This is a genomic window from Acidobacterium sp. FHG110202_01 (assembly GCF_059115305.1).
Genome location: NZ_JBZYWJ010000001.1, coordinates 57,672 through 115,342, shown reverse-complemented (window position 1 = coordinate 115,342; position 57,671 = coordinate 57,672). Strand labels below are relative to the sequence as shown.

The 57,671-nt window shown below is 56.3% G+C and carries 43 protein-coding genes (2 of these 43 cut by a window edge); 19 read left to right on the top strand and 24 right to left on the bottom strand.

The features are described 5' to 3' along the window. Together AC5S16_RS00400 and AC5S16_RS00395 are read left to right on the top strand one after the other, a co-directional pair. Positions 1-1,080, top strand: partial view of an ABC transporter permease gene (locus tag AC5S16_RS00400; RefSeq protein ID WP_493928024.1) — the 3' portion only. It extends 1,380 nt beyond the left edge of the window; 1,080 of the gene's 2,460 nt are visible here — the last part of the coding sequence; its start codon lies beyond the left edge, outside the window; it ends in the stop codon at positions 1,078-1,080. A gap of 5 nt (positions 1,081-1,085) precedes the next feature. Beyond that, positions 1,086-1,307 carry a hypothetical protein gene (locus tag AC5S16_RS00395; protein ID WP_493928023.1) on the top strand — a complete coding sequence of 74 codons (222 nt, stop codon included), beginning with the start codon at positions 1,086-1,088 and terminating at the stop codon, positions 1,305-1,307. An 18-nt stretch (positions 1,308-1,325) separates the two neighbouring features. Here the strand turns inward: AC5S16_RS00395 and AC5S16_RS00390 are convergent, their stop codons facing one another. Beyond that, complete coding sequence (locus AC5S16_RS00390) at positions 1,326-1,592, bottom strand: BrnA antitoxin family protein (protein WP_493928022.1); 267 nt, start codon at positions 1,590-1,592, stop codon at positions 1,326-1,328. Between the two features lie 242 nt (positions 1,593-1,834). Here AC5S16_RS00390 and uvrA point away from each other — a divergent pair, with 242 nt between their 5' ends. Genes uvrA through AC5S16_RS00375 form a run of 3 tightly spaced genes read left to right on the top strand, consistent with a single transcriptional unit; the run spans position 1,835 to position 6,628 of the window. Continuing rightward, complete coding sequence (uvrA, locus tag AC5S16_RS00385; protein ID WP_493928021.1) at positions 1,835-4,795, top strand: excinuclease ABC subunit UvrA; 2,961 nt, start codon at positions 1,835-1,837, stop codon at positions 4,793-4,795. Continuing rightward, the gene (locus AC5S16_RS00380) at positions 4,792-6,141 is read left to right on the top strand and encodes a tetratricopeptide repeat protein (protein WP_493928020.1); all 1,350 of its coding nucleotides are present in this window, start codon (positions 4,792-4,794) and stop codon (positions 6,139-6,141) included. The genes uvrA and AC5S16_RS00380 overlap by 4 nt, the downstream gene beginning before the upstream one ends. 37 nt (positions 6,142-6,178) lie before the next feature. Then, on the top strand, positions 6,179-6,628 hold the full coding sequence (locus AC5S16_RS00375; RefSeq protein WP_493928019.1) for a hypothetical protein: 450 nt from the start codon (positions 6,179-6,181) through the stop codon (positions 6,626-6,628). 94 nt (positions 6,629-6,722) lie between these two features. Here the strand turns inward: AC5S16_RS00375 and rpoZ are convergent, their stop codons facing one another. From rpoZ to AC5S16_RS00350, 5 genes are all read right to left on the bottom strand, one after another. After that, positions 6,723-6,956, bottom strand: a complete 234-nt coding sequence (gene rpoZ, locus AC5S16_RS00370; protein ID WP_493928018.1) for a DNA-directed RNA polymerase subunit omega — start codon at positions 6,954-6,956, stop codon at positions 6,723-6,725. A gap of 25 nt (positions 6,957-6,981) precedes the next feature. After that, a complete protein-coding gene (gene gmk / locus AC5S16_RS00365; RefSeq protein ID WP_493928017.1) occupies positions 6,982-7,695 on the bottom strand; it encodes a guanylate kinase in 714 nt (237 codons plus the stop codon). A 209-nt stretch (positions 7,696-7,904) separates the two neighbouring features. Beyond that, a complete protein-coding gene (locus AC5S16_RS00360; RefSeq protein WP_493928016.1) occupies positions 7,905-8,810 on the bottom strand; it encodes a YicC/YloC family endoribonuclease in 906 nt (301 codons plus the stop codon). Positions 8,811-8,819: 9 nt separating this feature from the next. Further along, positions 8,820-10,673: an ABC transporter ATP-binding protein gene (locus AC5S16_RS00355; RefSeq protein WP_493928015.1), complete on the bottom strand. Its 1,854-nt coding sequence runs from the start codon at positions 10,671-10,673 to the stop codon at positions 8,820-8,822. Between the two features lie 164 nt (positions 10,674-10,837). Continuing rightward, entirely contained in the window at positions 10,838-11,140 is a 303-nt protein-coding gene (locus AC5S16_RS00350) for a helix-turn-helix domain-containing protein (RefSeq protein WP_493928014.1), read from the bottom strand. An 88-nt stretch (positions 11,141-11,228) separates the two neighbouring features. Here AC5S16_RS00350 and AC5S16_RS00345 point away from each other — a divergent pair, with 88 nt between their 5' ends. After that, complete coding sequence (locus AC5S16_RS00345; protein ID WP_493928013.1) at positions 11,229-11,606, top strand: VOC family protein; 378 nt, start codon at positions 11,229-11,231, stop codon at positions 11,604-11,606. A gap of 239 nt (positions 11,607-11,845) precedes the next feature. Here AC5S16_RS00345 and rapZ read toward each other — a convergent pair whose 3' ends face one another. The 11 genes from rapZ to AC5S16_RS00290 all read right to left on the bottom strand — a co-directional run bounded on the left by rapZ (position 11,846) and on the right by AC5S16_RS00290 (position 28,422). Further along, entirely contained in the window at positions 11,846-12,778 is a 933-nt protein-coding gene (rapZ, locus tag AC5S16_RS00340; protein WP_493928012.1) for an RNase adapter RapZ, read from the bottom strand. A 227-nt stretch (positions 12,779-13,005) separates the two neighbouring features. Beyond that, on the bottom strand, positions 13,006-13,668 hold the full coding sequence (gene hpf / locus AC5S16_RS00335) for a ribosome hibernation-promoting factor, HPF/YfiA family (protein ID WP_493928011.1): 663 nt from the start codon (positions 13,666-13,668) through the stop codon (positions 13,006-13,008). Between the two features lie 62 nt (positions 13,669-13,730). After that, positions 13,731-15,416, bottom strand: a complete 1,686-nt coding sequence (locus AC5S16_RS00330; protein ID WP_493928010.1) for an RNA polymerase factor sigma-54 — start codon at positions 15,414-15,416, stop codon at positions 13,731-13,733. A 159-nt stretch (positions 15,417-15,575) separates the two neighbouring features. Next, complete coding sequence (gene lptB, locus AC5S16_RS00325) at positions 15,576-16,304, bottom strand: LPS export ABC transporter ATP-binding protein (RefSeq protein ID WP_493928009.1); 729 nt, start codon at positions 16,302-16,304, stop codon at positions 15,576-15,578. Beyond that, complete coding sequence (lptC, locus tag AC5S16_RS00320; protein WP_493928008.1) at positions 16,305-18,764, bottom strand: LPS export ABC transporter periplasmic protein LptC; 2,460 nt, start codon at positions 18,762-18,764, stop codon at positions 16,305-16,307. It lies immediately after the preceding gene. A 17-nt stretch (positions 18,765-18,781) separates the two neighbouring features. Continuing rightward, positions 18,782-19,396 carry a hypothetical protein gene (locus AC5S16_RS00315; RefSeq protein WP_493928007.1) on the bottom strand — a complete coding sequence of 205 codons (615 nt, stop codon included), beginning with the start codon at positions 19,394-19,396 and terminating at the stop codon, positions 18,782-18,784. Positions 19,397-19,433: 37 nt separating this feature from the next. Beyond that, positions 19,434-21,944: an ABC transporter permease gene (locus tag AC5S16_RS00310; protein ID WP_493928006.1), complete on the bottom strand. Its 2,511-nt coding sequence runs from the start codon at positions 21,942-21,944 to the stop codon at positions 19,434-19,436. A gap of 20 nt (positions 21,945-21,964) precedes the next feature. Then, on the bottom strand, positions 21,965-24,505 hold the full coding sequence (locus AC5S16_RS00305) for an ABC transporter permease (RefSeq protein WP_493928005.1): 2,541 nt from the start codon (positions 24,503-24,505) through the stop codon (positions 21,965-21,967). Positions 24,506-24,629: 124 nt separating this feature from the next. Beyond that, positions 24,630-27,146 (bottom strand): ABC transporter permease, encoded by a 2,517-nt coding sequence (locus AC5S16_RS00300; RefSeq protein ID WP_493928004.1) that lies wholly within the window; start codon positions 27,144-27,146, stop codon positions 24,630-24,632. Positions 27,147-27,410: 264 nt separating this feature from the next. Beyond that, positions 27,411-27,725 carry a Dabb family protein gene (locus tag AC5S16_RS00295; RefSeq protein ID WP_493928003.1) on the bottom strand — a complete coding sequence of 105 codons (315 nt, stop codon included), beginning with the start codon at positions 27,723-27,725 and terminating at the stop codon, positions 27,411-27,413. Position 27,726: 1 nt separating this feature from the next. After that, entirely contained in the window at positions 27,727-28,422 is a 696-nt protein-coding gene (locus AC5S16_RS00290; RefSeq protein ID WP_493928002.1) for a TetR/AcrR family transcriptional regulator, read from the bottom strand. 67 nt (positions 28,423-28,489) lie between these two features. Here AC5S16_RS00290 and AC5S16_RS00285 point away from each other — a divergent pair, with 67 nt between their 5' ends. The 4 genes from AC5S16_RS00285 (at position 28,490) to AC5S16_RS00270 (ending at position 33,336) form a co-directional block, all read left to right on the top strand. Then, the gene (locus AC5S16_RS00285) at positions 28,490-30,088 is read left to right on the top strand and encodes a DHA2 family efflux MFS transporter permease subunit (RefSeq protein ID WP_493928001.1); all 1,599 of its coding nucleotides are present in this window, start codon (positions 28,490-28,492) and stop codon (positions 30,086-30,088) included. 218 nt (positions 30,089-30,306) lie between these two features. Continuing rightward, positions 30,307-30,852 (top strand): pyruvoyl-dependent arginine decarboxylase, encoded by a 546-nt coding sequence (locus tag AC5S16_RS00280; RefSeq protein WP_493928000.1) that lies wholly within the window; start codon positions 30,307-30,309, stop codon positions 30,850-30,852. 217 nt (positions 30,853-31,069) lie between these two features. Further along, a complete protein-coding gene (locus AC5S16_RS00275; RefSeq protein ID WP_493927999.1) occupies positions 31,070-31,993 on the top strand; it encodes a carbon-nitrogen hydrolase in 924 nt (307 codons plus the stop codon). A gap of 236 nt (positions 31,994-32,229) precedes the next feature. Further along, on the top strand, positions 32,230-33,336 hold the full coding sequence (locus AC5S16_RS00270; protein WP_493927998.1) for an agmatine deiminase family protein: 1,107 nt from the start codon (positions 32,230-32,232) through the stop codon (positions 33,334-33,336). 134 nt (positions 33,337-33,470) lie between these two features. Here the strand turns inward: AC5S16_RS00270 and AC5S16_RS00265 are convergent, their stop codons facing one another. Then, positions 33,471-33,986 carry a dihydrofolate reductase family protein gene (locus AC5S16_RS00265; RefSeq protein WP_493927997.1) on the bottom strand — a complete coding sequence of 172 codons (516 nt, stop codon included), beginning with the start codon at positions 33,984-33,986 and terminating at the stop codon, positions 33,471-33,473. Between the two features lie 23 nt (positions 33,987-34,009). On the opposite strand from AC5S16_RS00265, the gene tadA reads away from it, so the two are divergent. Continuing rightward, positions 34,010-34,459 carry a tRNA adenosine(34) deaminase TadA gene (gene tadA / locus AC5S16_RS00260; protein ID WP_493927996.1) on the top strand — a complete coding sequence of 150 codons (450 nt, stop codon included), beginning with the start codon at positions 34,010-34,012 and terminating at the stop codon, positions 34,457-34,459. A gap of 145 nt (positions 34,460-34,604) precedes the next feature. On the opposite strand, the gene AC5S16_RS00255 is transcribed toward tadA, so the two are convergent. Beyond that, positions 34,605-35,108: a cupin domain-containing protein gene (locus AC5S16_RS00255; protein ID WP_493927995.1), complete on the bottom strand. Its 504-nt coding sequence runs from the start codon at positions 35,106-35,108 to the stop codon at positions 34,605-34,607. Positions 35,109-35,226: 118 nt separating this feature from the next. Here AC5S16_RS00255 and AC5S16_RS00250 point away from each other — a divergent pair, with 118 nt between their 5' ends. Beyond that, positions 35,227-35,943, top strand: coding sequence for an energy transducer TonB (locus tag AC5S16_RS00250; RefSeq protein ID WP_493927994.1), 717 nt, complete (start codon positions 35,227-35,229; stop codon positions 35,941-35,943). 51 nt (positions 35,944-35,994) lie between these two features. Further along, positions 35,995-36,276, top strand: coding sequence for a glutaredoxin family protein (locus AC5S16_RS00245; protein ID WP_493927993.1), 282 nt, complete (start codon positions 35,995-35,997; stop codon positions 36,274-36,276). Positions 36,277-36,353: 77 nt separating this feature from the next. Here AC5S16_RS00245 and AC5S16_RS00240 read toward each other — a convergent pair whose 3' ends face one another. Further along, positions 36,354-36,599, bottom strand: coding sequence for a putative signal transducing protein (locus AC5S16_RS00240; RefSeq protein WP_493927992.1), 246 nt, complete (start codon positions 36,597-36,599; stop codon positions 36,354-36,356). Positions 36,600-36,735: 136 nt separating this feature from the next. On the opposite strand from AC5S16_RS00240, the gene purB reads away from it, so the two are divergent. After that, entirely contained in the window at positions 36,736-38,031 is a 1,296-nt protein-coding gene (purB, locus tag AC5S16_RS00235; RefSeq protein ID WP_493927991.1) for an adenylosuccinate lyase, read from the top strand. Positions 38,032-38,077: 46 nt separating this feature from the next. Here the strand turns inward: purB and ispG are convergent, their stop codons facing one another. After that, the gene (gene ispG / locus AC5S16_RS00230; protein WP_493927990.1) at positions 38,078-39,328 is read right to left on the bottom strand and encodes a flavodoxin-dependent (E)-4-hydroxy-3-methylbut-2-enyl-diphosphate synthase; all 1,251 of its coding nucleotides are present in this window, start codon (positions 39,326-39,328) and stop codon (positions 38,078-38,080) included. A gap of 398 nt (positions 39,329-39,726) precedes the next feature. On the opposite strand from ispG, the gene AC5S16_RS00225 reads away from it, so the two are divergent. The 3 genes from AC5S16_RS00225 to AC5S16_RS00215 all read left to right on the top strand — a co-directional run bounded on the left by AC5S16_RS00225 (position 39,727) and on the right by AC5S16_RS00215 (position 44,689). Next, complete coding sequence (locus AC5S16_RS00225; RefSeq protein WP_493927989.1) at positions 39,727-41,397, top strand: M1 family metallopeptidase; 1,671 nt, start codon at positions 39,727-39,729, stop codon at positions 41,395-41,397. A 76-nt stretch (positions 41,398-41,473) separates the two neighbouring features. Beyond that, positions 41,474-43,639, top strand: a complete 2,166-nt coding sequence (locus tag AC5S16_RS00220; protein ID WP_493927988.1) for an alpha-galactosidase — start codon at positions 41,474-41,476, stop codon at positions 43,637-43,639. 39 nt (positions 43,640-43,678) lie between these two features. Next, positions 43,679-44,689, top strand: a complete 1,011-nt coding sequence (locus AC5S16_RS00215) for a tetratricopeptide repeat protein (RefSeq protein ID WP_493927987.1) — start codon at positions 43,679-43,681, stop codon at positions 44,687-44,689. 9 nt (positions 44,690-44,698) lie between these two features. Here AC5S16_RS00215 and AC5S16_RS00210 read toward each other — a convergent pair whose 3' ends face one another. Further along, positions 44,699-45,904, bottom strand: coding sequence for a hypothetical protein (locus tag AC5S16_RS00210; RefSeq protein ID WP_493927986.1), 1,206 nt, complete (start codon positions 45,902-45,904; stop codon positions 44,699-44,701). 306 nt (positions 45,905-46,210) lie between these two features. Here AC5S16_RS00210 and AC5S16_RS00205 point away from each other — a divergent pair, with 306 nt between their 5' ends. Together AC5S16_RS00205 and AC5S16_RS00200 are read left to right on the top strand one after the other, a co-directional pair. Further along, positions 46,211-49,768: an outer membrane beta-barrel protein gene (locus AC5S16_RS00205; protein WP_493927985.1), complete on the top strand. Its 3,558-nt coding sequence runs from the start codon at positions 46,211-46,213 to the stop codon at positions 49,766-49,768. A gap of 244 nt (positions 49,769-50,012) precedes the next feature. Further along, positions 50,013-52,427 (top strand): amylo-alpha-1,6-glucosidase, encoded by a 2,415-nt coding sequence (locus AC5S16_RS00200; RefSeq protein ID WP_493927984.1) that lies wholly within the window; start codon positions 50,013-50,015, stop codon positions 52,425-52,427. An 11-nt stretch (positions 52,428-52,438) separates the two neighbouring features. Here AC5S16_RS00200 and AC5S16_RS00195 read toward each other — a convergent pair whose 3' ends face one another. Both AC5S16_RS00195 and AC5S16_RS00190 read right to left on the bottom strand, forming a co-directional pair. Next, positions 52,439-54,601 (bottom strand): glycosyl hydrolase 115 family protein, encoded by a 2,163-nt coding sequence (locus AC5S16_RS00195; RefSeq protein WP_493927983.1) that lies wholly within the window; start codon positions 54,599-54,601, stop codon positions 52,439-52,441. 187 nt (positions 54,602-54,788) lie between these two features. Continuing rightward, positions 54,789-57,671: the 3' portion of a TonB-dependent receptor gene (locus AC5S16_RS00190; RefSeq protein ID WP_493927982.1), read on the bottom strand. 489 nt of this gene lie beyond the right edge of the window; only the last 2,883 of its 3,372 coding nucleotides appear in the window; the start codon falls outside the window, past its right edge — the gene reads right to left on this strand; the stop codon is at positions 54,789-54,791.

The window sequence follows — 57,671 nt, the reverse complement described above, 5'->3', positions numbered from 1 at the left end:
ACCATGGATATGTCGGTCACCGGCGACCGCTTCACAAAGACCGCCGGCGTCGCCCAGCTGGTGCTGAATGGCCGCGAGCGCCTCAACGCGATCCCCGGCGTCGAAGCCTCCGCTTCCACTTGCTGCCTGCCGCTGGAAGGCGGCTTCGGACTGCCCTTTATCGTTGTAGGCCGTCCGCTCGACAAATCCGGCCAGACGGGTGGAGCAGGCTGGATGAACACTTCGCCCGGTTATTTCGACGTCTTCAAGATTCCTATCCTTGAAGGACGTGACTTCAAGGACACGGACACTGCCGGCGCGCCCGGCGTTGTGCTGATCAACGAATCCATGAAGAAGAAATTCTGGCCCAAGGAAGACCCCGTGGGCCAGCAGATCATCATCGGCAAAGACGTCGGCCCGCAGTTTGAAGAGCCTGCTCGCCAGATCATCGGCGTTGTCGGAGACATTCGCGATGGCGGCCTCAACCGTGACCCGCGCCCGCTCATGATCATCCCGCAGGCCCAGGTGACAGACGGCATGACCGCGCTCAACGCCAGCATCGGCCCCATCGTCTGGCTTGTGCGCACGCACACCGATCCGCACCAGTTCATCTCTTCTGTTACGGAACAGCTTCGCCAGGCCAGCGGTGGATTCCCTGTCGCGCGCGTCCGCTCGATGGAAGAAGTGGTGGTGCATTCCACCTCGCGCCAGGATTTCAATATGCTGCTGCTCTCCATCTTTGGAGCGTCTGCGCTTATCCTCGCCGCTATCGGCATCTATGGGCTGATGGCCTACTCCGTGCAGCAGCGCACGCAGGAAATGGGTATTCGCATGGCCCTCGGCGCCGACCGTTCGCGCATCCGCAACCTCGTCGTATGGCAGGGCATGAAGCTGGCGCTTATTGGCGCTGTTGTCGGCATCGGCGCGGCCTTCGGGCTCACCCGTCTCATCTCGAGCTTCCTTTTCGGAGTGAAGCCGTACGATCCCATCGTATTTGTAACTGTGCCGGTGATATTAAGCGCGGTGGCGCTTGTGGCTGTGTGGCTCCCTGCCACGCGCGCCTCAAAACTTGACCCGATGGAGTCTCTGCGCGTCGAATAACAGGCATGAGCGAATTCCTCACCAAAGCCAACGTTACGCGCGCAGCGGTTATCCTCGGCGGTGCAGCAGCTCTCGGCGCTGTTGCTGTGGGAGCCACAGCCGTCGGCGCTGTCGCCATAGGCTCGATTGCCATCCGCAGACTGCTGGCCCATCGAGCGCGCGTCAACAAGCTCAGTGTGGGCGAGTTGACGGTCGACCGCCTTATCGTCAAGGATTCGGCAAAGTAAACTTCGGGGGATGGTGTTTCAGCTTGCCGCCTTTATTTCTTCGCGGACAATGCGCCGGAGCGTTTCCTCAAACCTCGGCGCTTTGCCTTCCACCATCTGACGCAAAGCGTCATTGATGAGCGTCTGATACCCGACTGTTCCACCAGACTTCTCCGCTTCCTTCAGAAAATGGTCTACGAGGTCTTCATCCAGTCGAATGGTGATGCGCGTCTTTCCGCGCTGTTCCGGTTGCGCAGGAACGACCTTGCCCCGCTTGCCTTTGCCGAAATCATATTGACGCTTCATCCAATTTCCTCGTATTGCGAACGTTCATGGGGTTCTCGAAGCTCTTATCATAAGTGTATGTACATTTTGTGCACAGAGAAATACTTGAAGCGAAAACACAGTCTGATGCAACTGGACAGAGGCGACGCACAGGAGTTGGCGCGCAAAGCGCGCGTCCGCCCGTGCGGGTGAGCACTTATAATGACAAGATGGGTAGTTTGCAGCTTTGATCGAATTTTGCTGCATATGGAGTGGGGCAAAAGTTGACGGACCAGATCATTATCCGCGGGGCGCGGGTCCACAACCTAAAGAACATCGACTGCGACATTCCGCATGGGAAGCTTACGGTCGTCTCCGGAGTTTCGGGCTCGGGCAAGTCGTCGCTCGCCTTCGATACGATCTATGCCGAAGGCCAGCGCCGCTATGTCGAATCGCTCTCCGCCTATGCCCGCCAGTTTCTCGAACGCATTGAAAAGCCAGATGTTGACCTGATCGACGGGCTGGCTCCGGCCATCGCCATTAAACAGAAGAATTCGACCCGCAACCCGCGTTCGACTGTTGCCACGGCGACCGAAATTTACGACTATATGCGCCTGCTCTATGCGCGCTGCGGGACTGTGCACTGCATCGTCTGCGACGGAATCGTGAGACGCGACACGGTGGACGAAATTGCCGCTGCCGTTCTTGCTCTTGGCGAAGGAATGCGCCTGCATGCGCTCTTCCCTGTGCAGAAGACCGAGCCGCAGCCCGTGTCACCAGAGCCGGAAAAACCGAAGCGCGGCCGCAAGCCAAAAACTTCGCAGACAGAAAAACCTTCAGACCAGCTGTCAGATGCGCTTAAAGAGCGCCTGACAGACTTACGCAAGCGCGGATTTAACCGCCTCTACCAGAATGGCACCATCTACGAATTTTCGACGCCGGAGTCGCTGCTCGAGATTAACTTTGCGCTGCCTGTTTTTATTCTTGTAGACCGCATTGTGGTCAGCACTGAGAACCGCGCGCGCATTGTCGATGCGGCAGAGATCGGCTATCGGGAGTCGGGCGAAATCCTGTATGAGATTGTTCCGCGCGATTCCGAATCTACGGAGCGTGAGCGCCTTCGTTTTTCCGCGGCTTTCGAGTGCAAGAACTGCCATCGCCAGTACCGCGAGCCGGAGCCTCGTCTCTTCTCTTTCAACAACCCATTTGGTGCGTGCCCGCGCTGCCAGGGCTTCGGTAACACCATCGACTTCGACCTTGACCTCATCATTCCTGATAAATCGAAGACGCTTGAAGAAGGCGCGATCGATCCGTGGAACCGTCCCAAGTATCGCCCCTACTTCACTGAGCTAAAGAAGACGGCGAAGCAGCATGGCATCCCGCTTGACGTTCCCTGGTACGATCTTGAGCCTGACCAGCAATCCTTCGTTCTTGATGGACGCGGCACCTTCCTCGGCGTGCACGGATTCTTTGCCTATCTCGAACGCAAGAAGTACAAGCTGCATGTTCGCGTGATGCTGAGCAAATATCGCGGCTATGCGCTCTGCCCTGAGTGCAAGGGCCAGCGGCTGCGTGCGGAAGCTCGCGCCGTGCGCGTCGCCGGGAAAAGCATCTGCGATGCAGCTGCGCTCACGATCAGCGACGCTAACCGCTTCTTCTCCGGGCTGACGCTTACGGCGATGCAGGAAGAGATTGCCGGTTCTGTGCTTAAAGAGATTCGACAGCGTTTACATTTCCTCGATGCCGTCGGGCTCGATTACCTGACGCTTGACCGCCTTGCCTCCACACTCTCCGGTGGAGAGTCGCAGCGCATCCAGCTTGCTACTTCGCTTGGCTCGCAGCTGGTCGGCGCCCTCTACGTGCTCGACGAGCCCTCGATCGGCCTGCACACGCGCGACACGGCGAAGCTGATACGCATCCTCGAAGACCTGCGCGACCTCGGCAACACTATCCTCGTTGTTGAGCACGATCCTGACGTGATCCGATCCGCTGATTACCTGCTCGATCTCGGACCGGGAGCAGGCGAGTTCGGAGGCCGCGTGCTGGCTGCGGGTACGATTGAAGAAGTCGAGCAGAATCCTGATTCGCTCACAGGCCGCTACCTGAACGGCCAGCTCTCGATCCCCGTGCCCACGCGCCGCCGCGAGCCTGGCAAGGAATGGCTCAAGCTGCGCGGCGCTCGCTCGCACAACCTCAAAGGCATCGATGTCGAGATTCCCCTGAACATGCTGGTCTGCATCACCGGAGTCTCCGGCTCGGGAAAATCAACGCTGGTGCACGAAGTGCTGTATCGCGCCGTGGCCCATCAACTGGGCAAGGGCGAAGGCGCTGATCCCACGAGTCTCTACAAGGAATTGAAGGGCGTCGAGCGGCTCAACGATATTGTCCTCGTCGACCAGAACCCCATCGGGCGCACGCCGCGCTCGAACCCGGTCACTTACATCAAGGCCTTCGACGCCATCCGTGAGCTTTTCGCCGCGCAGCCTGAGGCGCAGCGCCGCGGCTACGCTGCCGGTCACTTCTCCTTCAACGTCCCCGGCGGACGCTGTGACGTTTGCGAAGGCGACGGCACGGTCACGGTCGAGATGCAGTTCCTCGCTGATGTAGAGCTACCATGCGAGGAGTGCAATGGCACGCGCTACAAGGCCAGCGTGCTCGAAATCAAGTACAAGGGCAAGAGCATCCACGAGGTGCTGAACCTCACCATCAAGGAAGCCCTACGCTTCTTCGTCGGCCAGCCGAAGATTCTCGACAAGCTGGCTGTGCTTGATGAAGTCGGGCTCGGTTATGTGCGCCTGGGGCAGTCGGCAACGACGCTCTCCGGTGGCGAAGCGCAGCGCGTGAAGCTGGCTGCGCATCTAGCTACTGTTCGTACTACGGGCTCAGCTGCGAAAAAGGGCGGAAGCCGCGTGCTCTATGTTCTGGATGAGCCCACTACCGGCCTGCATTTCGATGACGTCAGCAAGCTGCTCACCGCCTTCCGCAAGCTCATCGATGGCGGAGGCTCGCTGCTCGTCATCGAGCACAACCTCGACGTCATCAAATCAGCAGACTGGGTCATCGATCTCGGCCCTGAGGGCGGATCAAAAGGCGGCCAGGTTGTCGTCACCGGGACTCCGGAACAGATTACGCAGAACGAGCTCTCCCACACCGGTTACTGGCTGGCAAAGGTTCTCGCCCCAAAGCGCGAGTCCTTCCGGGAGAACACTCGTCCAAAAGAAGCGGAAAGCGAAGTTGCTGTATGAAGTTGGTAGTCTTGCCGAATCCTAAAAAAAGAATTGTCATTCTAGCCGTGAATCTGGGCGCTATCCTGCTCTGCCAGCCAGCGTTGCCGCAATCGGCCCCATTGCCTCCGGGGACCAGCGCTGATGAGCAACATGCCACAGCGCAAACTCAGGACAACGGCCCATTAGCCAAAGCCGAAGCTGCCATTGAGACCAAGGATTTCGCGCAGGCGAAGAATCTGCTCACGCCCTATCTCTCGGCGCATCCCAATGACGCCCGGGCCCTCTTCGACCGCGGATTTGTCGAAGATTCCCAGGAGAACGATGACGCTGCTGTTGGCTTCTATCAGAAGGCCATCGCCGCCGACCCGAAGCAGTTTGAGTCCCGCCTGGCTCTTGGCCTGATCCTGGCCCGGCAGGACAAACAGCAGCAGGCACGCGAGCAGTTGACCGCAGCATCGGGCCTCGAGCCCAATCCGCCCAACCCGGCAGCCAAGGCGCAGGCTTACCGCGCCCTGGCTCAGCTTGACCGGACCTCAGATCCCGATGCGGCCAAGCAGGCCCTGGTGAAGGCGCTCCAGACCAGCCCGGAAACTCCTGATGACATCCTGCTGACAGCGGAGATCGCCGAGGCCGAAGGAGATGCAGCCAACGCTGAAACAGCCTATCGTCGCGCCCTGCAGCAGCAGCCTAATTCTTCTGCTGCAACCGCCGGACTGGCCCATGTGCTGATTGCCCAGAAGAAATATTCAGATGCCGAGCCGCTCGTCAAAACCGCGCTCTCCCGCGACCCTGACGATCCGGCGCTGAATACGCAGATGGCTCTGGTTCTGAACGCCGAAGGTAAGCAGAATGAAGCAGTTGGCGTGCTCGAGAAGCTGCACCAGCTTAAGCCGGAAGACAACGGCGTCAGCGCCATGCTGGCGGATGCTTATACCCAAAGCGGAGAGGTGGAGAAAGCCGACCCCATCTATGTCCAGCTTCTGAAGGCCAGCCCCGGCGATCCGGGTCTGCTCGCTGCCCGCGGCGACAATCTGATCCGCCAGCAGCGGTATCCGGAGGCTGTCACAATCCTGCAAAAATCGGTGAGCCTTAAGGCCGACAATGGCAATGCCTGGAGCAGCCTTGCCTTTGCCGCTTCCGAGAGCCACCAGTACCAGACTGTTTTGGAATCTCTTTCCGCAAGATCAAAATATCTAGAAGAAACGCCTGCTACCTATTTCCTTTGGGCAACGGCTTACGATAATCTTCATCAGACAAAGCAAGCGGCAGAGTATTATAAGAAGTTCCTCGCCGCTGCCAACGGACAATTTCCAGACCAGGAGTGGCAGGCGAAACACAGGCTGGTCGCGCTTGGTTACAAGTAGCCGGTGACGTTCCCGTGGCGCAGTAAGGAGGCGCTCCATGAGGTTCGTAGCAATCGCAGCCGCAACTTTCCTGCTTGTTCCGTGTGCCCGCGCCAATGGCGCGGACGAGAAGATACCGGACACGCAAACTCTTCTGCTGCTTCAAGCCAAGGCTGACCACGCCTCGCCCAAGGAGCAGTGTTTCCTCTATGCGCAGATTGTCCATGACATGACAGAGATGGCCGGGCAGGAACTGTCTTCCGGCGACTTTACGCATGCCTCGCAGACGCTAAAGGCAATCCAGGGTTATGCGCAGAAAATTCATATGGGGATGGCGGAGGACACACGCAAGCTGAAGAACGCGGAAATTCTTATGCGCCATACAACGTTCCGCCTGAACGAGATCATGCACAGCGCATCACTTGAAGACCGGCCCACACTCCAAGCTGCCCTGAAGCAGCTCGACCAGGTGCAGTCCGAGCTGATGATGCAGGTCTTTAAGCATTGAAGGAAGTTGTTAGTTATCAGTCATTAGTCTCAAGTGTTCTGACCAGACGATCAAAAAGACTAGGCTACTGTCCACTAAGAACTAACTACTGCATTTAAGAAATCGCGAATCGAGGAATATCCGCACCCGCAATTTCAGGCTTCACCACCGGCGTATCACTTTTTACGTATCCCACTTTGCCTGCGGCGATTTCATCCTGAGCGATACGGCATGCTTTGCTCGACTTGGACATGACCAGCGGCGCTGATCCATTCTGCAACTGGCGGGCGCGGCGTGCGGCCACCAGAACATAGCGGAAATTGCTGTCGAACGACTGCTCCACACTCATTGCCTCATCCTCCAAATGGTTATGGCTAAGCTGTTTCCGTCCCGGACAGTCCAAACGCGCCCAGTACGGGACGAACACGCTCCCCTGCATTCTCCTGCCTGCAACCTTCAGCCACCGTCATCAACCGGGCGATTTCCTCGCGCGGAAGCGAATCTGTCGTACCGCCCTGGCGAAGCCGCTCGCTGATGATGATGGCCTGCAGTTCGTCTTCTGCTCGAGCCAGAATGTCGTTGACGAGAATATAGCTGTATTCGCGATAATTCTCAATCTCCTTCCGTGCTTCGGCGAGCCGGCGGTCGATTACTTCTGGTTGGACGCTACCTTCCGCCCGGCTGCGGTTGCGCAGGCGGGTCGCGAGGATATCCGGCGCGGGAGGCATGACGAAGATGCTGACCGCCTCCGGAACCCGCTGGCGCACCTGGGCTGCACCCTGCACATCAATGTCGAGCAGAAGGTCTTTGCTGTGCGCGCGGGCCTCAGCGAGCGAGCGCCGCGCCGTTCCGTAGTAATTACCAAAGACTTCTGCGTATTCCAGAAATTCATCGTTCTGAATCATGCGCTCAAACTCTTCCCGCGTGGTGAAGTGGTATTCGCGGCCGTCCTCTTCTGACCCGCGCGGGGCACGTGTGGTGTAAGAGATGGAGAACTCCAGATTGTCGATGAGAGAGCGAATCTGGTTCACCAGTGTTGATTTGCCCGAGCCCGAAGGGGCTGAGATGATGAATAGAATTCCCGCCAAATTGCCTTCCTTACAGTCCATAGTTTCAGTACACAGCGATGTTTGGTTAGAAACTTGAAAGTGCGTCGCCTGAAATCAGCATTGCATGGATTCTTCGTCCGCTTCCCCTTCACGTTGTTCAGGCCAGGGTCCTCAGAATGACGGCAAGAAAGGCGCGCGAGGCGCGTCCTTCGACTTCGCTCAGGACAGGCTGTGCCCGTGACGGCCAGTCACTCCAAGTTCTGGACTTGTTCCCTTGCTTTTTCGATTTCTGATTTCATGCCCAGGCCGATCTCGGTAATCTTCGTTCCGTTGCCGGAAAGGCCGCTGGTCTTCGACAGCAGAGTGTTGGACTCGCGGTTCATTTCCTGCAGCAGAAAATCCAGCTTCTTGCCGATTTCTCCGCCTTGATCGAGCAAGGATTCAAAGTGAGCGATATGCGTGCGCATGCGCGCTATCTCTTCCTCAACGTCGCTGCGCTCTGCCAGCAGCGCGGCTTCCTGCAGAACACGCTCGCGGTCGAGGTTGCCGTTGAGCATCTCTGTAAGCCGCTGGCTGATGCGCTCAAAGTAGATTTTCTGCACATCCTGCCGGAGCTCGGCCACCTGCTCGACAAATTCGCCCATGCGCTTCAGCCCCCTGCGCAGCTCATCGGCAAGCGACGCGCCTTCTGCAGAGCGCATCGTATTCAGGGACTCGATCAGGCCATCCACCTGCTGCATCGCTGCTTCTTCAAGCGCCTGCATCTCTTCTTCTGAATTACGCGTATCGCCTGTGAGCACGCCGGGCAGCCGGAAGATCGCATTCAGATCCGGCTCGCCCGCGAGTCCATGGCGCGCAGCAGCGCTACGGAAAGCAGCAACGTATGCAGCCACGAGCGCGTCGTTGTATTGCGCTTCAGCCTTTGCGCTGCGGTCGATCGAAAGCGTCACCTCCAGATGCCCGCGCTTCAGCTTTTCCTTGAGCGACTTGCGCAGCCGCATTTCAAGCGACTCGGTCCCGCCAGGCATGCGCAGATGCAGGTCGAGAAAACGATGGTTCACGCTCTTGAGGCTCAGGGTGTAACCCAGCGTCTCAGAGATGCGCCCAGACACACGCGCAAATCCGGTCATGGAGAAAACGTTTGTCGAACTCATAATCCTTCTTTAAGGTAGTGCGGCAACGACGCTTACTTCTGGATGAGCTGTCGCATCCATAAACTGCAATTGATACAGCTTCTGATAAGTTGGCGAAGTCCGCATCAGCTCTTCATGCGAGCCAACCGCGGTGATGCGCCCCTGTTCTATCACAGCAATGCGGTTGGCGCGCCTCACGGTTGAGAGACGATGCGCGATCACAACCACTGTGCGTCCCTGCATCAGGTTGCTCAAAGCTGCCTGCACCAGCGATTCGCTCTCCGTGTCGAGCGCCGAAGTTGCTTCGTCCAGAATCAGGATTGGCGCATTCTTCAGGATTGCGCGCGCAATTGCCAGCCGCTGCCGCTCGCCTCCGGAAAGACGGAAGCCCTTCTCGCCGATCACAGTGTCATATCCATCCGGCATGCGCAGGATGAACTCGTGCGCGAGCGCGGCCTTCGCTGCCTCTTCGACACGCTGCATGGGAACGTCAGGCTGCCCGTAGGCGATGTTGTTACGCACAGTATCGTTGAAGAGAATCGTCTCCTGTGTGACCTTGCCAATCTGGTCTCTAAGAGAACGCACACTCACATCGCGCAAGTCGCGGCCATCGATCAGGATGCGCCCCGAAGTTACATCGAAGAAGCGCGGAATCAGATTGACCAGCGTTGATTTGCCCGCACCGCTGGGGCCGACGAGAGCCACGACTTCCCCGCGATGGATCTCCAGCTTGATATCGTGCAGCACCTGCTTCTCGCCTTCATCGTCGCGATAGGCAAAGCCCACGTCCTCAATCCGGATCGTATCCTGGAAATCTTTCAGCGTGTAGGCGCGGTGCTTTTCGACCAGCTCGTCCTGATCATCCATGAAGGTGAAGATTGCAGACGACGCGCCCAGCGCCTGCTGGAAATTGTTGTAGAAGATGGCGAAGCGCCGCACCGGATCATAGAGCTTGAAGAGCGCTACGATAAAGGCGAAGAACGTCCCTTCCGTCATTGCTCCGTTCTTGATCTCGTTGCGCCCGACCAGAAGCAGCAGCGCAATTGCGATGGCCCCGATCGAATCCATCAACGGAGAACTGATAGCCTGCGCTCTCACCGAGCGAAGGTTTGCCTTCAGCAGCCGCCGCGCCGCGTCCCGGAAGCGAAGCAGCTCCCAGAACTCCATATTGAAGGCCTTGACGATGCGGTTGCCGGTGATCGTTTCGTGCAGAATGTTCTGGATTTCCGCCAGCCTGTCCTGCCCTTTGCGTGTGGTGCTGCGCACATCGCGGCCAATGCGGCGGATCGAACCAATCACTACCGGCACAAAGATCAGCAGCGCCCACGCGAGTTTGCCGCCAAGCGCGATCACTACGCCCAAGGTGAAAAGCAGGGTGAATACCTGCTGCAGGAACTCCGACAACACCGATGACATGGCATACTGCACACGCTCAATGTCATTGATCAGCGTCGAAAGCAGCGTGCCGGTCGCATGCTTCTGGAAAAACGACACCGACCGCCGCAGAATCGCTTCGTAAAGGTCATCGCGCAGATCGGTAATCATGCCGAAGCCGGCATAATTCACCAGGTATGTCCCGGCATAGTCGCAGACGCTCTTCAGCAGCGTCGACACCACGAGCGCGAACGCGACAATGTTGAATTCGTTATGAAAGTAGTGTGGAACAAACTGTTGCAGCGTGAACTGATAATGCGTACCGGGAATCGTATAGAGCTGAATGGGCTGATTGGAGCCGCCGGGATTTAATACATGGTCAAAGATCGGCTTGACCAGCAGCACGCGAAAAGCGTCCAGCAGGCCAACTGCCGCCATAAGAATGACCGAAGCCAGCGCCTGCCACCAGTAGTGGCGCACATAGTAGAGCAGACGCAGGATGCCTTTCATTTACGCCATTGCTCCATCAGCCAATAAGAAACCATCTGTATATTCTACCCATTGCATGGAGCAGACGCGGCATTGCATGCAGCGGACGCACCTTCGGCGCCATTCGTGCTGAGGTTGGCTGGGTCGGCTTCCATTTCCGCTCCCGCTGGTCGCTGCTGCGCAGATCAATGCCTACGCCCGGCATCCTTCCATGGGCTCAGCACCTTATAGCACGGCGTCGCCGTTGCATTCTCTTTGCGCACGGCAAGCAGCTTCCTCAGCACCAGCCAGCTTACAGCCGCCTGCGCCGAGCTCTTCGATACACCAATAGTTTCCGCCAGCTCCTGATAACTTACCTGGACCGCTCCCTTCCTGCGCGCTTTCTCGGCGGCTAGCCATAGATACACAAGAAAACTGACTGGTCTCCGGTCGTGCCCTACCAGGTCACGCATCAGTACGTCGATCACATAATCATCAAGGATTGCCATCGCTATACCAGTTGTTCATATAGCAATGGCTGGGTGATTGTAAATGGCAAGTGCTCTAGTTATGCTCCCGATATTGACAGGAGACAGCATGATTCGAGGCATCAAGTTTGTAAGCATTCCGGTAAAAGACCAGGATGTTGCACTGAAGTTCTACACCGAATCCCTGGGATTCAAGGTGATCACCGACCAGCCTTTCAGCGATACCCAGCGATGGATCGAGCTCCTCATTCCTGGCGCGGAATCAGGGCTCGCATTGTTCACGCCTCCGGGGCATGAAGACCGCATCGGCAAGTTTCAGTCCATCTCCTTCTGGTGCGATGACGTGTTTGCAACCGCAAAGACACTGGAGTCCAGAGGAGTGAAATTCACGCGCGAACCGAAGAATGAATCCTGGGGATCAAGTGCCATTTTTCAGGACCCCGACGGCAATCAGTTCGTGCTGTCCAGTAAAGGCAAGCCTAAGTAATCGGAACGGCTATGCCAGATCAGGAATGAATGCAGCCGTAAGGAAACTGCAGGTCCCTCCGCTTCGCGCTGTGCGCTTCGGTCGGGATGACAACTTGCTTGGTTGGCAATTCTTCAGCTTGTTTGAGCAATTCTGCAGCCCCATAGCAAGAAGCAGCGACCAACGGGAGCGACAGGTAAGCCGTAGGAGCCAGCATCCACACGAATGGCGCGAAGCGCGTCCGCCCGTGCGGCCAGCACCTAGTCCCTGGGGAGGTCGCGGTGGGCTGTCTTTACGCGATAGCCCTCTTTTGCCAGGCGCTTGCTGATCTCCTCGGCAATCATCACTGAGCGGTGCTGACCGCCGGTGCAGCCGAAGGCGATGGTCAGATAGCTCTTGCCTTCATGGATGTAATGCGGAAGCAGGAAGAGCAGCATGTCGGTCACGCGATCCAGAAATTCGCGTGTCTGCGGAAATTTGCGCAGGTAGGCAATGAGCTTGGGATGCTTCCCGGTAAGCGGACGAAATTCAGGAATGAAATGAGGGTTCGGCAGGAAACGCACATCGAAGACAAGATCGGCCTCGAGCGGCACGCCATTCTTGTAGCCAAAACTGATAGAGGAAACAAGCAGCGCCTTGCCGCTGCTGCCCGTACCGGCAAACCTGTTCTGAATATGCGCGCGCAGCTCGTGAACATTGAAATTGGACGTATCAATGATGATGTCCGCAACATTGCGGATGGGATCGAGCACCTTGCGCTCGGCCTGAATCGCCTCCGCAACCATGTCCTGCCGACCCAGCGGATGCGGTCGGCGCGTCTCAGAAAAACGCCGCACCAGGGCCGCTTCCGATGCTTCGAGGTAGATAACCGTCGTCGGCAACGCCTGCCTGATATGCGTCAGCATTTGAGGAAAGCGCTCCAGCCCCTGCCCCTCGCGCACATCCACCACCAGCGCAGCTTTCGTTGCCGTGGTCGACTCGTCAATCAGCTCAGCGAAGCGCGGCACCAGCTCGATCGGCATGTTGTCGACCGAGTAATAGCCCATGTCCTCAAATGCCTTGAGCGCAGAAAGCTTTCCCGATCCCGAAAGCCCGGTAATAATCACCAGTGCCCGGCTCTCATCAGCATTGTGAACAGATGAAGACTTTACCTTCTTCGATGGGCCTGCAGGCTTACGCGCAGCTTTCGGCATGGGCCCATCCTACCATTGCATGTTATGTCTATGCCTCCGGCGGCCGCTACGCGCGGAGCGGTGCTGGCCGCACGGGCGGACCAGCAATAAGAGCGGGAGAAACCACTCCCGCTCTTATTGCTGACATGGAACCAGTGAAGCAAGTGACCAACGGGAGCGCCAAGTAAGCCAATGCAACCAGCAACGGCAAGAATGGCGCCAAAGGCGCGTGCCGCCGTGACGCGGAGTCACGGGGCTTCGATGAGCTCCATCTTGCCGTCGCGTTTGCGGTGCAGGACTTTTACATTGCCTTCATGATCGCGGAAGACGAAGACTTCGCGGTCGCGGAACTCGGCTTCTTTCACGGCTTCTTCGAGTGTCATGGGGCGGATGGCAACGGAATCGGCTGAGCGGACGACGTGTGGCTCCGGAATTGGAACACGCGCCGGGAAGGTATGCACGGTCACCGGAATCACCTGCTTGGAGTGACCATTGCCATTGGCTTTTTTGGCAGCGGTTTCGGCAGGTTTCTCTTCGCTGGCTGCTGCGGCGGCAGTGCGTGCCGCACGCCGGGGACGCGTAAGCTGTGGTTCGATGGCCAGCTTCTCTTCCTTGGGTTGGCGTTTCTTTGACTGAATCTTTTTCTTGCAGCGGATGGCCTGCGTCTCGGCCTTGTCCAGGGCTTCGCGCAAGGCCGTCTCCATATTGTTTGATTCCGATGTAGCAACAATATTCTGCAGGCGCGTCTTGATAGTGATCTCGGCAAACTGGCGATATTTCTCCGCTGTCAGCACAACGTGTATGCCTGTTGTTTTTCCGAGGATCTTCACGATGCGCTTGACGGCTTCTTCAGCGATCGTGCGAAGAGCGGGGGTGACGGTCACCTGCCTGCCAGTGTACTCAACCTGCATGGCGAAAGCTCCCTTTCCCAAAATTTTACGCCGAGGGGAACGGCGGGTTCACAGATTCTACCTCAACCGCGCACGCGCCGCTGATGAGTGCTTGGAATCCGCATATCTTCACGGTATTTGGCGACGGTGCGGCGGGTTACATCGATGCCCTGTGACTGGAGAATGTTGGCGATCTGATCATCAGTAAGTGGTTTGCGCGCGTCTTCGTCTTCGATCAGTTTCTTCACCTTACGCTTTAACAACATCAGTGGAGTGCTTGATCCCTCAGGACCATTCACTCCCTCCGAGAAGAAGAAGCGCAGCTCATAAACACCTTGCGGCGTGTGCACATACTTGTTGGATACCGCCCGGCTCACAGTGGATGGATGCACGCCAATTTCTTCGGCCACTTCCTTGATCATCATGGGCTTCAGCGCGTCCACACCTTTTTCCAGAAACTCCGTCTGCCGCCTGATGATCGCTTCGCAGGTGCGGAGGATGGTGTTCTTGCGCTGCTCGATGTTGCGCATCAATTGGATGGCAGAACGGTAGCGTTCCTTGACGTAGTCTTTGACATCCTTCTCTGTGCCATCCTGCGAGATCATACGACGATAGCCCTGGTTCAGGCGGAGGGTGGGCATGTCCTCATCATTCATGACCACGACGTACTCGTCGCCGCGCTTGGCAAAAGCCACGTCCGGCTCAATCAGGCGCGCATCGGAGCGATTGTAGCGCTGTCCCGGACGGGGATCGAGTGCGCGAATCACATCCACTGCCTGCTGGGCGGTTTCCTGCGGCTGGCCCAGTGCCCGGGAAAGCTCGCGAAGATCGCGCCGCTGCAAAAGCTGAAGGTGTTTATCAACGATTTCCCTCGCGGCATCGAAGACAACGGCACGCTGCTCGGAATAATCCACGGATTTTGCGTGGCCGTTTACAAGGGGTGCATCCTGCTCCGGCTCATCTCCATCCTCGGCGGTGCTGTTTTTCTGCTCCCCGTTCTTCCGCTCGTAGATCAGCTCGAATTCACGCCGCTGCGCTTCGAGCTGCAGCAGAAGGCATTCGCGCAGGTCGCGGGCTCCAATGCCGACAGGATCCAGTGTTTTGACCACATCGAGCGCTGCCGCCAAGTGGCCCTTGGCGCGGTCGCGAATTGCCGTTGGCACCTCAGCAAAATGGAGCAGATGATGCCCCTGCGGTTCCTGAGCGACAGCGTCCCCGTTTTCTGGCTCCGGCTCCAGCTGCTCGCGCAGATAACCCTCAAGCAATTCTTCATCAGTCGCCGTTAAATATCCGTCTTCATTCAGGTTACCGATGATGTATTCAGCTGCATCGCGAACTACCGGTGACAGGCTCAGCGAACCCAGCTGCCAAAAAAGATGGTCGGTCAGCGTGCTGGGCTGCGAAAGAAAATTCTCGATAGAGGGCTTTTCAGTGACCTCGAAACTATCCGGAGAGCGGAATCCGGGATCAAGATACTCCTGAAAGTAGGAGCCGAAATCGATCTCGTCGAAGGGGTCGGATTTCTGGCGCTCCTCAAAGCCTGCCTCTGCTGGCTGCGTCAGCTGTTCTTCGCGGCTGGCAACGTCGTCCAGCAGCGGGACGCTCTCTTCCATCTCCTCGAGAATGGGGTTTTCGGCGATCTCCGACTGGATCATCTCCTTCAGCTCAAGCTTGTTCAACGCCAGCACGCTGACCATCTGCATCAGGCCGGGCGTCAGTATCTGCCGCTGCGATACTTTCAAGCTGAGTTTTGGTTGGAGAAGAGCCATTCTTTGCCTAACTACCCATCAAAAGCACATTTCAGGATAAGGGGAGGGTAACCCCCAGTCTACACGCTTCCACACACGGCCTGAGACCGCTATAACCAAGACACAACGGCGAATCATCACTGAATCCGAGCCCTCCTGCGACAGGACGGGAGCCACAAACTAGTTCAGCGAAAAACCCTCGCCCAGATACACGCGCCGTACCTCCGGGTCGCTCCCCAGTTCCTCCGGCGTGCCGTGGCGGAAGATGCGCCCCTCGTTAATGATGTATGCGCGATCCGTTACTGAGAGCGTCTCGCGAACGTTATGATCTGTTATTAACACGCCGATGCCGCTCGCTTTAAGGTCATAAATGATTTCCTGCAGGTCGAGTACCGCAATGGGATCAATTCCCGAAAAGGGCTCGTCGAGCAAAATAAATGACGGCTGGATGCACAGACAGCGGGCGATCTCCACGCGCCGCCGCTCACCTCCGGAAAGCGCATAGCCGCGCGTCTTGCGGATGTGGCCCAAATTCAGCTGATCGATCAGTTTCTCCGTCCTGGCCCGCCGCACTTCCTGCGTCAGGGATTGGACTTCGAGCACGGCCAGAATGTTTTCCTCAACCGTTAATTTTCGGAAAACTGACGGCTCCTGCGGTAGATAGCTGATGCCATATTGCCGCGCGCGCATATACATGGGCACGCGCGTGATGTCCGCACCGTCAGCAAGGATACGGCCCGTGTCCGGCGGAACAAGCCCGACAATCATGTAAAAGGATGTTGTCTTCCCGGCGCCATTGGGGCCAAGCAGCCCGACGACTTCTCCCTGAGATACTTCCAGGTTTACGCCGCGCACCACCTGGCGGCCTTTGTAGGACTTCCCGATTTCGTCGGTTGAAAGCTTCTGCATCTACTTCGGAGCGTGCGTTTTGGTAACAGCCGCCGACTGTCCCCCACTGACCTCGACGCTATCATCCTGGTCATTGAAAATCAACGCGGCGCCCGTCGTTGTGCCGCGCGTTGCATCCACGACAAAAGGCGGCTTCGCGGAAGTACCAGTAAGCACGTAGTTTCCATCAGACGAGGTGTACACCAGTTGCTCTCCTTCACCCTTTCTGCCCGGCTGCGTCAGCAGCACGTGCCCCTGCGCCACGATCTTCTCAATCTGCGATGAGGGAGGCGCCGCGCTTTTTCCTTCCGGAGATTTCGTCTGCGCCGGAGACTTTGTCTGTGCGGGGGATTTTGTTTGTGCAGACTCCAGGAAAAATTGCGCCTGGTCCGAGCGAATCGTGCCGCTTGGCGATTGCGCCAGCACTCCGCCGGTAAAATCGCCGCGACGGTCCTTGTCAGAGTAGACCAGCGTCTGGCTCTTCACGCGAACCACGCTCTGCTGCTTCTTCGGCCCCATCATCGAGGCGATCGTCGTATCCACAGCCGGCGCGTTGCCTCCGCCGTCGCCGTGAGCCTTCAATATCTGCTGCGTTCTGGAAAGCTCGATCACCGGAGCGGAGACCGTGTTCCCGGTTTGCTGCCACATGCGCGCATGTCCGCGAAAGACACTGTCGTTGGTCGCGTGGTGCAGCTCCGCTTCTTCAGAAACAATATGAACCGGCCCTTGCCCTCCAAAGCCTGTGCTCTGCGCAGATGCGGGCTGATTCGGTTGATTCGGCTGGTTCTGGTATGTGGCCTTCACGTCGCCTTTGGCCAATGCATCGCCTGTGTCGCGGTGGTAATCGACGAATTGCGCGGTCACGTCCGCGTCGCCATTATTGATCCGTGGACTCCCCGTAAGGTGCAGCACCTGATCGCTGCCGTGGTATTCCGCGCGATCCGCCACAGCCTGCAGAGGCTTGGCCCCCTTCGCGCTTTTTGCTGGAGTCTGCGTCAGACGGACATTGCCCTCCTGCACCGCGGTGTCAATCTGCGATTCCTGCCCGGTTGCATTCTTCTTCGCCTGACCGGCCGTTGCGGGTTGAAACGTAAGGTGCAGAGTATCGCCGGTGGTCACGTTGGTCGAGCCGTCATCGGCGATGTCAATCATTTTTGTATGGCCTGAACCATCGAGTTGCTGCACTGTACGGCCATCGGCGAGCGTTGCCAGCAGCTGGTCGCCGCTGATCGTCGTGTTTTCCTTCTTGCCCTTCGATGGATAGGTCCGCAGCGTCGCCACCGCATTGCCCGTAGCCAAAGCCTTCTGCGCCACGGCCTTCTTATCCGGGCCGGGAACAAAATCAAGATCCAGCTTCGAAGCCTGTATCTGCCGCGTGGCCGAGCCGTTGGGATCGTTGGCCAGCTTCTGTTCCTGATCGACGAAGCTCACGGCATTGCGGAACTGCGCATGCTTCATCTCCGAATTCTCAAACGTCAGCGTGCCCTCGACGGCATTCCCGTGCATGCTGTGCACCGGGTCGTTGTCCACAAAATTCACACCGCCGCCCATCAACGCCTGCAGAGGCTGGCTCTTCTCGTTCAGAAAAATGTTCGCCGTCTGCGATATGGTCTGTGCGCCATTGTCCATCACTGTATGCACGTTGCCTTTTGCATCGATGCGCTCCGCCGATCCATCCTTGCGGAAATGGACAATCGCCTGGTCTGATGAACTCCGCGTGTTGCGAAACTCGCTTTCCGCATGCAGCAGATAAGCCTGCTGTGAATCGCGCTCGAGTTGTGCATGCACCGCGCGAACGGTAGCCGGCGACCCGTTGGCGTCAGAGGTCATCTCCACCTGCTTGTCGAGAATCAGCACTCCCTTTTTCGAATCGAAGCTCGCGCCCACTGCCTTCCCTTCGGCCCTCGGGAGATGGAACTCGACATACTGATCGGTGGTGGCAATACCGGTCTTCTGGTCGAAGACGAGCCCGGTTGCTTTCACATGAATCGTGTTGTTTTCGCTTGCCTGCTGGTTCGAATCTTTCTGCGGCGCCTGCAAATCAATCTGCACTTCACCCTGTGCCCGGGCAATGCCGTTCTTCTGGTCGTAGTCAAAATCGCTGCCAGTGACGTGATCTTCGCGGTTTGTTCCCGGAGGGCCATAAAGCGTAATCGCTACATCATGCAAAACTGCATGTCCGTCGCTCTTGAACTGCACCAGCTTCGACGCGTGAATGGTAAAGGCGGTGTGCCCCTGCTCCGACTGCGAGTAAGTAAACCCATTTGCCGTCTGCTGAATATTAATGCCCAGCTTTCCGGGCAGGTCTTTCGTAATATGGTGAACCCGGTACCGCGCATAAACCAGAAAGCCTCCGAGCACAACCACCATCAGGCAGGCCAGCCCAATGATCAACCATCGCAGCCTCTTTACAGTGATGCGCAAGACTGGCCGCATGGGCGGACGCGCGCTTTGCGCGTCATTTGTGCTCCTGCTGGGCATATTTCTCACTCGCTGCTTTAATTCACCTGCTGAAGTCTGGCGATCAGTTTCTGGGCCAGGCTTTCGCCTGATTCTGACCAGAGAAGCCGCGAAGAAATTCCGCAGTGCTGCTGCACTCCATTGGTAAAATCAATCAGCAGCTGAACATTCTCTTTGACGCGCGCAGCAGCATCAGGGTCGAGGTTGACTTCCTCGTAAAGAAAAGGAGAATCGGTTCCCAGGTCGACGCGGATCTGCCCGTTCTGCTCATACGAGCCCTCATCGAACTCAGGCCCGAAGCCGATGATGCGCACCACGCAGGGCTCCTTGCGCCAGATGGGGTCAAGATCGCCTGCTACCTCCGGCGTCCAAAGCTCCCAGCTCAGCTCAAACTCGTAGGCAAAATCGTCATGCAGAAGCTCAAGGGCGGCAGGAACGGCCTGTTCCGGAGCAGCAGCCTCGGTCTCATCCTCGTCATATACGCGCTGGTAAGCGGGAGCCTCGTTCCACGAGATGGGGTAAGCCGCTGCGGCGCGCACCAGGCGCTCTCCACCTGCCAGGTTGAATTGACGCATCACGCCCAGCAGCGCAGGCCCCAGCGAAGTCAGGCGAAAATTCGGATACCACAGACTCAGATACAGTTGGTCGGCCATTTCTCCATTCTAGATTGAGGTGGCCACCAGTTCCCAATCACTCGGCTCGTAAAGCCTTCATCGGATCGACCATTGCGGCGCGCCGTGCGGGCAGGTACCCCGCCGCAAGCATCACCATAATCAACGCGAATCCTGACAAAACATAAAGCCATACCGGAGCAGGATGAAGATCACTGTTCCCGCTCGTCAGGAAGCGCAATCCGGCCCAGGCCAGCGCTGAACCAACTGAAATCCCGACAGCCACCAGCAGGCCAACCTGCCGCAGAACGAGCGTGGAAATGTCGCTCCGGTTCGCGCCCATAGCCACGCGGATGCCGATCTCGCGCGTGCGCTGCGCTACGGCAAAGGCAAGCACGCCATAGAGGCCGATGGCTGCCAGAGTTAACGCCAGCGCTCCCATTGCAGAAGCGAGCATTGTCATCAACTGCGTTTCAAAGATCGTGCCGCTGATATGTTCCTGCATGGTTTCCATATCTGGAATCGGCAGGTTGTGGTCGACACGGCGCAGCACTGCTCTTATAGAACCTGAAAGCAGCGCCGGATCTCCGATGGCGCTGATGTAGTAGCACGCATGATGCAGGCCGGTTGTCTGGCTGTATGGCAGATAGATAAATGGCAGGCTGGAGAGACCGGCCAGTTTTTTCGTGTGAATGGCGGGGACAACGCCAATAATCTGGATATCGATTTTGATGTTCCCTCCGCCGAAGCCGAATTGCCCGCGCAGGGCCTTTGGTATATCGCCGCCGAAGTAGTGGTTTACGAAGGTCTCGTCCACAACGGCAACTTTCTGCGAAGTGGCTGTATCCTGCGCAGTAAATTCGCGCCCTGCGAGAAGCGGAATCTGCATCGTAGAAAAAAATCCCGGAGTCACCCAATCATCATCCGGAGTCGGTTCGGCTTCCTTGTCCGCGTAGCCCGACACTGTAATGCTGCTTCCTGATTCCTCTCCGGTAAGCAATCCATTCGCGGCGTAGACGACACTGTGGACGCCGGGCTGGTGCAGCACGCCGTCCCGGATAGCATCGTATTCATTTTTTTGCGCGTCGCCCTGCTCCGATGGCGCTGCATAAATACGGAAGGTAAGGATGTTGCTGGTGGCAAAGCCGGGATTCACATGGCGAAGCGCATAAAGACTCCAGCCAAGGATGGCAGCGCCCGCAAGCAGCGCCAGACTCAAAGCAATTTCTCCGGAAACCAGTAAATTGCGCAGCCAACCGCCGCTCGTTGTCATCGTTCCGGATTGCCCATGCAATGCGCGCAGCAGATTGATGCGCGTGCTGAGCAGCGCAGGCGCCAGGCTGAACAGCAGACTCGTCGCTATACCTGCGCTCATACAGAAAAGAACTACTTTCCAGTCAGCCGGAGCCTGCAGCACATCGTGCAGCCAACCCGCCTCGGGGACTGCCTTCTCAAGAACCTCAAGAGCCACCCATCCAAGCACAAGTCCCGCCATTGCTCCGGAAGCTCCGAGCAGAAGCCCTTCCGCAATGACCTGCTGGAAGATGCGGCGGCGGCTCGCCCCCAATGCGCCGCGGACGGCCAGTTCGGCATGCTTCCGCGCAGCTTTCACCAGCAGAAGATTGGCAACATTCACGCAGGCAATCAGCAGAACAACCGCCGCCATGACTTCCAGCTGCTTCAGAGGCTCGCCAATGAATTCAACCAGCGTGGAAATTCCGCGCGCTCCACTGCGCACAGAGAGATGCGTCCTGAGCCAGTCATCATGCTTGAATGACGGTATCTGGCGGCTCTCGGTCTTGAGAACATCTCTCCGCCAGTTCCACCACAGCGTGTTCAGCTCGGTTTCTGCCTGCGCGCGTGTCACTCCCGGATGGAGGCGCCCTACCAGAACAAGCCAGCGAAACAGCGGATCGGCGAGGCGGTCTTCATGGCCTGGAATGATTTGCTGCTCCAGAGCCAGCGGGAGAAAAATTCCCGGATCGTCGCCATCCCACAATCCCTGATGCCGAACTACGCCGACAATCGTGACCTGGGCGCCATTGACCTGCACCACCTGGTTCAGGATGGCCGGGTCACTGCCCAGATGGTTCTTCCAGTAATCCTCGTTCAGGACTGCTACCGGATTGCCTGCGTGGTACTGGTCATCTGCAGGAGTCAGCAGACGGCCTAATACCGGGCGAACATCCATCGCCTGGAAATAATTCCCGGCAACAAGGTCTATGTTCACGCGATCGGCCGTTTTGGCGGTAGTCAGATTGGCCGAGGCAAGAACAGCCGCAGACAGATTACTGAGAACATGGTTGTGGTCCCGCAGGTGCTGGTACGCAGGATAGGCGAAATAGATATGGTCGCCGCCGCCCACTGAGCTGAGCGAGCCCGTCTCAAACTTCGAGTTCTCTTCCAGCAGTACCAGCTCGCCCGGCTTCTCGACCGGCAAGGTGTGCAGGAGAACCTTATTGAAGACGGTGAAAACCGCGGCATTCACGCCGATGCCGAGCGCCAGCGTCAATACTGCCGTCATTATGAATCCGGGCGATTTGCGCAACTGCCGCAGTGCATAGCGAAGATCACTCCAGATTGTCACCATTCCTATATCCCCAGGAAAATTTATTCCGTACGCAATGCCTGCATGGGCTCTACTGAAGCAGCTCGCCGCGCCGGCAGAAGCCCTGCGATAACAGCACAGACGGCCAGAACCAGTACCGCGCTCGCCAGAACAATGGGATCGAACTTCCCTACTTCGTACAGCTGGCTCGCCATCACTCGTCCGACAAGAATTGCCAATGGAACCCCAATTACGAGGCCTATGGTGGTCTGCGTCAGTGCGCCGCGCAGCACCATACGGACAACGTTGGCGCGGTCTGCGCCCAATGCCATGCGGATGCCGATCTCGCTTGTCCGGCGCGTTACGTTATAGGCAGTCACGCCGTATATGCCGATGGAAGCCAGCAGCAAAGCCAGCAGGCCAAAGAGTCCGGTGAGCCGCGCTGTCAGCCGCTCCTGATCATACATGCGGGTCACCTGCTCGCTGAAGCTCTGCATATCAATCACTGTCAGATTGGGATCGATCGACGCCAGCGTGTTCCGGATCGCGGGGCCAAAGCGCGTCGGCTCTCCGATCACGCGGAATTCAATCTTGTGGATGTAATGCGACTGGTCTTCCCAGCGCTGCATCAGTGGATAGCTGCTGTAGTTCACCGATTGCGCCAGCGGCAAAAAGAACATTGGATTCTGGCCTTCCATGGCGTGCTTGTACATTGAATTCTTCACTACACCGACAACCGTGAAATCTCCACTGTGGCCGGGAATGTCTTCACCAAAATGCTTGCCGATTGGATCTTTGTTGGGAAAATACCGTTTTACGAACGCCTCATCCACTATGGCAACACGCTCTGACGTTGCCGTGTCACTTAATTGAATTCCTCTGCCCTGCAGCAGCTGTGTGCCAATCGCGTCAAAATACTGCGGGCTGACACGCACCCATGTGACCTGTTGATGCATAGGGTTGTTATTCACGCGCCCCGCGATGGCGATTGTGTCATTCCAGCTGTCTCCATCCTGCGGGCTGTAATTGGAGAAGCCAACGTTCCTCACTCCGGGAATCTGCTGAAAACGATTGAGCATGTTCTGATAGAGAACGGACAGTTGTTCTGACTTATAGCCCGCTGTCTGCGGATCGACATCGACAATCAAGCGTCCCCGCGTCTCAAAGCCGAAACCGCCTCCCTCCATGTGGCTGAGGCTCTGCGTCACCAGGCCGGCCATGGCCAGCAGAACAAGCGAAAATGCCGCCTGGAAGATCACCAGCGATTTCTGCGGCAGCGCCGCGCTGTCCCGTGTCGTGCGGCTGGCTCCGCGCAATGCTTCCACCGGATTCGAGCGCGCTGTCAGCAAAGCAGGCAATATCCCGAAGAGCGCGCCTGTGAACAGCGAAAGCAGGAAAGCAAATCCCAGAATCGGCAAGGAAGGCGTCGCATCGATCGGAACATAGCTCGCTCCACGAAAGAGCACCAGCAGAATGCTGCGCGTTCCTGCATATGCCACCACGACACCGGCCACTCCGCCAATCAGTGCCAGCAGAATGCTCTCCGCAAGCACTCCGCGAATCAATCTTCTGCGCGATGCTCCGAGTGCCAGCTGCAACGCCGCCTGATGCCGCCGTGCCATGCTGCGCACCAGCTGAAGATTCGCGAGGTTCGCGCAGGCAATCAGAAGCACTACTCCCGAAGCAGCCATCAGCAGCCACAGTCCTTTCTGGAAGGTCCAGCGCAGCTGCGTAATGCCAGCGCCGCCCGCCCGAAGCCCGATGTGCTGCTTGGACAAGGCAGCCTTGCGATAGTTGATCATCGGAACATGTTCCGGCAGCCAGTGCTGCAGTTCGAGCGTAAGCTGTGTGCCCACTTGCCATGGATTCTGCCCCGGCTTCAAGCGTCCAATGGCAAAGAGCCACGCCTGATCGGGAATGTGCAGCAGAGAGTCGCCGACTGAGAGGTTGGGCTCCTGACTCAATGGAAAATAAAAATCCGGAGGATTGCTTTCCAGCCTGTCTCCGTAAAATCCTGGCGGCGTCACACCGACAACGGTGAAGGGCTTGCCATTGATGAGAAATGTCCCGCCGATCACCGAACGGTCGAGGCCGAACTTCTCTGACCACGTGCGGTAGCTCATCACTGCAACTGCAGCCGAGCCCGGAGTGTCATCCGCATCCGTCAACAGGCGTCCGGCGAAGGACTGAATGCCGAAGGTGGAAAAGTAATTGCCGGAAACGAATTCTCCGCCAAACGGATCAGCAGGCGCATTGGAGCCGCTGCGTCGCACACTCATGGTCGCCTCTTCCGCCTGGAACGCCGCTATCTGCTCAAACGCCGGCGTATTGGCGCGCATGTGCTGATAAAACTCGTATGAGAATATGGCCCAGCTATCCTGGAAGCCACCCCAGTTGCCGCTGATATCCGCATTGCCGATCTGGTAAAGCTGCTGCGGGTCAGCCACCGGCAGCGACTTCAGCATCACAGCGTGCACCAGCGTAAAGACAGCGGTATTCGCGCCGATGCCCAGCGCCAGCGTCAGCACCGCAGTCAGCGTAAATCCCGGCGACTTACGCAATTGCCGCAAAGCATAACGAAGATCATTCCAGATGGTCGGCATAGCATTCTCCATGAGGCCTTTGTCGGCGGCCTGATGCCTCAGGGGCTAAAGCCCCCTTCATTTGCATTCCAGTGGCACGGCTCAAGCTGTGCCCTTACGAATCTATTTTCGAAGCATGCTGGAACTATTCTGTCCGTAACGCAGTCATAGGCTCCACCGATGCGGCTCGCCGCGCCGGGAGTAACGCCGCCAATATTGCGACCACGCCAATCATCACGACCCCGGCGAAATACACCAGAGGATCAGCTGGCGACACGCCAAAGAGCTGATCGTGCATCATGCGGCTCAGCAGGTACGCAAGCGGCAGAGTCACGACAATCGTGCTCACCGCCAGAATCAAGACTTCGCGCAGAATCAGTTTCGCAATCGCCAGCCGCTGCGCGCCGAGCGCCATGCGAATCCCGATCTCACGCGTGCGCTGCGCCGTCGAATAGGCCAGCACTCCATAGAGCCCGATCCCCGCCAGCACCGCGGCCACGGCTCCGAAGACCGAGGCCAGCATGGCGATCATCCGCTCCGTGCTGATGTTCTCGTCGATCTGGTTCTGCATCGTGCGCAGTCCTCTGACAATCAACTTTGCGTCAATGTTCTGGACGGCGGCACGAATCGCATTCGCCGTCGCATCCGGAGCCTGCCAGGTACGCAAATAAATGGTCAGCTCGGTCGGCTGCTCGAACTGGACAAACGGACGATACACCGTAGGTACAATCTCGTCGCGAACGGACTCGTGCCTGGTGTCCTTCGCCACACCGACGATCATCGTATCCGTCTCCGGACGGCGACTGCGGCTCACATGATGCCCGAGCGCATTCTGCGGCGTGCCGAAATATTTTCGCGCAAACATTTCGTTGACCACGGAAACTTTCTGGGCCGTCGCTGAATCCGCCTTAGTGAACCCGCGCCCCGCCACAATCGGAATCTCCATGACGGGAAAATAATTGTGGCTGACCATAGATCTCTCGGCCTGAATATCTTCATTCGGCTTCGGAGTATATCCGGCAATGGTCATGCTGCCGCCTGTACTGTCGCCGGAGAGTTCCGGATCATTCGTTGCCGCCACTCCCCTCACACCCGGCAATGCCGCGAGCGTATCAAGCATGCGCTCTTCGACTGCTGTCACATCGCGTACCTGGTAGCCTGCCATCTCAGGAGCAAGCCCGAATTGCAGCAAATGGTCCGTTGCAAAACCGGCATTCACTGAGCGCAGATTCTGTATCGTGCGCATAAACAGTCCGGCGCCCACCAGCAGCAGCAGGCTGAAACCTATCTGCAATGCCACACATGTTCTGCGAAATTTCAGCGCTACACCTGTCCCGGTACTCGACTGCTGCTTGAGCGAGTCAACCAGATTGGGCCTGAGAAACTGCAGCGCCGGGGCAAGGCTGAACAGAATGCTCACCAGCAAAGTGATCCCAATGGCAAACGTAAGAATCTGCGGATCGAGCGCAGACGAAAAAGGCGTGTCCGTACTTGTTGTGGAGAGCCACCGGATCAACATCCGCACCAACTGCGGCGCCATTACGATTCCCAGCACTGCCCCGCCAAGACCGAGGAGCAGGCCCTCTGTCAAAAGCTGCCACACAACATCTGTCTTGCGTGCGCCCAGAGCAAAGCGCATGGAAAACTCACGCACGCGTCCTGCGGCACGCACCAGCAGCAGGCTCGCCATGTTGACTGAGGCCATCGCCACCAGAAGCAGCACCATGCCCATCAGGATCTTCAGCGGCATCTCCACATCGTCGCGCATGGGCGAGAAGCCTTTAGCCGCGCCGGCAACACTCAGGTGCGCCTTCCCTACGAAAGCCTCGTGCTCATGCGCCGACTGGTCGTGGAGGTCCTTGAATTCCATTTCACGCAGCCCAAGCCATAGCGGATTCAGCGCCGCCTCCGCCTGCCCGGTGGCCATTCCTTCCGGAAGACGGCCCATAATCTTGAGCCAGTAGGACTGCCTGTCATTCAGGTCATCAAATTCCGGAGTGATGATGCGCTTCATCGTAATGGGAACGAAAACTTTCGGCCTATCTCCCCAAACGGCGCTCTGGAAGCCGGGCGCGGCAACACCAACCACAGTAAACGGGCTGCCATTCACAGAAATGCTCTGCCCGATGATCTGCGGACGCTCATCGAAGCGCGTCTTCCAGTAATCGAAACTGAGCACGGCATAAGGATCACCTGCCGAAGCTGTCTCATCGCCCGAGCCGAACAGACGTCCCACTGCGGGCCGCACACCGAGCACGTTGAAGTAGTTGCCGCTCACCATCTCGACCCGGACAGCCTCGGCGCTGTTGTTCCAACTCACGCCTGCCGATCCCACCGCAGTTGCAAACAGTCCGCTCAGAGCATTTTCCTTATCGCGAAGGTCGCGATACATGGGATAGGAGAAATAGGCGAGCGCCCCTTCACGATCTCCCCCCTGGGTGCTGCGATGCCCCGGAGCACCTCCTGCAAACCGCAGCAGCACCAGTTTCTGTGGATCCTTCACCGGCAGTGCGCGCAGCAGGGCCTGGTCAAAAAGCGTGAAGATGGCAGTGCTCGCGCCAATTCCCAACGCCATAGTGAGAACAGCAGTGAGGGTAAATCCCGGTGATTTTTTGAGCTGTCGCAGCGCATAGCGCAGATTCTGGGATAGCTTTGCCGGCATCGTGCACTCTCCGAATCAAGAAAACTGCACGCAGCATTCCACGAAGAAACCTACGTAACCTACTCAAAGAAAAGCGATACCAGGATCACGAAGAATGGCCGACTGTCCAGATTCGCCCACTACTGTTCAAAAATGGACAGGCACTGGCCCCTACGGCGAAGTTCGGGGCAGGCTGTCCAGGCAACAGCGCCTTCAGCAAAAAAAATAATTAGAGTTAGAAGTGTTGAACCGAAGCACCTATGCCTGTGGACTCAGCACCCGCGTTTACCTGGACGGTGAGTCCTCGAAATCCAGCTCAATAGGTTCAACCAAGGGCATCAGCCAGCTCAACAGCTTCTGATGCACTGGATGCGGTCCATAGGCATCGAAGCTTGCCTTATCAGAAAACTTCATCACACCGCCGAAGGTATGTCCCTGTCCTCGCGGCGAAATGTTCCGACCCACATAGGTCTCCAGTAACCCAGGAATCTGCCCCTGCAGCTTCTCTATCTCCTCAGCTGCACGGTCAATATGTTCGTCGGTAGCTTCCGGCTTCCAGCGAAATACAAAGCAATGAATAAACATGGACTTTATTGGCATATTACAGCGTTACTTCCGCATAGGAAGGTTTTACTTTAGATTTATCCGGACGAAGGCCATCACAGACAACTTTGAAGATTGCTGTACTGATCTGATTTCTGGGCGTGCAGCCTTCCAGAGCAGCAAACACTCCGCGTATCAGCAGCATCAGTTCATTTATGCCGACATCGTTGCGCACCGCACCGGCTTTTTGCGCGCGGACGAGCAAAATATCCATTACTTTCCAAAATTCCTCGCGTAACTGGTCCGATACACAATCAATTCGAATCCCACTTTGCGCCAGGACCTCTACCAGATGTTTTTTCGCAAGCCCTTGCGTTATCAGAAGTGACAGATATTCGAAAAATGCCTTCCCATGATCGCCGGCTTTCGCAAAGGCGCGGGCATTCTGGATAAGATGCTCAACGTGCCCCGTCACCATTGCCTGAAAGAGCGCCTCTTTCGTCGAGAAATGCCGGTAAACTGAGCCAACTCCAACGCCCGCATGATGGGCGATCTCGTCGATCTCTACAGCCCGGCCGCGTTCTGTAAAAAGCGCCTGCGCCGCTTCAATAATGCGCCTGCGGTTCCTTTCAGCATCAGCCCGTCTTGGCCTTTCAGCTTCTTTCGATATTGGTTTTACTCGATCTTTCTTCTTCACGAAAGAACGTTCCTTTGATCCAGGAAAAATGTTGATATATTTGACAAGCGGAACCATAGTTCCGTATACATTTTAATACTAAGAACTAAAATATTTTCAACCACACTCCTCAGGCAATAGACGCGTGCCAGATCACCAGATCGACCATCACAACTGGAAACCGAAGCACAACCCCTGGCTGGTTGCACTTACGGTAACCCTCGCGACGTTCATGGAGGTGCTCGACACTTCCATTGCCAACGTGGCTCTGCCGCACATGGCGGGTTCGCTCGGCGCGAGCCAGGAAGAGGCGACCTGGGTTCTCACCAGCTATCTGGTTTCAAGCGCCATCGTGCTGCCCATCTCTGGCTGGCTGGCCACGCGCTATGGCCGCAAGCGCTTCTACATGAGCTGCGTGGTACTGTTCACCATCTGTTCGTTTCTTTGCGGAATCGCGCAGTCGCTGCCCATGCTCATCCTTGCCCGCATCCTGCAAGGAGCCGGAGGCGGCGGGCTCGCGCCAAGCGAGCAGGCCATTCTCGCCGATACATTCCCGGTCAGCAAGCGCGGGCAGGCTTTCGCCGTCTATGGAATGGCGGTTGTGGTCGCGCCCGCCATCGGCCCGACACTCGGCGGATGGATCACCGACAATTTCAACTGGCACTGGATCTTCTTCATCAACATTCCGATCGGCATCCTTTCCATCTTCCTGAGCCAGCGCATGGTCGAAGACCCGCCCTATCTCATGGAAGAGCGCAAGCGCGTCGGCAAGATCGATTTCACCGGCCTTGGACTCATCACCGTGGGAGTCGGCTTCCTCGAATTCGTGCTCGACAAGGGCCAGGAAAAAGACTGGTTCGGCGACACCAAGATCACCATCTTTTTCATCCTCGCCATCTGCACGCTGGTCTTCTTTATCTTCTGGGAGTGGAATCACGAAGACCCTATCGTCGACCTGAAGCTGCTCAAGGTGCGCAACTTCGGCACGGCGATTTTTCTGCAGTTCATTCTCGGCATGGTGCTCTTCGGCTCGACCGTGCTCATTCCGCAGTTTCTTCAGGTATTGATGGGCTACACTGCCGAGCGCGCCGGTATGGCTCTTTCTCCCGCAGGTTTCATAATGATGTTGATGATGCCCATCGCCGGACGCATTGTCAGCAAAGGCAAAATGGATGCACGCCTGCTCGTATCGATCGGTTACGCGATCACGGCTCTCGGCCTCTACAACCTCACGCGGCTCGACCTTGAAACTAACTTCAGCACGATCGTTCTCTGGCGCATGTTCCAGGTCAGCGGACTGGCCTTCGTCTTCATTCCCATCAGCACGCTGAACTACATCGGCGTTCCCTTCAACAAGAACAACCAGATTTCGAGCTTCTCCAACTTCGCCCGCAACCTCGGCGGCAGCGTAGGCACCGCCATGCTCACGACATTTCTGCAGCGAACACAGCAGGTGCACCAGTCTGTGCTCGGAGCCAATGCGGTCGCAGGCGGCATGGCATACAGTCAGTTCATCGAAACGACAAAGCAGTCTCTCATGCGCCTGGGACAGAGCTCTGACCAAGCCTCGCAAACAGCCATGGGCCACGCTTATCAGCAGCTACTGCAGCAATCTTCGATGCTGAGTTACATGAATGCTTTCTGGGTGTTGAGCGTGATCATCGCCTGCCTCATCCCGCTGCCCTTCATCATGAAGAAGCCGCCCAGGATGCGAAAGCAGCCCAGCGAGTCCATGGGGCATTGACCATGCGGGCGGACGCGCCCTTCCGGGGCGCCATTCTCACCTCTGCCTGTAGAATTGCCTTTCTTCCCCGCTCCCTTTGGTCGCTTTGTTCGCGGTAGCACGGATTATGGACTTGACAACCCGCCTCTAATTTCGCATCCCAATCTATAGAGAAACGTGTTACGTTTCATCGATGAAAATAACCACTCCCGGGAGGACAGGAAGCATTGGGCAAAAGCATGGTTCCGAAGCGGCTCTTTTTCACCAAGGGCGTTGGCAAACACAAAGAACGGCTGACCTCCTTTGAGCTGGCGCTGCGCGACGCCGGCATCGCAGCGCAAAACCTGGTTCGCGTCTCCTCCATCTTCCCGCCGCAGGCTAAACTCGTTCCCCGCAAAGAAGGGCTGAAATATCTGTACCCCGGCGAAGTCGTTTTTGCCGTCGTGGCCGAGAACTCCACGCGCGAGCCGCATCGCCTTGTAGCGTCGAGCATCGGCGTGGCCATCCCCGCCGATCGCAACATGTACGGTTACCTCAGCGAGCACCACGGCTTCGGCGAAACCGAAGACCAGGCCGGCGAATACGCCGAAGAACTCGCCGCCGAGATGCTCGCCACTACGCTCGACGTCGACTTCGACCCCGACAAGAGCTGGGACGAGAAAAAGGAAATCTATCGCATCTCAAACAAGATCGTTCGCACGGCTAACGTCACGCAATCGGCCATCGGCGACAAGCGCGGCCTCTGGACCACGACCATCGCTGCGGCGATTCTGATTTTCGAATAAAATTTCCATAGCGGCGCATCAGACTCAGATGTAGGTGGCGCAGGGCAAGTGCCTGCGCCTTTTCTCTGTTAATAGAATTGTCATCCTCAACGATTACAAAATGAGATTGTCATCCCTGAGCGGAATCGAAGGATCTACCATCTGCTTCGATAGCCACAACATGGATGCCCCAGGTTCGCGCAGCTAACCTGGGAGGAATATGAACTAAGAGAGAACCATGCCATCAAACCTGAACTATCGAATCGGCCTGGTGCAGATGTCCTGCACGCCCGACCCCGACGCGAACCTCGACAAAGCCGCCGATCGCGTCCGCGAAGCCGCCAAAGAAGGCGCCAACGTCGTATGCCTGCCCGAGCTCTTCCGCGCGCAATACTTCTGCCAGCGTGAAGACATCGCTCTCTTCGATCTTGCCGAACCCATCCCCGGTCCCAGCACAGAGCGGCTCAGCGCTGTAGCCCGCGAAGAAAAGGTCGTCGTGGTGGCGTCGCTCTTCGAGCGCCGCGCTCCCGGTCTCTACCACAACACCGCGGCCATTCTGCAAAAGGATGGATCGATTGCCGGCCTCTATCGCAAGATGCACATCCCTGATGATCCGCTCTACTACGAGAAGTTCTACTTCACTCCGGGCGATCTCGGCTTCAAGGCATTCGACACGGCAGTCGGCAAAATCGGCACGCTTGTGTGCTGGGACCAGTGGTATCCGGAAGGCGCGCGCATCACCGCGCTGCAGGGCGCGAACGTGCTCTTTTATCCCACGGCCATCGGGTGGCATCCGTCCGAAAAGGAAGAATTCGGCACCGCGCAATATGAAGCGTGGCAGACCATCCAGCGTGCCCATGCCATCGCGAATGGCGTCTACGTTGGCTCAGTCAACCGGGTAGGACACGAGCAGGGCGACGTGCGCGGCAACCGTGTCGAAGGTCCGGGCCTCGACTTCTGGGGTGGATCGTTTATCGCCGACCCCTTCGGACGCATCATCGCCAAGGCCTCGCATGACAAGGAAGAGATTCTGGTCGGCGAAGTCGACGTCCGCGCCATGGAAGATGTGCGCCGCAACTGGCCCTTCCTGCGCGACCGCCGCATCGACGCGTATTCGCCCATCGTCCACCGCTTTCTCGATGCGAGCGGTGGCGAGAAGTAATTGCCTCCGGCGGCGCCTGCGCGGCGAGCGGTCCTTGCCGGACGGGCGTACCTGAGAAAGGAGCGGAAACTCCCGCTCCTTTCTCGGATACCGTTATGAATTGTCATCCTGAACGGAGCGAAGCGAAGTCGAAGGACCTGCAGTTCGCATCGGTAGCCACAACAAGGGTGCCCCAGGTTCGCGGAGCTAACCTAGGAGGGCAATAAACGAACCACAAAACGAAAATCGACAAACCCATGACCCAGGAACCACAACACGGAACTCCCCGCGACCACCACTACCGCATGCCCGCTGAATGGCACTCGCACGCAGCCACATGGATCGCATGGCCCCACAATGCCAATGACTGGCCGGGAAAATTCCAAGCCATTCCCTGTGTTTATGCCGACATCGTCCGCCATCTGAGCAAAGTGGAAGATGTCCACATCCTCGTGAATGACGCGGCTGCGGCAAAGCGCGCCAATGGCATCCTGAAGCGCTCGGGAGCCAACCTGGCCCGCGTCTACTTTCACCAGTGGCCGACCAACCGTGTCTGGACGCGCGATTCGGGCCCGATCTTCGTCAAAAACAGCGAAGGCGCGCTCGCTATTACCAACTGGAAGTTCAACGCCTGGGCAAAGTACGACGACTGGCAGCTCGACAACGAAGTTCCAGCGCACGTTGCTGAAGAACTTCGTCTCCCGCAATGGACACCCACCATCGGCGACCACCGCGTCGTGCTCGAAGGCGGCTCTATCGATGTAAACGGAGCCGGCACTCTCATCACGACAGAGGAATGCCTTCTCAGCGAAGTGCAGCAGCGCAATCCCGGCATCAGCCGCGAGCAGCTGGAAAAAGCCTTCCACGACTATCTGGGCATCGATCAGGTCCTATGGATGAACCGCGGTATCGCCGGAGACGACACCCACGGCCACGTCGATGACATCACTCGCTTCGTCAACGAGAACACTATCGTCACTGTCACCGAATCAAACCCTGACGACGAGAACCATCTGCCGCTCGCTGAAAATCTTGATCGCTTGAAGTCAGCGCTCAACCTCAAGAGCGAGCCTTTCCACGTCGTCGAGCTTCCCATGCCTGCGCCTGTGGTCTTTGAAAGCCAGCGCCTGCCCGCGAGCTACGGCAACTTCTATATCGCCAACAACCTGGTATTAGTCCCCACCTTCAACGATCCCAATGACCGCAAAGCGCTCTCGATCCTCGCCGAAGTCTTTCCGGGTCGCGACGTTGTAGGCATTCATAGCCGCGACCTCGTCTGGGGTCTCGGCACCCTTCACTGCATGACCCAACAACAACCATTGCATGGAGCAGCCGCACCTTCGGCGCCATCCTCGGCAGAATGATCTGTATTGCCTCTTTCGGACCGCTCCCGTTGGTCGCTGATGAGTGATCATCCACAACCGCGGGTACCCCAGGTTCGCGTAGCTAACCTGGGTTTTTGCTGGTTCAACCGAGATCATGTGGCGCCCTACAAACCTCACACCGCACACGCATACGTTAACCGCACCATCCCATTCGAGCATTTCTTCTCCCCGACCAGCTTGAGCCGGGTCTCCACCGACACCTTAGGGAAAAGCGGAATGCCTTCTCCCAGCAGGATGGGCACAACAGCCAGCGAAATCTCATCCACCAGCCGAGCATGGAAGAATGTCTGCGCCAGATCAGATCCGCCTACCAGCCAGATATCTTTTCCTGTACCAGCCTTCAACTCCCTGACAAGTTCCACAGCATTTTCGCGGACCCACTGCACGCCCTTATATGCCTTCGGCAACGGATTCCGCGAGAACACATAGTTCGCTATTCCCGGCATGGTGGGCTGCCCATGCTTCACCATAAAGTCGTGCGTTTTCCGGCCGATCAGCGCTGTATCGATGCCCCCATAGAATTCCGTCATGCTGTCATCCCCATCCTCCGGCAGCCAGTCGACAGAGTGATCGAGCCGGGCGATATACCCGTCAAGCGAACAGGCAACTGAATAAACAACGCGGCGCATTCGGAGACGGTAGCATAGTCATCATGCACGAGGAAAGATTTATGCTGGCTGCGCTGGAAGAAGCGCGCCTTGCCGCCGCTGCCGGAGAAGTGCCCATCGGCGCTGTGGTGTTGTTGAAAGACGAAATCATCGCCCGTGGACAGAACCGTGTCCTGCGCAATGTTGATCCAACAGCGCATGCCGAAATCGTGGCCATGCGCAGCGCGGCGCAGGCGATCAACAACTACCGCCTCCTCGACTGCGAACTCTACGTTACACTCGAACCCTGCGCCATGTGCGCCGGAGCAATGGTGCACGCAAGGCTGACGCGGCTGGTCTACGGCGCAACCGATCCCAAAGCCGGAGCCGCTGGTTCAGTCCTCGAAGTCCTGAACCACCCCAAGCTGAACCACAAGATGCCGGTAACGGCGGGTGTTCTCGCTGAAGAATGCAGTGACATTCTTAAGGAATTTTTTCGTGCAAGAAGAGAGTGAAATTAACCGCCAAGACGCGAGGAACGCCAAGTAACGAAATGAAAGACTTCTTTCACCACAGAGAACACGGAGTACACAGAGAACTCACGGAGCGGCTCTGCGAACTCTGTGTTCTCTGTGGTGCAATCTTTCTTCGCCCGCATCACTAGTCTCTGGTCAATTTCCGAATCATCTCTTCAGCCGCAGGAAATTCGGCAATGAGCGCATCGCGGTTCCCCGACTCATAATCGGCGTAATCAAATCCGGGACTCACCGTGCACCCCAGCAATGCCAGCTTCCCGCCAGGGTGCAGGCGCGAGCCCTGCCACACCCCCTTGGGCACAAGCACCTGCAGCTCCATGCCCGCCGCAAGGTCCTGGCCAAGAACCACCGTCCGCACTGAGCCGTCGGGCCAGAGCTGCAGCATTTCCACCGGATCGCCGAGATAAAAATGAAAGATCTCGTCCGAAGCCAGCCTGTGCATTTCAGAAAAAGTGTGCGGTTCGAGCAGGTAATAGATCGCAGTCCCTGCGGCGCGGTCTGCTTCATATCGCGAAGGCAGCGCCAGCTGAGGGATCATCTCTTCTGAGCGCCATGTTTCGGAAAACCATCCTCCCTCGCGAGGATGCGGTTTCAGCTTCAACAATTCTTTGAGCTCATCAGCAGTCATAGCCGCCATCATAAATTCCCTCGACGTGCTTACTGAATTTCCGGCTCTCTTTTCTTCTTCGCGGTGTCTATGGATGCAGGTGTCTCGCTTACCAAATCTCGATTGGTTTGGAGACTCCATGTTTGAAGACAGTTTGATGGAATCCACGGGGCGCATTCGCACGCGCAGCAGGTACTTTGCGATTGGCTCCTTCGTGCTGCAGGCAATGCTGCTTGTGGCAATGATTCTCTACCCAATCCTGCATCCGGCAAAGCTGCCGAAGCAGGCCCTTACCATGTTTCTGACGGCGCCGCCCGTGCCGTCCGCGCCAGCACATCTGCAGCAGCCGGCCACGGCAGTATCGCGAGCCCAGCCCATCATGATTGCGAATCCGCTGGCAGCGCCTATCAGGATTCCGCAGCATGCAGCCATGGTAGCCGAGCCCGCGCCGCCCGGAGCCATGCCCTCTGACTTTGGCCAGAGCGGCACAGGCAAGAGCACCGGCATTCTCGACTCGCTGGGCACTGCAGCACCGCCGCCTGTGACAGTAAAACCCGCTGTTCCCAAAGGCCCCATGCGTATTTCTTCCGGAGTAGCCACGGGCCGCCTGCTCGCTCCGATCCAGCCTGTCTATCCGGCCATCGCCCGTGCTGCGCACATCACCGGAACCGTCGTGGTCCAGGCCATCATCGCTGAAGACGGCTCCATCCGGCACATCGAGGTACTGAGCGGGCCACCCATGCTTCGCCAGGCCGCCATCGATGCCATCGCAAAGGCCCGCTACCGGCCATTTCTGCTGAACGATGCGCCGATCGAAGTGGAAACCATGATTAATGTTGTTTTTTCGATGAATTAAATCTAATTACCGGGCTGCCAAACGTATGCGCAGCCCGGTATGATGTCGGCCATGCAAATTCTGCTCTATTCCGCGGAGTGGTGCCGCGACTGCCGCGAGGCCAAACGCTTTCTTATCCAGCATGGAATCCGCTTCACCGAAATCGATATCGAAGCCACTCCGGGCGCAGCCGAAGAAGTTATCCGCAACGTTGGCAAGCGCGCCATTCCGCAGCTTGTCATCAACGGCAAATGGGTGCAGCCTTACCGTCCTGGAGATGGCTTCCTCTATAAGGAAATGAGCGAGCTTCTCGGCGTAGCTGGCCAGCCGGTCAGCGAGAAAGCGGCCAGCTGAATTCCGGAGCGCCTTACGCGGCCTAAAAAGCAGACCACTTTTTAGCTAGCAGCCAAAGGCATGTTGACTCTCTGCACTCACGAAATATCCGGCTCTGTCGAAGGCTCTGGAGTATTCCCCTCGCCCGGATCGCTCAGAATCACGCGGGCATCGTCTGCGTCCGCCGCCTTCACCTGCAGCTGCAGCGGTCCCAGCCCTGGCTCGAGAATGCGCGCATTTTCTCCGGAGAGAAAAGTCTCGATTCCCGCAGACTCCAGCCGCAGCCTTGCCATCTCCGCTTCCCATGGCTCAATAAATGTAGCAATCGTAACGACCGGGTCCATTTATTCCTCTGCGAAATTTCTGTGTCCTCCGTGGCGAGGACTTTCAAGCGCGGCCGGCAACTCTCATAAGATGCGCAAAAAGCTACAATAAAAAGTTACCCATAACAATTTACTCCCCTTGAGGAGGGACCTTTCGTTGATCGCCCGCTACACCCGCCCGCAGATGGGCCGCATCTGGAATGACGAAAACAAATACCGCGCCTGGCTCGCCGTGGAAGCTGCCGCCAGTGAAACACTGGCCGAGGACGGAATCGTTCCCAAAGAAGCTGCCAAAGCTATCCGCGAGCGCGGCACATTCAGTGTCGAGCGCATTCAGGAAATCGAAGCTGAAGTAAAGCACGACGTCATCGCCTTCACCACTGCGGTTGCTGAAAACATTGGTCCCGAATCGCGCTGGCTGCACTACGGCCTTACGTCGAATGATGTTGTCGATACCGCGCAGGCACTGCTGGTTAAGGAGGCTTCTGTTCTCATCCGTGAAGACCTCGTCGCCCTTATTGCCGTCCTCAAAAAGCGTGCCCTCGAATTCAAGCACACGCCAACGATCGGGCGCACGCACGGCATCCATGCCGAGCCCACGACCTTCGGCCTCAAGCTGCTCAACTGGTACTCGGAAATGCAGCGCAATCTTGAGCGCTTTGATGCGGCAGCCGAGCAGATGCGCATCGGCAAATTGTCAGGAGCTGTCGGCACCTTCGGACATCTCAGCCCGAAGCATGAGGAGCGCATCTGTGAAAAGCTGGGGCTGAAGCCGGCGCCAGTTGCTACACAGGTTATCCAACGCGACCGCCACGCACACTACATCTCGACGCTCGCCATCATCACCGCCACGCTCGATAAGATCGCCGTCGAAATCCGCCATCTCCAGCGCACCGAAGTGCGCGAGGCCGAGGAGTATTTCTCTGAAAAGCAGAAAGGCTCGTCTGCGATGCCGCATAAGCGCAATCCCATCACTTCGGAACAGATCAGCGGCCTTGCCCGCGTCGTGCGCGCGAATGCCCAGGCTGCATATGAGAATGTTGCTCTCTGGCACGAGCGCGACATCTCTCACTCTTCCGTTGAGCGGGTGATCTTCCCTGACTCGACTATCCTCACCGACTACCTGCTTGCCAAAACCATTAACCTTATCGAGAACCTGCTCGTCTACCCGCAGCGCATGCTCAAGAACCTTGAGAGCACCGGCGGGCTCATCTTCAGCGGACAATTGCTGCTCGACCTCGCCGAAGCCGGAATGCTGCGTGAAGATGCCTACCGCCTGGTGCAGGGCTACGCGATGCGCGCCTGGAAAGAGGACCTCGTTTTCCGTGATCTGGTCAAAGCTGATCCCGAAATCATGGCAAAGCTAACGCCAGAGAAGCTCGAAAAAACCTTCGATCTCAGCCGTCAATTGAAAAACGTAGACGCCATCTTTGGGCGCGTCTTCAGCGCTTGAATTGCACAAATAACCGCAGGTTCGTGAACCTGCGGTTATTTGTGCACTAACGGACGACTACGAGCTCTTCTTTGGTTGAGCCGGCGCCGTAGCGGGTGTGGATGTATTCGTCGAGAATCTTCTTGAAGTCTGCGACGATGGTGTCTCCGCGCAGGGTGGTCATGAGGCGGCCGTCGACGTAAACCGGAGCCTTTGGTTCTTCAAAGGTTCCCGGCAATGAGATGCCGATGTTGGCGTGCTTCGATTCGCCGGGGCCGTTCACGACGCAGCCCATGACGGCCAGCTTCAGCTCTTCGACACCGGGGTAGCGCTCCCGCCATGCGGGCATGGAGTCGCGCAGGTAGGTCTGAATCTGCTGGGCGAGCTCCTGGAAGAAGGTGCTGGTGGTGCGTCCGCAACCGGGGCAGGCTGTGACCTGCGGCGTGAAGCTGCGGATGCTGAGCGACTGGAGAATCTGCTGGGCGGTGAGAACCTCTTCACTACGATCGCCGCCGGGCTTTGGCGTGAGCGAGACGCGGATGGTGTCGCCGATGCCTTTGAGCAGCAGCGGGGCGAGTCCAGCGGTCGAGGCGACGATCCCTTTCATGCCCATTCCGGCTTCGGTCAGGCCGAGGTGCAGCGGGTAATCGCAACGGGCTGCAAGCATCTCGTAGACATCGAGCAGGTCGCGCACGCCGCTCACCTTGCCGCTGATGATGATCTTGTCGTGGCCGAGTCCGTAACGCTCGGCGGCGGCAGCGGAGTCGAGCGCGCTGCGGCACATGGCTTCCATCATGACGTCGCGGGCGTCGAGAGGATCGGGACGCTTCGAGTTCTCGTCCATCAAACGGGTGAGCAGGGCCTGATCGAGCGAGCCCCAGTTGACGCCAATGCGCACGGGCTTGTCGTTCTCGACGGCGCACTCGATCATGGTGCGGAAGTTGTCGTCGTCCTTGCGTCCGATGGAGACATTGCCGGGATTGATGCGGTATTTCGCCAGCGCCTTGGCGCAGTCGGGGTACTTCTTGAGCAGGAGATGTCCGTTGTAGTGGAAGTCACCGATGATGGGAACATGGATGCCGAGCTTTGCCAGGCCCTCGACGATGTGGGGGACGGCCCTGGCTGCGTCGTCGTTGTTCACGGTAACGCGCACCAGTTCCGAGCCGGCAGCGGCGAGCGCGGCGACCTGCTGGATGGTGGCTTCAACATCGGCGGTGTCGGTGTTGGTCATGGACTGGACGACGACGGGCGCGTCCGAGCCGACGCGGACATTGCCAATCCTGACCGTAACGGTCTTCCTGCGCTGAATTTCCGGCATAGATTCCTCAATATCAGTTTACAAGGAATCGGCGTCGAGGAACCTGGGTGGACCCCCTCCCCCCAGGGGTGTTAAGTCTTTGAAAATACATGGGTTTTGTTTTCAATGCGGCAAAGTATTGAAAACAAGCGGGTTCCATGTAAGGTCCTGATTCCAGGGCAATAAAGAAGAAGGTGGATTTTTAGAGTGGTTTTTTCTATCCCCTTATTTTCAGGATAACAGTTCCAGACAGGAAATATGCCAAATTAATTATCCAATAAATATAATGTTTTCTATCATTTGCGAAAATATTCTGTGGTTAAGGGCTTGACAGGCGCTTTTACCATCTTCGGCTCTCTGCAATATATGAATACTGGCAAATTGTATACAAAATAGGATTTTACGTTACACTTCCCTCTATGCCGCCTGCTGCCAGGATTTCGAAAGCCATACTTTTCTTTTTTGCTATATACACTGTCATCACACTGCCCACACAGGCAACAGGACAAGCTTCCCCGAAGGCCGCCGTCTCTGAAGCGGACAGGCTTCGCGGCAGTTATGGACCCTATCGCGCCAACAATGATCTGCTGTATTACCACCTGGATGTTCGCGTTGATCCGCAGAAGCAGTTTCTAAGTGGCAAGAACACGATCCGCTTCAAGATGCTCGAGGACGGCACGCGCATCCAGCTCGATCTCGTTCCTGTATTTCAGATCGATAAGATTCTGCTGGACAACGCGCATGGCGCACCGCTGACTCTGAAGTTCGAGCGCGCGGCGGGCCGCACAGTCTATGTCGACTTCCCAAAGAGGCTGCGCAAAGGCCAGACCTACGCGATCGATTTCTATTATTCAGGACATCCGGTAGAGATGGGGCGGTTCGGAGGGTTCGTCTTTCGCAAGGACCCCATGGGCCGGCCGCTTGTAAACACTGCCTGCGAAGAAGAGGGCGCGAGTGTCTGGTGGCCGAACAAAGACCAGTGGCGCGATGAAGTCGAAAACATGGACATCAGCGTTGAAGCTCCGAGCGACCTGGTGGAAGTCTCGAATGGAAGGTTTCAGAACAAGGAAGAGCTTCCGGATGGATATACGCGATGGAACTGGAAGGTACAATACCCGATCAATAACTACGATGTTTCGCTGAACATTGGGAAGTATGTCCACTTCAACGACAGTTATGGCGATCTTACTCTGGATTACTTTGTCTTTCCTGAAGACATGGAGAAAGCGAAGCGGCAGTTTATGCAGGTAAAAGACATGCTGAACGCTTTCACTCACTACTTCGGCGAATACCCTTTCCCCAAAGACGGATACAAGCTCGTGGAAGCGCTGTACTCCGGGGTGGAGAATCAGAGCGCCATTACCTACGGGAATCATTTTGAAAACGGCTACCTGGGAAGGCCGAAGACGGGCATCGGCACGCGCTTCGACTTCATCATCGTGCACGAAAGCGCGCATGAGTGGTTCGGCAACAGCATCACGGCGCGCGACCGCTCGGACATGTGGATCCATGAAGGATGGGCGAATTACTGCGAGGGACTTTTTGTCGAATACATGTGGGGCAAGCCGGATGGAATTACTTACGTCAATACCGGCAAGGAGAATGTGAAGAACCAGGAACCGGTGATCTCAGAAGAAGGAGTTGTCAGCACTCCGCCGGTGGACCAATACAAGAAGGGCGGTCTGTTTCTGAATACGCTGCGCAGCGTGGTGGATGACGATGCCAAGTGGTTTGCGCTGCTGCATGCCTACTATCAGCACTTCAAATATCAGACCATTATGACGACGGACATGGTTGCCTTCTTCAATCAACAGACAGGAAAGGACCTGACGCCGATCTTTAACGAATATCTGCGGCATACCGCCATTCCCACCCTGGAGCTCAAATTCAACGAAGCTGCGCATACGGTTGAGTATCGCTGGCAGGCTGAAGAAAAGGACTTCGCAATGCCTGTGCGCGCAGGACAGAAGGATCATTGGCAGATGATCTATCCCGCGACTACGAACTGGAAGACTCTTTCGACTTCACTCAGTAAAGATGATTTCGATGTGGCAACGGACCTTTACTACATCAATGTCAGCAAGCAGTGAGTAAGATGCATGACAGTTTTCAATTAGCTGCGACAAGCAACTGCAAAAGAAATATTCTGCTGGGATGATGGCCTTCTTGAAACGGCTGCTGCTTGTTGCCGTCTCAGCACATGCGGCTCTAGCCTTTGGCTCTTCCGCGTTTCACATCTCTAACCGCGATACCGTCATCGCTCTACAGCCGAATTCCGCATCGCCGACAATTCTGACGCTGACGCAGTCCGGCTGCCCCGCATGGAGTGGAGATCAGGCGGAAATGTTTGCCGATCACATAGAAACCGGGTCGCGCGTACTGAGCATTTCATGGAAATTCAATGCAGCTCTTACGCGAGTTAGGCCAGGGAGCATTCGCTTTGTATATGAGGCCACAGAACCGCACCTGCGCCTTATCTGGGAGTGGCGGGCTCGCTCAACGCACGGACCAATCGAACACTCCATCGAGATTCAAAATCTCAGTTCACAGGAGATCTGGATTCCGATGCAGGACAGCCTTCGTCTTGTCTGGGAGATCCCGAAAGATATGCAGATCAAGCATCTGTGGATCGAGAAAGGAGCGGGCGGTCCATCAGCAGAAGGCACTCATTGGAATCCGATCCATGACGGTTACAAATGGACGGGCGAGTCCAGCACATACGCGCATCCAGCCGAAGGCAAACAGCGCGAGATGATTCCATACACGCTCGTTGAGACTGCGGATGAAAAGGCGTGCGGGTGGTATACGGGAATCGAATTCAGCGGACGAACTCGAATCACGGTCCATCGCACGGGCAGCGTGCTCACAGCCGTTGCGGGCCTGAATCCAGAGCCTGGTCCTTTTCGAACGCGTATCGGGCCGGGGGATAGTTTTCGTTCACCCACGGTGTTCATCGGCACTTTTCGCGGAGGCGCCGATGCGGCGGGCAACAGCCTTCGCCGCTGGGTCCGTGAAGTATTGAATGATCGCGGCACAACTCAGTCGCGCAAGTATCCGGAGGTTGTAAACAACAGCTGGGGCAGCGGAATGCAGATCAACGAATCACAGGCGCGCAGGATGATCCGTGACTCTGCTGAACTTGGTTTTGAAATGTTTCATCTCGATGCGGGCTGGTTTCGCGGAGTCGGCGATTGGCATCCTGACCCGAAGAAGTTTCCGCATGGCCTCGCTCCCATTGCTGATTATGCACACCAGCTTGGCCTGAAGTTCGGCCTCTGGGTCGATTGGGCTCAAGCATCGCTGAACACAAATCCAGGTTCGCTCTCTATCAATGATCCCAAAGTGCACAACTGGCTTATAGCCGATCCTCCTCCCGGCTGGAAGCAGGGGGATGAGTTCAAGGGCATTACGATCGATCTTGGAGTTCCGGCAGCGCATGATTGGGCAGCAGCGGAGGTCAACCGCGTGGTTCACGACTACCGCGTAGACATGCTGGAGCACGATGGATATGTGGTAGCGCAGGGCTGCAGCCGAAGCAATCATCCACACGCACCGCCTGATCCTGATCACACAAAAATCTACATGGACTCCGGATTTCTATGGGCTGACAGTTCCAACGCAACCGATGTCAGCTATCACGCAACGCTGGCTTATTACGATATCCAATCGCAACTTCGTAAGCACTATCCCAATCTTCTGCTCGAGATATGCAATGACGGTGGCAGAATGGTCGATTTCGGCAGCGCGGCTCATGGAGACTACTTCTCCATCTCTGACGCCTACGATCCAGTATCAAACCGCCGCGCTTTTTACGATGCCAGTTACGTGCTGCCGCCAGCGATGCTCGAAACCTATGTCCAGAAATGGCCGACTGCAAACCTCGACAACTTCCGGTATGTGCTCCGCAGCGGCATGATGGGCTGGTTCACTCTCATGCTGGATACAACGGCGTGGAACGAAGAAGAGCATGCTGCCGCGCGTGAGGCCATCGCGCTCTATAAGTCCAGACTCAGGCCGCTCATCAGGGAGGCAGATCTCTATCATGTTTCACAGCGGCCGGATGGCATCCATTGGGATGGCATGGAGTATTTCAATCCTGCGCAAGATCAGGGCGTTCTGATTGCTTTTCATGGCTCATCGACTGACGAACCAAAGCACACATTCGTGCTGCAAGGCCTGAACCCGGAGCGGATGTATCGGCTCACTTTCCAGGACCACAGTTCACCGAACCGAAGTGTTTCCGGACGTGAACTGATGCATCATGGAGTACAGGTATCTCTGCCGATTGCAAATTCTTCGGAATTGGTCTTCCTCGATGCACTAAAGTTCTGAGACTGAGATTTTTCTTTTCCGCAGTATGCTGAAAGAGGAATGCGCGCTTCTGCGTTTGTGACAGTACTACTCGCTTCAGCTTTCGCCGCGTTTGGTCAGACGCCACAACCATCTCTCGCTGACGCAGAGAGCCTGTTGCGCCAGGGCAGGAATGCGGAAGCCATCGCCAACCTGCAGCAACTGGAGACGGCACAGCCGCCGGTCAAAGGCATTCAGCATATTCTGGGAATCGCATACTACCGGACGGGCAAGCTGATGGAAGCGCAGAAGGCCTTTGATGCGGCTATCAAAGAAGACCCCGCTGATCTTGAGTCCGTGCAGATGGAAGGACTCACCCTTTACCGCCTGGGACACCCTGTTGAAGCTATTCCCTACCTGGCTCGCGTGCATCAATGGATGCCAAATGCCAATGCTGATTCAAATTATGTGCTCGGCCTCTGTTATATGACCGCGGGCAAATATGATGATGCCCGCGGCGCCTTTGCAACTGAGTTCAGAGTCGCTCCTGAATCCGCATCAGCCTACCTGATCCTGGCCACCATGCTGATGAACGCCAACCTTCCCGAATTCGCGTTAGCACAGGCGGGCAAGGCAGCGCAGATGGCTCCAACTCTCCCCCTGGCTCATTTCACGCTTGGCGAAATCTACCTTTATAAATCTGATATTGAACACGCGACTCACGAATTTGAAGAGGAGCGGCGCATCAATCCCGGCTACGCTGCCACTTACGATCGCCTGGGAGATATTTACAGCCGTATCGGAAAGCTCCAGGAAGCGCAGGAGGCACTGACCAAGGCTATTTCGCTCAACCGCTCCAGTACCGGACCGTTCATCCTGATGGGCAAGGTCCTGCTGCGCCGGGACGATCCGCAGACCGCCATTCTGTATCTGAAGCATGCCGAAAAGATGGACCCGGGCAACTTCAACACGCATGCGCTGCTCGCACAGGCGTATCGCAAAGTCGGGCTGGAAGATGAGGCGAAACAAGAAAGCGCACTGGCAGCGAAGGCTCACTCGGAGAATGAACTGAAGCTCCAGCCCATCCAGTAGAGTTCGAACCTAATGCACGCGCACGGTTACCAGGCGCGTCTGCAAGGGGACACCGCCGCCTATATCTGTCTCCAGCACCGCCTCGAACGGGCGGACCTCTCCTTTTGGTCCGGTGACCTGCCGAAGCAGTTCCGCAACTGTATCGGGATGACACACATAATCGACCGCTGCCTGTGTCCCGAATGTTGTCAGCCCGCTGAAGATGAGCATTTTCCTGCCCGACTGCACACCGGGCACAAGCGCCAGAACTGCATAGTCCTTCGTCAGCGGGCGCTCGGGCCGGGAATAGAGCTGCGGCTCGCCTGGTTTGGGATGATGATTCACCAATCCTGAAAATCCTGGGCCGGACGTCATGGTGAAGTCCGTGGTGGATTGCAGTACGCGCAGAGATATATTTTCAGCGATGGATCCGATAAACACCAGATTCCTGGTTTTAGCTTCGTCCCACGTGGTCAGCAGGCTGCGTTTAAGGATAAAGCGCGTGTGGTGGGAATCAAAAAGCCTGGTCAGCGTGTAGACCGATGCAACCTCTCCAATGCCAGTATATGTGTCTATATAGTCACCTGTTTCCTGCGTATTTTCCCGCCCAAGCGGACTGGCATAACGCAGGCCGTTCGTGGAGTCACCGGTGAATAAGGCATTGCTGAAAATTACGAGCGGTGGATCATCTGTGAGGAATGGCTTCCAGAATTTCTCGACAGGGGATACGACAAGAGCCGGCTTAATTCCCTTTTGCCAGAGGAGAATGGCGGCGACGGCGACGACCGGAACAAGCAGCAATAATTTCCACGACCAGAATTTTTTGTTGCTCTGAGTGTCGTCAGGAACTGAGATCCCGGATGGCTCTTCATTCAGTGGGACTGGCTCGGGAGCTTTGATCTCTTGTTTCCGGGATACAAAAATCGGGAGATAGTGGCCCTTGGGAATTTCGACAATCAGTTTTTCGTTTGCGCCTTCTTCAGCAAAATAGGCCGCCAGCTTTTGCCTTAAGAGCCGGGCATGAGTGCGGACGATGCTGTCTTCGCTCGAATTGTAACCGGGATGACGATCGAAAATCCGAATCCCGATTTGCTGCTCTGTCGCCTCTTCCGGCGCCTCACGAATCGCGCAGTCGGCCGTATAAAACAAAAATTCACGCAGTCTTACCGACGACTTCAGGTGCCGGCTCGATGCAATGCGCTCAATTAAAGCCCATCGTTCATCTTCCAGCCCCATACTACGGATTTCAAACGGCTTATGGGACACTGCCATCGCGCAAAGTTGATTGTTGCATATGGCATTTGACGGGTCAAATCACCGTAAAAGCGTTGTTATTTACATAAACATAAGAGCAGACTCAACAGTTTGACCAGCAATTCAAGCTATTGCTGCGTTGCCTGGATGGATTAGTCATAAACATCCGCCGAAGTGAATCAGACATGGCGGATTCGCGGAAATAAGCAGTCTCTTTTCCCCTATGCGGAGAGAGCAGCATTTTCGCTCTCTTCATGTTTCTTGTTGGCAGATTTCAGGAGGCAGTAAATGAAAAGCAGTGAGGCTCCAGGTAAAAAATTCTCCCGCGGTTCCCTGTTGGTTTTGTTCGTGTTCTTCTGCTTAGTTGCCGGTAGCTCATCCGCCAGGGCCCAGGCAGTCTACGGCTCCATATTTGGAACGGTTACCGATAACACCGGCGCTGTTGTTCCGAATGCAACCATCACCGTCACCGATATCAGCAAAGGAACATCGGTCAGTGTCCAGACCAATGAGAGCGGCGCCTATACGGTTCAGCACCTTATCCCTGATACATATAAGGTGGAAGCCAAAGCGACTGGGTTTAATGTCAGCTCAGCCGATAATGTGATCGTCTATGCCGATACCCAGCCAAAAGTGGACCTGAAACTTTCCATAGGCTCAGTTTCGAACACAGTGACGGTCAGTGCCGCGGCGCCTCTGCTCGAAGCAGACCGGGCCGACGTCAGCACGATTCTCAATTCCCGCGCAGTGGAGAACCTTCCCAACCTGAACCGGAACTTTACCGCCTTTGAGCTGCTTACTCCGGGAACTACCTACATCGGATGGAACGTAGGAGAAGCCAACAACCCGCAGCGCAGCCAGCAGATCGAAGTAAATGGTCAGTTGCCCTTTGCCACCGGATATGAGCTGGATGGAACTGACAATCAGGACCCGATCATCGGCGTTGCCGTTATCAATCCCAACCTCGATTCCGTTTCTGAGCAAAAAGTCACTTCGCAAAACTATGACGCCGAGTTCGGCAAAGCCGTCGCCGGTCTGGTAACGGCGCAAACAAAATCAGGCAGCAATGCATTCCACGGTTCGGCGTTTGAATACCGCCGCTCCGATGCGCAACAGGCTCGCGATCCATTTGCGGAGTCAACACGCGATCCTCTAACGGGACGATACATTGCGCCGAACCTGCATAACCAGTTTGGCGGCTCAGTAGGCGGCCCGATTCTCAAGGACAAGCTGTTCTTCTTCGGCGATTACCAGGGCCTTCGCGAGAAAACCGGCTCAGCCATACTGACAACGGTACCAACGCAACTGGCGCGCTCCACCTGCACTTCAGGAGATTGCAATCTCAGTGATTATCTGCAAGGTGGGCAAGGCCAGATTTTTGATCCCGCTACCAATGAGACAGGTCTGACAGGACGCACCCCGTTCCCCAACAACATTATTCCTGCCAATCGCCTGGCTGCGCCTTCCGTCAAATTCTTCACCATGCTTCCTGCGCCTAATGTAGCCGGCGCCGGCATCGTCAATAACTATGCGGCCTCAGGTTTCGGTATCTTCAACACGAACCAGTTCGATGTCCGTGTTGATGGCCGGAAAGGTGACAAACTGCATCTCTTCGGACGTTACACCTACTTTGGCTCTCAGCTTTCAGGCGCGCCATACTTTGGAGCCGCTGGTGGACAAGGCTTCGGCAGCGGCGGCTTCGCGGGCACCGACGATGCGCGCGACCAGAGCATTGCTGCAGGCGGTGATTATGTTGTTTCTCCCTCATGGCTCACCGATTTCCGCTTCGGCTATTACCGCATCCATGTGGATGAGAACGGACCGGACTTCGACCAGCCGCTCGGGAATGAACTTGGGATTCCCAACACGAATGTCGGCGATCTGGCACTGAACGGCGGACTTCCGCAGTTCAACATCGATAACGCCAGCAACGGCACCAACGGCGGCGGCAACCTTGAATACGGAACTTCGGCGGCACAATTCCTGCAGAACTCCAGCCAGTATCAGGTCGTGAATAACTGGTCTCACCAGATGGGCAACCACAATATCAAGTTCGGGGTCGATCTGCGTTATGGGCTGAACCACCTCATCGGGCTGGACAACAACAATCTGCGCTCCGGCAACTTTCACTTTGCACAGACACGCACTGCGGGCGTTCTTGACCCGGCCACCGGATCGACTTCCTCCGGCCTGGGCTTCGCTACATTCCTGCTTGGAGATGCAACAGCTTTCCAGCGCACACAGACGCAATTTACCGACGCGCAGGAACGGCAGAAGCGCTTTTTCTACTATGGACAGGACCAGTGGAGAGTGACGCCGAAGCTCACCGTGAACTACGGCCTGCGCTGGGAATGGTACTTCCCTGAATCTGTAAATGGCAAAGGCCGCGGCGGTTTGCTCGACCTCGGTACGGGAAATATCCGTATCGCTGGTTACGGAAATTACGGCACTAATCTCAACGTAGAAAAGAGCTGGACAAATATTGCTCCGCGCATTGGATTTGCATATCAGGTGCTGCCGACAACTGTGGTTCGCGCCGGATATGGCCGCGTCTATGGTCAGGGGTGGTCGGGCGACACCTTCGGCGAAGTGCTGACCTTCTCCTATCCGACCCAGGTCTCGCAAAACCTGAACCCGGTCTCGAATGCAGCGGCTGTTTTCAATATCGCGCAAGGACCACCGTCATTTACCTTTACTCCCATTCCTGCCGACGGCAACTATCCGTTACCCGATGGCGTAGGAGTGCCGACTCGACCGCTATGGGTTCGACTGCCAACTCTCGACGCCTGGAACCTGACCCTGCAGCAGGAAATCACTCCCACGCTGTCGCTGCAGATTGGTTACGTCGGCAGCCACGGCGTACATAACATGTTCGACTCATCGAACCAGTTTGATCCAAACCAGCAGACGATCGCCGGCTTCAATCAGATCAATCCCACGACGGGCCAGGTCTATACGCAGAATGAGCGTCGTCCCTTCTTTGATGGCACCGCACAAAGTCAACTCGGTCTCACCTTCGGCCAGCCTTTTGGATGGACGCAGAGTCTGCGCTACAACGCGAACCAGGCTACTACCAGTTACCAGGCATTGCAGGTAAAGCTGGAAAAGCGCTACAGCAACGGGCTGCAATTCCTCACGCACTACACCTGGTCACGCGCCCTGGCGCATGAGTCGTATTATTTCGCCATCAATCCGCGCGTAGGCTGGGGACCGAGCTATTACAACCGGCCTAACGCCTTCGTCTTTGCCGGCAACTGGGACATGCCGTTTGGGCGCAACAAGGCCATTGGCAGTAATGTTCCCGGCTGGCTCAATCAGATCATTGGCGGTTTTGCCCTGAATGGGTCTCTAACCTGGCAACAGGGATTGCCGTTTACTCCGAATTACACCAACTGCGGAACAGACAACGACCTTGGCATTTGCTATCTCAACCGCACTGGAGCGAGTTTTAATTTGAGCGCTGGCTCACTTGATCCTGTCGCGCATAAGGTTCAGTACTACACGCCTTCGCCTTATGTGTTGCAGTCAAGCGGCCCGCAATCGTCTTTCGGCGCGTTTTCCCGCCCGGCCATCGGCACATTCGGCAATATCGGGCGTGACTCGTATTTCGGTCCAGGACTCTTCAACACAGACTTGTCGATCGCCAAGTCCTTCGATATTCGTGAAGGCATCCGATTCCAGCTTCGCGCTGAAGCCTTCAACGTCTTCAACCACCCTAACCTTGGTCAACCTGATTCCTGCGTAGACTGCCAGGACGGCAATGCCGGCACCATTTCGAGCATCGTCGCCACACAGGACGGAACGTCGATGCGCAGGCTGCAATTCGCGGCGCGCTTCCAATTTTAGAAACAGGATTAAAACATACAGGGCGAACCACCAGGTTCGCCCTTATTATTTAGAACGACGTAAATGAAGCTGCATTACGCGATTTCTTGAGTCATTCCCGCGAGCCAAGATGAAACAAATCCTGAGAAGTCTGTTTTGTTTTTTTCTGCTGGCAATATCTGCCCACGCACTAGCTCAACAACCAGTCTCGAATTCTTCAGAGGGCCTGGCACTTAGCACAGACGCATCCGCGGCAGACCGCTTCGTGGCTGTCCATGGACAACGCGCTGCACTTATGGGTTACTCGCAGCAGGGACTGGAAGCGTGGGCGTATCCATTCCAGATACTTTCAGGCTATCGTGTCGGCTTTCAGCCGCAAGGAACTACCAGCGAAGCCGACGGGCGGATATTGCTGAAGCGCGTGATCTATCGCCCGGATTCGATCACTCGTATATATATCGGCTCTGATTACATAGTGAATGAAAAGCTCTTCGTCCCTATCGACCAGCCCGCAACCATCATTACTTATGAGGTGAAGTCTCAACAGGCAATCGACATCGTGGTGCATTTCACACCGGTCCTCAACCTCATGTGGCCCGGAGCCGTTGGAGGACAAAGTACCTCATGGAATCCTGCCGCTTCGGGATATGTAATCTCTGAATCCTCGCACAACAACTCTGCTGTTGTTGCATCGCCTCAGATCATCGCTCACGACCAGACAGCCAACAGCACACTACGGCCTGATCATGCTTTGGCATTTACGCTGCGGCCTTCTGCAGGAACAGCAGAGGTTTTCATCGCGCTCCATTCTTCGGGAACCGGCGATGCCTCAGCTACCATTCAGTCGCTGATGACAAGTCTGCCGAGTCTGGAAGCGCAATCTAAAACTCATTACGCAAACCTTGAGAGGTCGTCACTTCAGATCCGAACACCCGATGAACAGGTCAATCAGACGCTGGCATGGGCGAACATCGCGCTCGACCAGGCATGGGTCTGCAACCCGAAGATTGGCTGCGGCGTGGTTGCAGGATATGGACCATCGAGAAACGAGCGCCGCCCGCAATATGACTGGTTTTTTGCCGGAGACGGCTTGGTCGCGGTGAATGGTCTACTCTCAGCTGGCCAATATGCAAGGGCGCGAGAAGAACTGGAGTTCATCGCAAAGTATCAGGACCAGAAGACGGGAATGATCTGGCACGAGATTTCGCAGAGCGCCGGATATATCGACTGGTCAAAATATCCCTACATGTTCGTGCATGTAGACATCACTTTCGATTACCTCGCTGTCATAGCACACTACGTATCTGTTACTGGAGACGCCGCCTTCGCCAATGAACACTGGCCAGCCATTGATGCTGCGTATCGCTACTGCCGGTCCATCATCAACCCGCGGGATCATCTTCCGCATATTCCTGAAGGCAAAGAAGGTGGCAATGAACAGGAAAGGCCTGATGATGACCTTGGACTCTCTTCGACATGGATAGCAGCCAGCGAAGGTTTTGCTGACCTTGCCAATCTTACAGGGCACAAGCAGGATGCCGAGGGAGCGCTTGAAGCAAGCCTGCTTGCACGAACTGCAGTTGCAGCGAACTACTGGGACGTAACTCATCAGTTCTGGATCGATGGGCACACAGCGTCGGGCAAACCCATCTTCACTCGCCGCAGCGGATTTCATTCCGTCATTCGGCAAAATATATTTTCTCCGCAGCAGAATGAAGATCTCCTTAATCAACTCGCTTCTGCTCAATTTCAGACCGATTGGGGCATGCGCAGTGTTGCATCCGATTCGCCGATCTTCAATCCTTATTCCTATGCTGCAGGCAGTGTCTCAGCACTGAATTCAGCTAACGCGGCATTGACTTTCTGGAAAGCACATCGCCCGGATGCAGCTTTCTCCATCTGGCATGACATTCTCGCCTGGAACACGCTTGACTCTCTGGGCCATCTGCACGAAGTGCTCGCCGGAAACGTTTATCATCCGCAGCTCGAATCCGTTCCCGAACAAACATGGTCATCCGCGGGCCTGCTGAATGCGACAGTTGACGGACTCTTCGGTCTCGAAATCAACGGACTGCAAAACAGCGTTGTCTTCGCGCCCCGTCTACCTGCTCAGTGGACAGATGTTTCCATTGAGAACATCTCACTGCCTCACTCGAAGCTGTCCTTCACTCTTCGCCAGGCCCCAGAAAGCCTTGACCTTGAGCTACACAATGATGGTCAGCCAGTGAAAGTTCTCTATGAGCCACACTTACCCTTTGGGGCACGCCTGGTTAGCGCGGATGTAGATGGGCATCCGGTGAAAGCGGAGATGCGTCATTTCCCGGAAGAAGATCAGGCTCATCTCGAAGTGGAAGTACCCACAGGTTTCAGCCATTGTCATTTGCGTTTTGCCGAAGGCGTATCCATTATTCAAACGCAACGTAGCCTGCAGATCGGCGATGTGAGCACTGAAATAAAAATCAAGAGCCTCAGATGGACCGGGAATCAATTACATATCGATGCTGACATTGCTTCATCTGCACCAACCACACTTCAATTGAAAACGCCACTGCAGATCGCCAGGGTCGAAGGCGCAACATTGCGCGCAGCCTCTACTGACACTTATGAGTTGACGGTCCTGCCAGAAGATAATTCGAACTACAAAGCTACAGAAATTGTAGTTAGTTTCACCAGGAGATAAGCCGGCTGGATCTAATGCACATCGACGGTCCGATTTCCCTCATACCTCATGATGTGGAAGTATGCTTCCCAGCCACTCCATGAAACAGGTGCAGGCAGTCTCGCAAACGAATCCTCCAACTGCTCTTCATAACTCTGCGCCAGTTCGTGTGTGCGATAGACACCGGTCAGCCAGTCTCCGCGATACCAGTTCTTCCACTTGCCGTATTCAGCCTTTCTCATGGACTCCTGTACGGTATCAAGTGCGCGTAGAGCGTCGGCAATTTCTGTGCGGGCTTCGTCTGTCTTTCCCGCCCCGGCGTGCTCGGCTGCTTTTGCAACCAGTCCAAGAGCACGATTGCTCTCGCGGTTGATCGTAATCATCGTAAGAACCGCCGCCTGGTAGTATTCGCGACGATCGGGATCGATCATCTTCTCGGCTGCCACCGCGTGGTCCCACACTGCATCCCACCGCGGCTGTGCTTCGTTGCATTCCTGAATATCATGCTCGAGCGCTGCATGCTGCGCCTGCTCGTCGAGCGATGGAAAAACCCGCGGCATCGTCCACTTCGGCGATTGGCTCGGCATGGCAATCACCTGGTGTTCGCTCAATGTTTCGAGAAGAATGCGGCGAATCTCCGAGTGATAGTGCTGATCGCCATACTCGCGGGGAATCCTGCTCAGCAGCGGCGACGCTGCTGTGTTCGGCGCTCCCGGAGGAGGCAGGTTCGGGCGTATCGATGGAGCCGCAAAATATTCCTTGTACACTGACGTCAGTGCGTCGGCAGACTTCGCTCCGAACTCTTCGGTGGCCCAGCGGCGGTAGAAGGCATCGTCTGCATTCGCTCCTTCAGGAACTCCCGCCCACGCGACTTCCATCAGAGCGCGGGTTGTCATGGCGACCGGCCGGATGTCGCTCGTATTTACGAGCAGGTAAGATGTAGCGCCGGCGTGGATATACCGGCCAAGCTCCGATTGAATACGCGCAACCGGAACCATCTCTGAAAGTTGATTGGCCTGGCCATTCATCATGGCGACATGAAAGTAAGCGCCCTGCCCTGCAGCTACCTGCCCACCATCCTGCATGTCGCCGTATCCGGTATCAGCCCATACAAGCATCACTTCGGGCGGAATCTTCAGATAGCCTTTTTGCCTCAGACGCGCTCCTTCCTGCCACAGATCGGTGACGAACTGAGCCTTCGGATAACGTGCCCGCACAATCTTCATCTGCGTGGCAATGGCCTGGCTGACCCGTTGCCCCAGCAGCGGATCGTTGTCACGAACACTGGGATCCAGCGATGCATAGCTTGAATCTGACAGGCCGCGCAGCCCAACACTCCAGAGAATCTCTTCATCCGGCTTATAATCTGCGACGGCATTCGTCCAGGCGCGCTCAAGAATCTCAGGATGAGTAGAAAGATTGTATGGAACGTCCTGCGGCCAGCGAGCCACATTCACGCCAAGCGGAATGGCGTGATGCTGATTGATGATCAGCCCGCGCTCCGTAGCCAGGTGCACCGGTGCATCGTCAGGAAAGGTCCACGTTCCCGGCACAACCATATTCCCTTTGAGCCGGAGAATGGTTTCATACACGTTGTCCCACACCTTGAGAGAGATCCCTGTCTGGTTGCCCTTGTCAGGTGCAATCCAGCCGGTAAGCAGGTCTTCGTCATTAGGGAAAAATCCGCGATACCGAAACACAGGCTTCGGATAGATATGCGCGAAATCCGGAGGCAACGCAATGGAACTTCGTCTTGCCGGTTGTTTGTCCGTCCAGAGATACATCGGATCAATGCCCAGGTATCGCTGGGAAAACTCATAGATGGCAAATATCGTTCCGCGCATGTCTGCGCCTGTCAGGCAAACTATGCGCTTCGCGCTGTTCCTGCCTGATGTACCAGCAATCGAAAATGCGAAGCTCTCCGTATCCGTCGTCGTTGCACACTTCATGCCTGGTAGAAGATCTGTGCTTTGCGCAATCAACAGAGAGACCGGCCCGGCTTCATCGAGGCTGCTCACCACACGCGGCTCCTGCCCGAAAACCTTATTGAAGTCGCTCCGCAGATCTTCTGTAGCTCGCTTGATGGGTCCGGGAGTGCCTGCGCTCTCCACAATCGTGATGGAGCCGTCGATGGTTACCCCAGACGTCTGGTGTGCTCTTTGTGCCTGCGCAACTATGCAGAGGACAGAGGCCATTGTGCAGAGGATTGCAAATCTTTCCGAAGTCCTTCGAACACATTCAGACGCGGTATTTCTCAATAACATTCTTCACTCCTCTTGTAAGTAGATCGAGATGAGTTAGAACGTCTGCAATCTCGCGCTCAGCAGAAGTCCTTAGATCGATACGCTTAAATTGCTACATTCCTGCACAACCACTGGCCTTCTAAAAATCGATCTTGAGGCTGAGTTGCAGAATTCTCGGAGCATAGGGCGTAACCGTTGTAATGGTTCCGAACAGGTTTGCATTCGACAGCGTTACATTGTTCGGCGGAGGAAGGTTAGGGTGGTTCACGCAATTGAAGCACTCAGCGCGCGCTTCAAGCTGTGTCGCCTCCGACAAGGGGATATACTTCATAATCGCCCCATCCAGATTGATATAGTTCGGTCCATAGAGCGAATACGGGCGTGTATTGCCGAACTGCCCCTTAGGAGCCGCCTGAAATGCAGCGGGATTCAGCCACTTTGTGCGGCCAGCCCCGTGCAGGTAGGGCTTGCCGACAAGGTTGGGACGGTCGAGTCCAACTCCAGTCAGCGAGACATCGGTTCCAGTCAGCGGCGTAACGGGAATGCCCGACGCCCACGTGAAGATCGGCGCAAGCTGCCATCCATCGAGGAGTGACTTCGTCCAGCCGCCGCCACTGACGCTGCTCCTGGCTACGACCGAAGTTACAAAGTTGTGCCGTAAATCTTCACCACAGTTGCTGTAGTCTGCGTTGGGATTTGCAGGGTTTTGAAAAGTATTTCCACCGAGATCTCCCACATCCGTCGCACCGGTAAGGCAATGCGAGTAGGTGTAGTTACTCAGTAAAGTAAAGTAGTTCGCAAAGCGATGCTGGAGCGTGAGCAACAGGCCGTTATATGTCGACGCGCCGCCATCGTACTCCTCCGATACCTGCGAGAAGTACGCGCCTTTTGCTGTGCTTTGCAGCGCAAGAGTGCGCCTGCTGTTTGTATTTCCTGTGCTCGAGCAGGCCGCTCCAGTTCCAGGTGAAACTGTAAGCGGACCGCAACTACCGGGACCAGTCCATGTTCCCGGAATGTAGACAGCGGGATTCTGTTCATTTCCTGCCCAGATATGCAGAACATGGTTGCCGAGGTAGGCTGCAGTCGCCACCCAGTCCTTCGCAAACTGCTTCTGTACAGTCAGGTTCCATGTCTGCGCATAACTTGGCTTCAGATTGACAGGAAATACAAAGTAAGAGCCCTGCGTGGGAAAGAATGCGTTCTCGGGATTTGGCGGGAATGGCTGAGGAAACGGATTGCCTCCGGGATAAGCGGCATAAGGATTCGACAATCCGCCAGCCGGTGCCGTCAGCGTAATTGCATCGCCCCAGGGCGCATTGTTTTCAAAGCGATCTTCGAGATATATCTGCGGCGTCTGGAAGCCGAGCGTGTACGAAGCACGAATGCTCTCCTCGCCTTTTCCTCTGGGATCGAATGCAATACCGATTCTTGGCTCGAAGTGGTCGAGATGGCGCTCAATATAGCCCTTAGGAATTCCCTGATCGCCATAGAACAGGAGCCCTGCGGGCGCCGTCTTGTATACCTGAGAAATGGTTCCGGCAGCAAAGGCTGCAGGAGAAAAACTCACGCCCCGGCCTGCAGTCTCAACCTCCGGCAGATCGGACTCCCAGCGCAAGCCGGCATTGATCGTCACTCTCGGCGAAAGCTGGTAAGTGTCGAGTGCATATCCGGCGATGATGTTCTTGCGCCATGTGCTTCCGGTGTTATTTCCCTGGTAGATGGTATAAAGCTGGCCCAGCATGAAGTCAGCCAATGCATCCTTGGTGAATTGGCCGTTGAATGTGAGCTGGCTGTTTGCGTTATTTGTGCCTTGCAGGTTCAGGTGGTTGTAAAGATAATTCGCGCCGAATGCAAAATGGTGCTTCCCTTTTGTCCAGAAGAGATCGTCCACCACATTGATGGCATTCGTGGCGATCTGGTAGCTCTCGCAGGTTCCGCACGCAGCCGTAAAATCACCGGATATCGCAAGGTAAATGTAGTTTGGAACCGGGGCGCTGATATTGATCCCCACATCCTGTGGATTAATGAGGTCGGATGCGCTGCCACGGCTGATGCGATTGCGCGTTCCTCCCAGGCGGAAAGAATTCACCAGATTCGAACTGATTGACCACGTGTGGCCGAGCGACACGGTCTGCGCCTGATCGTTCAGAGCGGGATTCGGCTGCGACTGCAGAAGGTTGCCGCCGAAGAATCCCGGCTGCGTGAAGTGTGTGAGAAAGTACCGGCCATAAAAACTCTGCTTATCGCTTCTGGTCCAATCGATGCGTCCGATGAACTGATCCTCATTCTGAGGATTGGGAACGCCATATACGATCTTCCCGCACGGATTCGTTGCCAGAGGAAGATACTTCTGAATCGCCAATGCCGATGCATTGTAAGAGCTGGTTGGGATCTGATTACCTGGAAACGGCTGCCCGCTCGCAGGATTGATCAGCTGCAACGCCTGTCCATTGGAGTGGCAGCCGGCCGACTCAAACTCGCTCCAGTCGCCATTTAGAATCGCCTGCGTAGGCACATAGCTGGTGATGTTATTCGACTGCTGGCGCAGGCGCGTGCCCTGATATCCGCCGAAGAAGAAAAGCTTCTGCTTCACAATCGGTCCGCCGAGCACGCCTCCAAATTGATTGCGCTTCAGCGAATCCCGGGTCGCTGAAAAATAGCTGTTGGCATTCAGTGCGCCGTTGCGGAAGAAATCGAACACGGTGCCATGAAATGAATTCGTACCCCGCTTGGTCACAATGTTGACAATCGCTCCCGGATGCAGCCCATACTGCGCCGAAAGACCGGAAGTCTCCACGTTGAACTCCTGAAGCGCGTCAGGAAATGGAAATGGCAGATTCACGTTGGTCAGCGCGTCATTATTGTCGGTGCCATCCATCAGGTAGTTGGTCATAGTTCCCTGGCTTCCGGCAATTGACAGGCTTACAGAGCTCGGATAATTCTTTGTGCCCACGTTGTCGCCCGCGGGAGCAGTGGTGGATGCGCCGGTCAATAGAATCAGCTGCGTCGCCTGCCGGCCGTT

Bases quoted from the DNA above. Each gene is read 5' to 3' on its own strand.
- hpf (WP_493928011.1), bottom strand. From the start codon at position 13,668: ATGCAGGTTGAGTACACTGGCAGGCAGGTGACCGTCACCCCCGCTCTT.
- AC5S16_RS00345 (WP_493928013.1), top strand. From the start codon at position 11,229: ATGATTCGAGGCATCAAGTTTGTAAGCATTCCGGTAAAAGACCAGGAT.
- AC5S16_RS00330 (WP_493928010.1), bottom strand. From the start codon at position 15,416: ATGGCTCTTCTCCAACCAAAACTCAGCTTGAAAGTATCGCAGCGGCAG.
- AC5S16_RS00305 (WP_493928005.1), bottom strand. From the start codon at position 24,505: ATGCCGACCATCTGGAATGATCTTCGTTATGCTTTGCGGCAATTGCGT.
- AC5S16_RS00195 (WP_493927983.1), bottom strand. From the start codon at position 54,601: ATGGCCTCTGTCCTCTGCATAGTTGCGCAGGCACAAAGAGCACACCAG.
- AC5S16_RS00350 (WP_493928014.1), bottom strand. From the start codon at position 11,140: ATGGCAATCCTTGATGATTATGTGATCGACGTACTGATGCGTGACCTG.
- AC5S16_RS00380 (WP_493928020.1), top strand. From the start codon at position 4,792: ATGAAGTTGGTAGTCTTGCCGAATCCTAAAAAAAGAATTGTCATTCTA.
- AC5S16_RS00310 (WP_493928006.1), bottom strand. From the start codon at position 21,944: ATGGTGACAATCTGGAGTGATCTTCGCTATGCACTGCGGCAGTTGCGC.
- AC5S16_RS00375 (WP_493928019.1), top strand. From the start codon at position 6,179: ATGAGGTTCGTAGCAATCGCAGCCGCAACTTTCCTGCTTGTTCCGTGT.
- AC5S16_RS00270 (WP_493927998.1), top strand. From the start codon at position 32,230: ATGACCCAGGAACCACAACACGGAACTCCCCGCGACCACCACTACCGC.
- AC5S16_RS00240 (WP_493927992.1), bottom strand. From the start codon at position 36,599: ATGGACCCGGTCGTTACGATTGCTACATTTATTGAGCCATGGGAAGCG.
- AC5S16_RS00360 (WP_493928016.1), bottom strand. From the start codon at position 8,810: ATGAGTTCGACAAACGTTTTCTCCATGACCGGATTTGCGCGTGTGTCT.
- ispG (WP_493927990.1), bottom strand. From the start codon at position 39,328: ATGCCGGAAATTCAGCGCAGGAAGACCGTTACGGTCAGGATTGGCAAT.
- AC5S16_RS00395 (WP_493928023.1), top strand. From the start codon at position 1,086: ATGAGCGAATTCCTCACCAAAGCCAACGTTACGCGCGCAGCGGTTATC.
- lptC (WP_493928008.1), bottom strand. From the start codon at position 18,764: ATGCCCAGCAGGAGCACAAATGACGCGCAAAGCGCGCGTCCGCCCATG.
- AC5S16_RS00290 (WP_493928002.1), bottom strand. From the start codon at position 28,422: ATGGTTCCGCTTGTCAAATATATCAACATTTTTCCTGGATCAAAGGAA.
- AC5S16_RS00390 (WP_493928022.1), bottom strand. From the start codon at position 1,592: ATGAAGCGTCAATATGATTTCGGCAAAGGCAAGCGGGGCAAGGTCGTT.
- AC5S16_RS00355 (WP_493928015.1), bottom strand. From the start codon at position 10,673: ATGAAAGGCATCCTGCGTCTGCTCTACTATGTGCGCCACTACTGGTGG.
- rpoZ (WP_493928018.1), bottom strand. From the start codon at position 6,956: ATGAGTGTGGAGCAGTCGTTCGACAGCAATTTCCGCTATGTTCTGGTG.
- rapZ (WP_493928012.1), bottom strand. From the start codon at position 12,778: ATGCCGAAAGCTGCGCGTAAGCCTGCAGGCCCATCGAAGAAGGTAAAG.
- AC5S16_RS00225 (WP_493927989.1), top strand. From the start codon at position 39,727: ATGCCGCCTGCTGCCAGGATTTCGAAAGCCATACTTTTCTTTTTTGCT.
- AC5S16_RS00280 (WP_493928000.1), top strand. From the start codon at position 30,307: ATGGTTCCGAAGCGGCTCTTTTTCACCAAGGGCGTTGGCAAACACAAA.
- AC5S16_RS00295 (WP_493928003.1), bottom strand. From the start codon at position 27,725: ATGCCAATAAAGTCCATGTTTATTCATTGCTTTGTATTTCGCTGGAAG.
- AC5S16_RS00300 (WP_493928004.1), bottom strand. From the start codon at position 27,146: ATGCCGGCAAAGCTATCCCAGAATCTGCGCTATGCGCTGCGACAGCTC.
- AC5S16_RS00315 (WP_493928007.1), bottom strand. From the start codon at position 19,396: ATGGCCGACCAACTGTATCTGAGTCTGTGGTATCCGAATTTTCGCCTG.
- AC5S16_RS00255 (WP_493927995.1), bottom strand. From the start codon at position 35,108: ATGACTGCTGATGAGCTCAAAGAATTGTTGAAGCTGAAACCGCATCCT.
- AC5S16_RS00275 (WP_493927999.1), top strand. From the start codon at position 31,070: ATGCCATCAAACCTGAACTATCGAATCGGCCTGGTGCAGATGTCCTGC.
- AC5S16_RS00215 (WP_493927987.1), top strand. From the start codon at position 43,679: ATGCGCGCTTCTGCGTTTGTGACAGTACTACTCGCTTCAGCTTTCGCC.
- AC5S16_RS00210 (WP_493927986.1), bottom strand. From the start codon at position 45,904: ATGGGGCTGGAAGATGAACGATGGGCTTTAATTGAGCGCATTGCATCG.
- tadA (WP_493927996.1), top strand. From the start codon at position 34,010: ATGCACGAGGAAAGATTTATGCTGGCTGCGCTGGAAGAAGCGCGCCTT.
- lptB (WP_493928009.1), bottom strand. From the start codon at position 16,304: ATGCAGAAGCTTTCAACCGACGAAATCGGGAAGTCCTACAAAGGCCGC.
- AC5S16_RS00205 (WP_493927985.1), top strand. From the start codon at position 46,211: ATGAAAAGCAGTGAGGCTCCAGGTAAAAAATTCTCCCGCGGTTCCCTG.
- AC5S16_RS00250 (WP_493927994.1), top strand. From the start codon at position 35,227: ATGTTTGAAGACAGTTTGATGGAATCCACGGGGCGCATTCGCACGCGC.
- AC5S16_RS00265 (WP_493927997.1), bottom strand. From the start codon at position 33,986: ATGCGCCGCGTTGTTTATTCAGTTGCCTGTTCGCTTGACGGGTATATC.
- AC5S16_RS00245 (WP_493927993.1), top strand. From the start codon at position 35,995: ATGCAAATTCTGCTCTATTCCGCGGAGTGGTGCCGCGACTGCCGCGAG.